General features: G+C 70.1%; 39 protein-coding genes and 6 pseudogenes. 35 read left to right on the plus strand and 10 right to left on the minus strand.

The annotated features are described in order from the left end of the window. Positions 1–148: 148 nt before the first annotated feature. Positions 149–1,021, minus strand: a complete 873-nt coding sequence (gene purU / locus ACFVWD_RS37765) for a formyltetrahydrofolate deformylase (protein WP_389602546.1) — start codon at positions 1,019–1,021, stop codon at positions 149–151. A gap of 219 nt (positions 1,022–1,240) precedes the next feature. On the opposite strand from purU (ACFVWD_RS37765), the gene ACFVWD_RS37770 reads away from it, so the two are divergent. From ACFVWD_RS37770 to ACFVWD_RS37810, 9 genes are all read left to right on the plus strand, one after another. Continuing rightward, positions 1,241–2,710: an aldehyde dehydrogenase family protein gene (locus ACFVWD_RS37770; protein ID WP_143601005.1), complete on the plus strand. Its 1,470-nt coding sequence runs from the start codon at positions 1,241–1,243 to the stop codon at positions 2,708–2,710. 20 nt (positions 2,711–2,730) lie between these two features. Beyond that, positions 2,731–3,819: a glycine betaine/L-proline ABC transporter ATP-binding protein gene (locus ACFVWD_RS37775; protein ID WP_389602547.1), complete on the plus strand. Its 1,089-nt coding sequence runs from the start codon at positions 2,731–2,733 to the stop codon at positions 3,817–3,819. Further along, the gene (locus ACFVWD_RS37780; RefSeq protein WP_389602548.1) at positions 3,819–5,819 is read left to right on the plus strand and encodes an ABC transporter permease; all 2,001 of its coding nucleotides are present in this window, start codon (positions 3,819–3,821) and stop codon (positions 5,817–5,819) included. The genes ACFVWD_RS37775 and ACFVWD_RS37780 overlap by 1 nt, the downstream gene beginning before the upstream one ends. Before the next feature lie 13 nt (positions 5,820–5,832). After that, a complete protein-coding gene (locus ACFVWD_RS37785) occupies positions 5,833–6,801 on the plus strand; it encodes an ABC transporter substrate-binding protein (RefSeq protein WP_319751418.1) in 969 nt (322 codons plus the stop codon). Between the two features lie 216 nt (positions 6,802–7,017). Continuing rightward, a complete protein-coding gene (locus tag ACFVWD_RS37790; protein ID WP_389602549.1) occupies positions 7,018–9,456 on the plus strand; it encodes an FAD-dependent oxidoreductase in 2,439 nt (812 codons plus the stop codon). A gap of 36 nt (positions 9,457–9,492) precedes the next feature. Beyond that, complete coding sequence (locus tag ACFVWD_RS37795; RefSeq protein ID WP_389602550.1) at positions 9,493–10,353, plus strand: bifunctional methylenetetrahydrofolate dehydrogenase/methenyltetrahydrofolate cyclohydrolase; 861 nt, start codon at positions 9,493–9,495, stop codon at positions 10,351–10,353. A 58-nt stretch (positions 10,354–10,411) separates the two neighbouring features. Then, complete coding sequence (locus ACFVWD_RS37800) at positions 10,412–11,644, plus strand: sarcosine oxidase subunit beta family protein (protein ID WP_389602551.1); 1,233 nt, start codon at positions 10,412–10,414, stop codon at positions 11,642–11,644. Positions 11,645–11,655: 11 nt separating this feature from the next. Then, entirely contained in the window at positions 11,656–14,913 is a 3,258-nt protein-coding gene (locus tag ACFVWD_RS37805; protein ID WP_389602552.1) for a sarcosine oxidase subunit alpha family protein, read from the plus strand. Further along, on the plus strand, positions 14,906–15,508 hold the full coding sequence (locus tag ACFVWD_RS37810; protein WP_389602553.1) for a sarcosine oxidase subunit gamma: 603 nt from the start codon (positions 14,906–14,908) through the stop codon (positions 15,506–15,508). Before ACFVWD_RS37805 ends, ACFVWD_RS37810 begins: the two co-directional genes overlap by 8 nt. A gap of 182 nt (positions 15,509–15,690) precedes the next feature. Here the strand turns inward: ACFVWD_RS37810 and ACFVWD_RS37815 are convergent. The 3 genes and pseudogenes from ACFVWD_RS37815 to ACFVWD_RS37825 form a co-directional block, all read right to left on the minus strand. Then, positions 15,691–16,256: pseudogene (locus ACFVWD_RS37815) on the minus strand (IclR family transcriptional regulator). A 101-nt stretch (positions 16,257–16,357) separates the two neighbouring features. Beyond that, positions 16,358–17,230: a formyltetrahydrofolate deformylase gene (purU, locus tag ACFVWD_RS37820; RefSeq protein WP_389602585.1), complete on the minus strand. Its 873-nt coding sequence runs from the start codon at positions 17,228–17,230 to the stop codon at positions 16,358–16,360. Positions 17,231–17,443: 213 nt separating this feature from the next. Further along, a pseudogene (locus tag ACFVWD_RS37825) lies at positions 17,444–18,253 on the minus strand (IclR family transcriptional regulator); the annotation flags it as partial. On the opposite strand from ACFVWD_RS37825, the gene ACFVWD_RS37830 reads away from it, so the two are divergent. The 11 genes and pseudogenes from ACFVWD_RS37830 to ACFVWD_RS37880 all read left to right on the plus strand — a co-directional run bounded on the left by ACFVWD_RS37830 (position 18,210) and on the right by ACFVWD_RS37880 (position 28,301). Beyond that, on the plus strand, positions 18,210–18,644 hold the full coding sequence (locus tag ACFVWD_RS37830) for a hypothetical protein (RefSeq protein WP_389602588.1): 435 nt from the start codon (positions 18,210–18,212) through the stop codon (positions 18,642–18,644). The pseudogene ACFVWD_RS37825 and the gene ACFVWD_RS37830 overlap by 44 nt on opposite strands. Before the next feature lie 171 nt (positions 18,645–18,815). After that, positions 18,816–19,157 (plus strand): annotated as a pseudogene (locus tag ACFVWD_RS37835) (alcohol dehydrogenase catalytic domain-containing protein); the annotation flags it as partial. After that, a pseudogene (gene solA / locus ACFVWD_RS37840) lies at positions 19,155–20,100 on the plus strand (N-methyl-L-tryptophan oxidase); the annotation flags it as partial. The pseudogenes ACFVWD_RS37835 and solA, both read left to right, overlap by 3 nt. A 10-nt stretch (positions 20,101–20,110) precedes the next feature. Further along, the gene (locus tag ACFVWD_RS37845; protein WP_389602554.1) at positions 20,111–21,244 is read left to right on the plus strand and encodes an aromatic ring-hydroxylating dioxygenase subunit alpha; all 1,134 of its coding nucleotides are present in this window, start codon (positions 20,111–20,113) and stop codon (positions 21,242–21,244) included. A gap of 144 nt (positions 21,245–21,388) precedes the next feature. Beyond that, positions 21,389–22,400 (plus strand): annotated as a pseudogene (locus ACFVWD_RS37850) (SpoIIE family protein phosphatase); the annotation flags it as partial. A gap of 176 nt (positions 22,401–22,576) precedes the next feature. Further along, the gene (locus ACFVWD_RS37855) at positions 22,577–23,758 is read left to right on the plus strand and encodes an NAD(P)/FAD-dependent oxidoreductase (RefSeq protein WP_389602555.1); all 1,182 of its coding nucleotides are present in this window, start codon (positions 22,577–22,579) and stop codon (positions 23,756–23,758) included. After that, positions 23,755–24,192: a glycine cleavage system protein H gene (locus ACFVWD_RS37860; protein ID WP_389602556.1), complete on the plus strand. Its 438-nt coding sequence runs from the start codon at positions 23,755–23,757 to the stop codon at positions 24,190–24,192. Before ACFVWD_RS37855 ends, ACFVWD_RS37860 begins: the two co-directional genes overlap by 4 nt. Next, positions 24,189–25,463 carry a serine hydroxymethyltransferase gene (glyA, locus tag ACFVWD_RS37865; protein ID WP_389602557.1) on the plus strand — a complete coding sequence of 425 codons (1,275 nt, stop codon included), beginning with the start codon at positions 24,189–24,191 and terminating at the stop codon, positions 25,461–25,463. Before ACFVWD_RS37860 ends, glyA begins: the two co-directional genes overlap by 4 nt. A 68-nt stretch (positions 25,464–25,531) precedes the next feature. Then, positions 25,532–26,914 (plus strand): L-serine ammonia-lyase, encoded by a 1,383-nt coding sequence (locus ACFVWD_RS37870; protein ID WP_389602558.1) that lies wholly within the window; start codon positions 25,532–25,534, stop codon positions 26,912–26,914. Between the two features lie 53 nt (positions 26,915–26,967). Then, a pseudogene (locus ACFVWD_RS37875) lies at positions 26,968–27,380 on the plus strand (radical SAM protein); the annotation flags it as partial. Between the two features lie 282 nt (positions 27,381–27,662). Continuing rightward, entirely contained in the window at positions 27,663–28,301 is a 639-nt protein-coding gene (locus ACFVWD_RS37880) for an FxLYD domain-containing protein (RefSeq protein ID WP_389602586.1), read from the plus strand. 56 nt (positions 28,302–28,357) lie between these two features. Here the strand turns inward: ACFVWD_RS37880 and ACFVWD_RS37885 are convergent, their stop codons facing one another. Beyond that, positions 28,358–30,466, minus strand: coding sequence for an alpha-galactosidase (locus ACFVWD_RS37885; protein ID WP_389602559.1), 2,109 nt, complete (start codon positions 30,464–30,466; stop codon positions 28,358–28,360). 183 nt (positions 30,467–30,649) lie between these two features. Here ACFVWD_RS37885 and ACFVWD_RS37890 point away from each other — a divergent pair, with 183 nt between their 5' ends. The 7 genes from ACFVWD_RS37890 (at position 30,650) to ACFVWD_RS37920 (ending at position 40,903) form a co-directional block, all read left to right on the plus strand. Further along, the gene (locus ACFVWD_RS37890) at positions 30,650–31,828 is read left to right on the plus strand and encodes an ROK family protein (protein WP_389602560.1); all 1,179 of its coding nucleotides are present in this window, start codon (positions 30,650–30,652) and stop codon (positions 31,826–31,828) included. A gap of 159 nt (positions 31,829–31,987) precedes the next feature. Next, positions 31,988–33,301, plus strand: coding sequence for an ABC transporter substrate-binding protein (locus tag ACFVWD_RS37895; RefSeq protein ID WP_389602561.1), 1,314 nt, complete (start codon positions 31,988–31,990; stop codon positions 33,299–33,301). Between the two features lie 26 nt (positions 33,302–33,327). After that, positions 33,328–34,266 (plus strand): carbohydrate ABC transporter permease, encoded by a 939-nt coding sequence (locus ACFVWD_RS37900; RefSeq protein ID WP_382121851.1) that lies wholly within the window; start codon positions 33,328–33,330, stop codon positions 34,264–34,266. After that, complete coding sequence (locus ACFVWD_RS37905; protein ID WP_101407006.1) at positions 34,263–35,189, plus strand: carbohydrate ABC transporter permease; 927 nt, start codon at positions 34,263–34,265, stop codon at positions 35,187–35,189. The genes ACFVWD_RS37900 and ACFVWD_RS37905 overlap by 4 nt, the downstream gene beginning before the upstream one ends. A gap of 36 nt (positions 35,190–35,225) precedes the next feature. Next, positions 35,226–37,040: an alpha-galactosidase D gene (locus ACFVWD_RS37910; protein ID WP_389602562.1), complete on the plus strand. Its 1,815-nt coding sequence runs from the start codon at positions 35,226–35,228 to the stop codon at positions 37,038–37,040. A gap of 171 nt (positions 37,041–37,211) precedes the next feature. Next, complete coding sequence (locus ACFVWD_RS37915) at positions 37,212–39,629, plus strand: glycoside hydrolase N-terminal domain-containing protein (protein WP_389602563.1); 2,418 nt, start codon at positions 37,212–37,214, stop codon at positions 39,627–39,629. After that, on the plus strand, positions 39,626–40,903 hold the full coding sequence (locus ACFVWD_RS37920) for an SGNH/GDSL hydrolase family protein (RefSeq protein ID WP_389602564.1): 1,278 nt from the start codon (positions 39,626–39,628) through the stop codon (positions 40,901–40,903). Before ACFVWD_RS37915 ends, ACFVWD_RS37920 begins: the two co-directional genes overlap by 4 nt. Before the next feature lie 22 nt (positions 40,904–40,925). On the opposite strand, the gene ACFVWD_RS37925 is transcribed toward ACFVWD_RS37920, so the two are convergent. Continuing rightward, positions 40,926–42,734 carry a coagulation factor 5/8 type domain-containing protein gene (locus ACFVWD_RS37925; RefSeq protein ID WP_389602565.1) on the minus strand — a complete coding sequence of 603 codons (1,809 nt, stop codon included), beginning with the start codon at positions 42,732–42,734 and terminating at the stop codon, positions 40,926–40,928. Between the two features lie 374 nt (positions 42,735–43,108). On the opposite strand from ACFVWD_RS37925, the gene ACFVWD_RS37930 reads away from it, so the two are divergent. The 4 genes from ACFVWD_RS37930 to ACFVWD_RS37945 all read left to right on the plus strand — a co-directional run bounded on the left by ACFVWD_RS37930 (position 43,109) and on the right by ACFVWD_RS37945 (position 48,381). Continuing rightward, entirely contained in the window at positions 43,109–44,149 is a 1,041-nt protein-coding gene (locus ACFVWD_RS37930; protein ID WP_389602566.1) for a LacI family DNA-binding transcriptional regulator, read from the plus strand. 111 nt (positions 44,150–44,260) lie between these two features. Beyond that, complete coding sequence (locus ACFVWD_RS37935) at positions 44,261–45,133, plus strand: universal stress protein (RefSeq protein WP_389602567.1); 873 nt, start codon at positions 44,261–44,263, stop codon at positions 45,131–45,133. Between the two features lie 238 nt (positions 45,134–45,371). Beyond that, entirely contained in the window at positions 45,372–46,367 is a 996-nt protein-coding gene (locus ACFVWD_RS37940) for a LacI family DNA-binding transcriptional regulator (RefSeq protein ID WP_389602568.1), read from the plus strand. 130 nt (positions 46,368–46,497) lie between these two features. After that, positions 46,498–48,381, plus strand: a complete 1,884-nt coding sequence (locus ACFVWD_RS37945; RefSeq protein WP_389602569.1) for a discoidin domain-containing protein — start codon at positions 46,498–46,500, stop codon at positions 48,379–48,381. A gap of 96 nt (positions 48,382–48,477) precedes the next feature. On the opposite strand, the gene ACFVWD_RS37950 is transcribed toward ACFVWD_RS37945, so the two are convergent. Beyond that, a complete protein-coding gene (locus tag ACFVWD_RS37950) occupies positions 48,478–48,831 on the minus strand; it encodes a hypothetical protein (RefSeq protein WP_389602570.1) in 354 nt (117 codons plus the stop codon). 107 nt (positions 48,832–48,938) lie between these two features. Between ACFVWD_RS37950 and ACFVWD_RS37955 the strand changes: the two genes are divergently transcribed. Beyond that, positions 48,939–49,607: an NUDIX domain-containing protein gene (locus tag ACFVWD_RS37955; RefSeq protein WP_389602571.1), complete on the plus strand. Its 669-nt coding sequence runs from the start codon at positions 48,939–48,941 to the stop codon at positions 49,605–49,607. A 66-nt stretch (positions 49,608–49,673) separates the two neighbouring features. After that, positions 49,674–50,660 (plus strand): aldo/keto reductase, encoded by a 987-nt coding sequence (locus ACFVWD_RS37960; protein ID WP_389602572.1) that lies wholly within the window; start codon positions 49,674–49,676, stop codon positions 50,658–50,660. 27 nt (positions 50,661–50,687) lie between these two features. On the opposite strand, the gene ACFVWD_RS37965 is transcribed toward ACFVWD_RS37960, so the two are convergent. Together ACFVWD_RS37965 and ACFVWD_RS37970 are read right to left on the minus strand one after the other, a co-directional pair. Beyond that, a complete protein-coding gene (locus tag ACFVWD_RS37965; protein ID WP_389602573.1) occupies positions 50,688–53,231 on the minus strand; it encodes a SpoIIE family protein phosphatase in 2,544 nt (847 codons plus the stop codon). 257 nt (positions 53,232–53,488) lie between these two features. Continuing rightward, positions 53,489–54,397 carry a LysR family transcriptional regulator ArgP gene (locus tag ACFVWD_RS37970; RefSeq protein ID WP_389602574.1) on the minus strand — a complete coding sequence of 303 codons (909 nt, stop codon included), beginning with the start codon at positions 54,395–54,397 and terminating at the stop codon, positions 53,489–53,491. A 66-nt stretch (positions 54,398–54,463) separates the two neighbouring features. Between ACFVWD_RS37970 and ACFVWD_RS37975 the strand changes: the two genes are divergently transcribed. Beyond that, positions 54,464–55,075, plus strand: coding sequence for a LysE/ArgO family amino acid transporter (locus tag ACFVWD_RS37975; RefSeq protein ID WP_389602575.1), 612 nt, complete (start codon positions 54,464–54,466; stop codon positions 55,073–55,075). Between the two features lie 37 nt (positions 55,076–55,112). Then, the gene (locus tag ACFVWD_RS37980; RefSeq protein ID WP_389602576.1) at positions 55,113–56,522 is read left to right on the plus strand and encodes an MFS transporter; all 1,410 of its coding nucleotides are present in this window, start codon (positions 55,113–55,115) and stop codon (positions 56,520–56,522) included. A 52-nt stretch (positions 56,523–56,574) separates the two neighbouring features. Here the strand turns inward: ACFVWD_RS37980 and ACFVWD_RS37985 are convergent, their stop codons facing one another. Then, positions 56,575–57,474 carry a Gfo/Idh/MocA family protein gene (locus tag ACFVWD_RS37985; RefSeq protein ID WP_389602577.1) on the minus strand — a complete coding sequence of 300 codons (900 nt, stop codon included), beginning with the start codon at positions 57,472–57,474 and terminating at the stop codon, positions 56,575–56,577. Between the last annotated feature and the right edge of the window lie 197 nt (positions 57,475–57,671).

The raw sequence follows: 57,671 nt of genomic DNA on the forward strand, positions 1-57,671 counted from the left end.
ACACCTCTGCGCGGCGCCGCCCCCGGCGCCAACCCGGGCCCCACTCACGCCATCCCCCCCGCGGCGTTGGTCCCGGGGGGGGGCTCGGGGTTGTTTTTGCGGGGGGGGGGGCGCCGCAACCGCCCCCCGCCCCCTCATGCCGTACTGCTCAGCGGAAGACCACCGTGCGGTTGCCGTCCACCATGACGCGGCTCTCGCTGTGCCACTTCACCGCGTGCGCGAGTACCTGTGCCTCCACGTCCCGCCCGACCGTGACCAGGTCCCCGGGGTCGAGCGAGTGGTCCACCCGGACCACGTCCTGCTCGATGATCTGCCCCTCGTCCAGGTCCGATGTCACGTAGTGCGCCGTGGCTCCCACGAGCTTCACGCCGCGGGCGTAGGCCTGCTCGTAGGGGCGCGCGCCCTTGAAGCTGGGCAGGAAGGAATGGTGGATGTTGATGGCGTGGCCCTCGAGCTGCTTGCACAGGTCGTCGGAGAGGATCTGCATGTAGCGGGCCAGCACGACGAGGTCGATGTCCAGCTCGCGTACCAGCTCCAGCAGGCGCGCCTCGGCCTCGGCCTTGGTGTCCTTGGTGACCGGGATGTGGTGGAACGGGATGCCGTACGTCTCTGCCAGGCTCTCGAAGTCCCGGTGGTTGGAGACGATCGCCGGGATCTCGATGTTGAGGGCGCCGGTGCGCCGGCGGAAGAGGAGATCGTTCAGGCAGTGGCCGAACTTGGACACCATGATCAGCGTCCGGGTCGGGGTCGACGCCTCGCTCAGGGTCCAGGCGATGCGGTAGGCCTCGGCGACGGGGCCGAATCGGTAACGCAGAGTTTTCACATTCGAGTCAGGGTCGGAGACGTCGAAGTGAACCCTCATGAAGAAACGGCCCTGGAGTCGATCATCGAACTGCTGGCTCTCCAGGATGTTGCCCGAGTTCCTGACGAGGAAGCCGCTCACGGCGTGGACCAGGCCGGCGCTGTCGGGGCACGAGAGGGTGAGGACGTACTCACGGCCAGGTTGCGGTCGAGGGGACATATGCAGCCTCCGTCGGTGCGTATTGCACAACTCTGTGAGCGATACGCAACATGGTTGGGCTCGATGGGGTCATCGGTCAAGAGAGAAGGGTCGATGGGCCCCTTGCGAAATCGTCATCCGCCAACCTCTTGACGTAGGTCTGTGGCGTTCGTCATGGTGTTCCACCACAAGCAATTGAATGCACGATGCGCAACGCATAACGGCTGAGGGGCTTGGCTCGTGGCAGACCTGTATGTGGCTGGGGAATGGCGCGATGCGGTGGCCGGTGGGCGCCGGGAGATCCGCTGTCCCGCTGATGGCGCGCTCGCCGCGACCGTGTCCGAGGGGACGCGTCCGGATACCGAGGCGGCGATCGCGGCGGCCCGCCGGGCCTTCGACGAAGGTCCCTGGCCGCACACCCCCGAGCGGGAGCGCGGTGCGCTGCTGCTGCGCACCGCCGACCTCATCGAGCGCGACGCCAAGGAGTTCGCCCGCGCCGAGTCGCTGGACACAGGCAAGCGGCTGGTGGAGAGCGAGTACGACATCGCCGACGTTGTCTCCTGTTTTCGCTACTACGGCGGGATCGGGGGCACGGACGCCGGCCGGGTGATCGACACCGGTCGTGATGACGCCGTCAGCCGTGTCGTCTATGAACCGATCGGCGTGTGCGGGCTCATCACCCCCTGGAACTACCCGCTGCTGCAGGCCAGTTGGAAGGTCGCACCGGCGCTTCTCGCGGGCAACACGATCGTCCTCAAGCCCAGTGAGCTCACCCCCTCCACCTCGATCCTGCTGATGCGGGCACTGGAGGAGGCCGGGCTCCCGGCCGGCGCCGCCAATCTCGTCCTGGGCACGGGCCCCGAGGTGGGCGCACCGCTCTCCGAGGACCCGGCCGTCGACATGGTCTCCTTCACCGGAGGCCTGGAGACCGGCAAGCGCATCATGGCCACCGCCGCCGCGACCGTGAAAAAGGTCGCGCTGGAGCTCGGCGGCAAGAACCCCAACGTGATCTTCGCCGACGCCGACTTCGAGACGGCCGTCGACTTCGCCCTCACGGCCGTCTTCCTGCACTCGGGCCAGGTCTGCTCGGCCGGCGCCCGGCTGATCGTCGAGGACTCGATCCATGACGCCCTGGTCGACGAGGTCGTCCGTCGCGCCCGGCAGATCCGGCTGGGCGGGCCCTTCGACCCCGAGGCCGAGACCGGCGCGCTGATCTCCGCGCAGCACCGGGAGAAGGTCGAGGCGTATGTCGCGGCCGGCCTCGCCGAGGGCGCCGTACTGCGCTGCGGCGGCGAACGGCCGGGCGATCCCGCCCTCGCGGACGGTTACTACTACCCGCCGACCGTGCTCGACGCGTGCACGCAGGACATGCGGGTGGTGCACGAGGAGTCCTTCGGACCCGTGCTGACCGTCGAGCGCTTCACCGACGAGGACGACGCCGTACGCATCGCCAACGACACCGAGTACGGACTCGCCGGAGCCGTCTGGACCCAGGACGCCGGGAAGGCTCAGCGGGTCGCCCGGCGACTGCGCCACGGCACGGTGTGGATCAACGACTACCACCCCTACGTGCCGCAAGCGGAATGGGGTGGCTTCGGGCACTCGGGCGTGGGCAGGGAGCTGGGACCGACCGGCCTGGACGAGTACCGAGAGCCCAAGCACATCTGGCAGAACATCCAACCCCGGCCGCAGCACTGGTTCCGCGGCTGAACGCCGAAGAGAGGTCGATCGTGACCCCAGCACAGACTGAGGTGCCGCAGCGGCGCGGCACGTCCCAGGACTCGGCCGCCACCCCGGTCATATCCGTGCGCAAGCTCTGGAAGGTGTTCGGGCCGAAGGCAGACCAGGTACCGGACTCCGAGGAGCTGTGCGGGCTCACCCGTCGCGAGCTGATGGACCGCACCGGATGCACCGCCGCCGTACGCGATGTGAACTTCGAGGTCTCGCCCGGCGAGGTCTTCGTCGTCATGGGCCTGTCCGGCTCAGGGAAGTCCACCCTGGTGCGATGTCTGACCCGGCTGATCGAACCCACCGCGGGGGAGATCGTCTTCGAGGGCGAGGACATCCGCGACGCGGACGACAAGCGCCTGCGCGAACTGCGCCGCCGCAAGTTCTCCATGGTCTTCCAGCACTTCGGGCTGCTGCCGCACCGAAGGGTCGTCGACAACGTGTCGTTCGGCCTGGAGATCCGCGGGATGAGCAAGGCCGAGCGCACCAAGCGGGCGCTCGAGGTCGTCGAACTGGTCGGCCTCTCCGGCTACGAGAACTCCTACCCCGACCAGCTCTCCGGCGGTATGCAGCAGCGCGTCGGCCTCGCCCGGGCGCTGGCCGGCGACCCGGACGTACTCCTCTTCGACGAACCGTTCTCGGCGCTCGACCCGCTGATCCGCAGGGACATGCAGAACGAGGTCATCCGGCTGCACCACGAGGTCGGCAAGACGATGGTGTTCATCACCCACGACCTCAACGAGGCGCTCAAGCTGGGTGACCGGATCCTCATCATGCGCGACGGCAAGATGGTCCAGTGCGGCACCGGTGACGAGCTGGTCGGCGCCCCCGCCGACGACTACGTACGCGAGTTCGTCAAGGACGTGCCGCGCGGCGACGTACTCACCCTGCGCTGGATCATGCGCGCCCCGGAGGACGGCGACGAACTGGACGGCCCCGAGCTGGGCCCGGACGTCGTGGTGAAGGAGGCCACCCGGGCGGTGCTCGCGGCCGACAAGCCCGTCAAGGTCGTCGAGAACGGCAAGCTGCTCGGCATCGTCGGCGACGAGGAGATCCTCGCGGTGGTCGCCGGGCAGGAAGGCGGCGCGTGATGACCGTCGCCATCGAGAAACCCGAGAAAGCAGGGGCCGTAGAACCGGCCGCGCCCGCCAAGGGCGCGCGCAAGGTCAGCCGGCCCATGATGATCGGCGCGATCCTCGTCGTCTGGCTGGTGCTGTTCGCCATCCTGCGCGGAAAGCAGACCCTGTCCCTGGCGGCGGCGGACCTGACCGATCTGCACCGGTGGATCAACGACTTCAACGACTCCATCGGCGCCAACCGCAACTCCAACCCGCTCTTCCTGTACTTCTTCAACGAGATCCGGCTGGTCATCGACAACCTGGTGACCTTCATCCAGCACCTGATCTCCCAGCCGTCCGGGGGCCGCCCGGTCCCGCAGATCGGCTGGCTCGGCGTCGTCGGCATCGCCGGGTACGTCTCCTGGGCCGTGGGGAACTGGCGGGTCGCGCTGCTGGCCGTGGCGGGCTTCACCTTCTTCGGGCTGCAGGGGCTGTGGCAGGAGAGCATGGACACCCTCGCCCTCACCCTCTCCGCGGTGTTCGTGGCCCTGCTGTTCGCGATCCCGCTCGGGGTGTGGGCCGGGCTGTCGGACCGGTTCAACCGGATCATGACGCCCTTCCTGGACTTCATGCAGACGATGCCGACCTTCGTCTACCTGGCACCGCTGACCCTGTTCTTCCTCATCGGCGGAGCGTCCGCCACCATCGCCACCGTGATCTACGCGGCCCCGCCGACGATCCGCATCACCGCGCACGCCATCCGCAACGTGTCGAAGACGACCGTCGAGGCGGCCGACTCCCTGGGCGCCACCCGCCGTCAGTCCCTGCTGAAGGTCCTGCTGCCGATGTCCAAGCGGACCGTGGTGATGGGCGTCAACCAGACCATCATGGCCGCCCTGGCCATGGTGACCATCGCCGCCCTGATCAATGCGCCCGGCCTCGGCGCGAACGTCATCCAGGCGCTGCAGTCGCTCGACGTCGGCACGGCCTTCAACGCGGGCCTCGCCATCGTGGTCATGGCGATCGTCCTGGACCGGGTCACGACCGCGGCCAGCGCCCGCGAGGAGAACGCGCGGCGCTCCAAGAACACCTTCGTGACGTGGCGACGGCCGCTGCTGGGCGCAGGCGCAGTGGTCACGGCGGTCCTGGTCTACCTGTCGCACACCTATCTGTGGGCGGCAGACTTCCCCGGCGACGGCACCATCGGCAGCCACATCGCGAGCGCGGCGGACACCGCGACCAACTGGGCGCAGGACAACCTGTCGGGTCTGACCAACGCGATCCGCGACGTCATCACCAACGGACTGCTCAATCCGTTCCAGACGCTGCTCACCGACTCCCCGTGGTGGCTCGTCGGCGCGGTGCTGGTCGCGCTGGGCGTGGTGTTCGGCGGCTGGAAGGCCGGGGTCACCACGGCCGTGTGCGTGGGCCTGCTGGTCGGCACAGGTGTGTGGTCGGACGGCATGACGACGCTGGCCTCGACGCTCGTCGCCACGGTGCTGGTGATGGTGCTCGGCATCGTCTTCGGCGTGTGGATGGGGCGCAGCATGCTCGTGGACCGGCTGATCCGGCCCACCCTGGACGCGGCCCAGGTCATGCCGCCGTTCGTCTACCTCGTACCGTTCCTCGCGCTGTTCGGTGCGACCCGCTTCACGGCCATCGTCGCGGCGATCGTCTACGGGGCGCCCGTCACGATGAAGATCATCGCGGACGGGATCCGGGCCGTGCCCGAGACCACCGTGGAAGCGGCCACCTCCGCCGGGTGCAACACCTGGCAGATCATCACCAAGGTCCAACTGCCGATGTCACGCAGTGCCCTGACGCTCGCGACCAACCAGGGCCTGATCTACGTGCTGTCGATGGTTGTGGTGGGCGGCCTGGTGGGAGCGGGCGCCCTCGGCTACGACGTCGTGGCCGGATTCTCACAGGGGCAGCTGTACGGGAAGGGACTTGCGGCGGGTCTCGCCATCGTCCTTCTCGGAGTCATGTTCGACCGGATCACTCAGGCAGCGGCGCGACGCGCGAGCGCATAAGGAGCACGACACCATGGCAAGACACTGGCGAGCCGGCGCGGCCGGCCTGGCCGTCCTCGGCCTCACCCTCACCGCGTGCGGAGGGGCGAAGGTCGGCGACTCCTCCTCGGGTTCGAACAACGCGGGCAGCTCCGGCAAGTGCGGCACGTTCAACCTCGCGGTCAACCCGTGGGTGGGCTACGAGGCCGACGCGGCGGTCGTCGCATACGTCGCGCAGCACAACCTCGGCTGTACGGTCACCAAGAAGAACCTGAAGGAAGAGATCGCCTGGCAGGGCTTCGGCACCGGCGAGGTCGACGCCGTCCTGGAGAACTGGGGCCACGCCGACCTGACGAAGAAGTACATCAGCGGCCAGAAGACCGCCGTCGACGCCGGCCAGACCGGCAACAAAGGCATCATCGGCTGGTACGTGCCGCCGTGGCTGGCCAAGGCGCACCCCGACATCCTCGAATGGAAGAACCTCAACAAGTACGCGTCGAAGTTCAAGACGTCCGAGTCGGGAGGCAAGGGCCAGCTCCTGGACGGCGACCCGTCGTACGTCACGAACGACGCGGCGCTGGTGAAGAACCTGAAGCTGGACTTCAAGGTGGTGTACGCGGGCAGCGAGACCGCCCTCATCCAGGCCTTCCGCACCGCCGAGAAGAACAAGCAGTGGGTGATCGGCTACTTCTACGAGCCGCAGTGGTTCCTGTCCGAGGTTCCGCTGAAGAAGGTCTCCCTGCCCACGTACACGACGGGCTGTGACGCCGACGCGGCGAAGATCGCCTGCGACTATCCCGTGTACAACCTCAACAAGATCGTCAGCGCCAAGTTCGCCAAGTCTGGCAGCCCCGCCTACAACCTGGTGAAGAACTTCAACTGGACGAACGACGACCAGAACACCGTCGCCAAGTACATCGCCCAGGACAAGATGACCGACGAGGCGGCGGCGAAGAAGTGGGTCGACGCCAACAAGGACAAGGTGGACGCCTGGCTCAAGTAGGCCGAGGCCACGAGCGGTCGGACATGCCCGGCGGGCGGTGCGTGCAGGTGCGCGCCGCCCGCCGGGCATTGCCGTGTTCCGGGTGGTGTTTCGGCCTGTTTTCCGACGTCACGGACCCCTTGACACCCCCTCCCTGCGACAGGCACATTGAGTTGCGCAACCTGAACCATGTTGCGCAGACAGCAACTCGACGGTTTTGATTTCGGAGGTGCGGCGATGGCGGGACCCCGAGTGGTGATCATCGGAGCAGGCGTCGTGGGAGCGGCCCTCGCTGACGAGATCTCCGCGCGCGGCTGGACCGAAGTGACCGTGGTCGACCAGGGCCCGCTGCCGGCCACCGGGGGATCGTCGTCGCACGCCCCGGGCCTGGTCTTCCAGACGAACTCCTCCAAGACCATGACCGAGTTGGCCCGCTACACGGTCGAGAAGTTCTGTTCCCTCGACGTCGACGGCAAGCCCTGCTTCCTGCAGGTCGGCGGCCTCGAAGTGGCGACCACCCCCGAGCGCGTCGCCGAACTGCACCGCCGCCATGGCTGGATCACCGCCTGGGGCATCGAGGCCCGGCTGCTGAGCCCCGAGGAGTGCGTAGAGCAGCACCCGCTCGTCAACCCGGACAAGGTCCTCGGCGGCCTCCTCGTCCCGACCGACGGCCTCGCCAAGGCCGTCCTCGCCGTCGAGGCGCAGATCCGCCGGGCCACCGAGCGCGGCGTACGCTTCCTCGCCCGCCACGAGGTCCTCGACGTCCAACAGAGCGAGGGCCGCGTCACCGGCGTCCTCACCGACCAGGGCGAGATCCCCGCCGACATCGTCGTGTGCTGCGCCGGGATCTGGGGCCCGAAGATCGCCCGCATGGTCGGCATGAACCTCCCGCTCACCCCGCTCGGCCACCAACTCGCCTGGACCGGCCCGGTACCGGCGCTCGCGGGCCAGACCGAGGAGGCGGTGCGCCCGATCCTGCGCCACCAGGACGCCGACCTCTACTACCGCGACCGCTTCGACGGCATCGGCATCGGCTACTACGGCCACCGCCCGATGCCCATCTCCGCCGACGACATCCTGTCCGTCGACGAGGCCGACGAGATGCCGTCGGTCCTGAAGTTCACAGAGGACGACTTCGAGGACGCCTGGACCGAGACCCAGTCCCTGCTCCCGGCGACGAAGGAGGCCAAGGTCGAGGAGGGCATCAACGGCCTGTTCTCCTTCACCACCGACGGCCAGCCGCTCCTCGGCGAGTCCCAAGACGTCAAGGGCTTCTGGGTCGCCGAGGCCGTCTGGGTCACCCACTCAGCCGGCGTCGGCCGGGCCATGGCCGAATGGCTGGTCGACGGCTACTGCTCGTCCTTCGACCTGCACGAGTGCGACGTCAACCGCTTCGAACCGCACCAGCTCGCCCCTGAGTACGTCCTGGCCCGCGACTGCCAGAACTTCGTCGAGGTCTACGACATCCTGCACCCGCTCCAGCCGTCCGGGGACCCGCGCCCGATCCGCACCAGCCCTTTCCACGCCCGCCAGGAGGAGCTGGGTGCCTTCTTCCTGGAGGCGAACGGCTGGGAGCGCCCCCAGTGGTACGAGACCAACGCGAGCCTGCTGGAAGGCCGTTCCATCCCGACCCCGAACGACTGGGCCGCGCGCTACTGGTCCCCGATCGTCGGCGCCGAGGCGCAGGCCACCCGCGAGACCGTCGCGATGTACGACATGACGGCCCTCAAGCGCCTTGAGGTCGCAGGTCCCGGAGCCGCCGCCTTCCTGGAGGGGCTGTCCACCGGCAAGATCGACAAGTCGGTCGGCTCCGTCACGTACACCCTCCTGCTGGACGAGGACGGCGGCATCCGCAGCGACGTCACCGTCGCCCGGCTGGCCCGCGACCTCTTCCAGGTCGGCGCCAACGGCAACCTGGACCTCGACTGGTTCACCCGCCACCTCCCCGCCGACGGCACGGTCCAGGTCCGCGACATCACCCCGGGCACCTGCTGCATCGGCCTGTGGGGCCCACTGGCCCGCAAGGTCCTGCAGCCGCTGACGGACGAGGACTTCTCGAACGACGGCCTGAAGTACTTCCGCGCCAAGCGCGCCTACATCGGCTCGGTGCCGGTCACCGCGATGCGGCTGTCGTACGTCGGTGAGCTCGGCTGGGAGCTGTACGCCACGGCCGACCAGGGCCAGAAGCTGTGGGACACCCTGTGGCAGGCGGCCAAGCCGCTGGGCGGCGTCATCGCAGGGCGCGGCGCCTTCAACAGCCTCCGCCTGGAGAAGGGCTACCGCTCCTTCGGCACCGACATGACGTACGAGCACGACCCCTACGAGGCCGGCGTCGGCTTCGCCGTCAAGCTCGACAAGGGCGACTTCATCGGCAAGGCGGCCCTTGAGCGCCGTAAGACCGACGTACGACGCAAGCTGACCTGCCTCACCATCGACGACCCGCAGTCCGTCGTCATGGGCAAGGAGCCGGTGTACGACGGTGACCGCGCCGTCGGCTATGTCACCAGCGCCGCCTACGGCTACACGATCGGCAAGGGCATCGCCTACGCCTGGCTCCCGGCGGAACTCGCCACCCCCGGCACCACCGTGCACATCGGCTACTTCGACCGGCGCGTCGAGGCGGTCGTGGCCGAGGAGCCTCTGTTCGACCCGACCATGTCCCGCCTCCGTGGATAGTACCCAGCGTCGACTTCGAGAGAAGGAGCACTGCCGGTGACCGCTCAGTTGCTGGACGGCAAGGCGACCGCCGCCGCGATCCGCCGCGAACTCGCCGAGCGCGTGGCCAAGTTGACCGCCACGGGCGGCCGTCCGCCGGGGCTCGGCACGGTCCTGGTCGGCGACGACCCCGGCAGCCGCGCCTACGTCGGCGGCAAACACCGTGACTGCGCGCAGATCGGCGTCGCCTCCATCCGCCGTGAACTGCCCGCCGACGCCACGCAGGCGCAGGTCGAGGATGTCATCGACGAACTCAACGCCGACCCGGCCTGCACCGGCTACATCGTCCAACTCCCGCTCCCGCGCCACCTCGACGCCAACGCCGTCCTGGAACGCATGGACCCGGCCAAGGACGCCGACGGCCTGCACCCCGTCAGCCTCGGCCGGCTCACCCTCGGCGTCGAAGCCCCGCTGCCCTGCACCCCGCGCGGCATCGTCGAACTGCTCCGCCGGTACGACGTGCCGATCACCGGAGCACGGGTGTGTGTGATCGGCCGGGGCATCACGGTCGGACGGCCTCTCGGCCTGCTCCTCACCCGCAGGTCCGAGAACGCCACCGTGACCCTGTGCCACACCGGCACCAAGGGCCTGGCCTGGCACGTACGCGAGGCGGACATCGTCGTCGCGGCGGCCGGCTCACCCGGGCTGATCACCAAGGACATGCTGCGCCCCGGCGCCGCGGTCCTGGACGTCGGCATCACCCGCACCGACCAAGGGCTGGTCGGCGACATCCACCCGGAGGCCGCCACGGTCGCCGGATGGATCGCGCCGATGCCCGGGGGCGTGGGACCCATGACGCGGGCCATGCTGCTCGCCAACGTCGTCGAGGCCGCCGAGAGGAACGCGAACGCCGTATGAACGTGACGGCCCCCAAGCACCCGCTGTATCAGTACCTTTCAGAAGACGGAGACGTCCGATGAGCCCCAGTACCCCAGGCGCCGACCTCCCGGACCACCCCGACTTCCTCTGGCGCACGCCCGAACCGAAGCGGTCGTACGACGTGGTGATCGTCGGCGGCGGCGGACACGGCCTCGCCACCGCCCACTACCTGGCGAAGAACCACGGCATCACCAACGTCGCCGTGCTGGAGAAGGGGTGGCTCGCGGGCGGCAACATGGCCCGCAACACCACGATCATCCGCTCCAACTACCTGTGGGACGAGAGCGCCGGCATCTACGAGCACGCGCTCAAGCTATGGGAGGGACTCGGGGAGGAGCTCGACTACCCGATCCTCTTCTCCCAGCGCGGAGTGCTGAACCTCGCCCACAGCCTCCAGGACGTCCGTGACAGCGTGCGCCGCGTCGAGGCGAACCGCCTCAACGGCGTGGACGCGGAGTGGCTCGACGCGGACGGCGTCAAGGAAGTCTGTCCGATCGTCAACATCTCGCCGGACGTGCGCTATCCGGTCATGGGCGCCACCTACCAGCCGCGCGCCGGTATCGCCAAGCACGACTACGTGGCGTGGGGCCTGGCCCGCTCCGCGGACGCCGCCGGCATCGACATCATCCAGAACTGCGAGGTCACCGGCCTGGACATCGTCGGTGGCCGGGTGGTCGGAGTCCAGACGAACCTCGGCCCCATCGCGGCGGGCAAGGTGGCGCTCTGCTCGGCGGGCCACACCTCGGTCCTGGCCGCCATGGCCGGCATCGAACTCCCCGTCCAGAGCCATCCGTTGCAGGCGCTCGTGTCGGAGCTGCTGGAGCCGGTGCACCCGACGGTCGTCATGTCCAACGCGGTCCATGTGTACGTCAGCCAGGCGCACAAGGGCGAGCTGGTGATGGGCGCGGGCATCGACTCGTACAACTCCTACACCCAGCGCGGCGCCTTCCACATCATCGAAGAACAGATGTCCGCGGCCCTGGAGCTCTTCCCGGTCTTCGCCCGCGCCCATGTGCTGCGCACCTGGGGCGGCATCGTGGACGTCAGCCCCGACGCCTCCCCGATCATCGGGCTCAGCCCCGTCGACAATCTCTACCTCAACTGCGGCTGGGGCACGGGTGGCTTCAAGGCCACGCCGGGCGTGGGCTGGGTCTACGCCCACACCATCGCCCACGACACCCCGCACGCCCTCAACGCCCCCTTCTCGCTCGACCGTTTCACCACCGGCGCGCTCGTCGACGAGCACGGCGCTGCCGCGGTGGCCCACTAGGGAGCCCAACCATGCTGCTCATCCCCTGCCCGTGGTGCGGGCCCCGCGACGAGGCCGAGTTCCACTACGGCGGCCAGGCCCACGTGCCGTACCCCGAGGACCCGTCGGCCCTCACCGACGAGGAGTGGGCCCGGTACCTGTTCTTCCGCGACAACCCGAAGGGCCCCTTCGCCGAGCGCTGGAGCCACGCGGCGGGCTGCCGCCGTTGGTTCAACGCGGTGCGGGACACGGCGACGAACGAGATCCTGGCGGTGTACCGGGCGGGGGAGGAGCGCCCGGCAACGCTTGAGCCCCGCCCGGCGCACTCAGCCTGTCTGGGGGTACCTCCTCTGGGGGAGTTTGAGGACAAGGCCCCTTCAGCGCCGACGGGGGGCCAGGGGGCGGAGCCCCTGCAGGATGGGACGGGTAGGGGCGCAGGGGGCGCCGCATCCATCAGCGGCTCCGCCGCGGGCCAGCCGTTGCGCCACCCCACCCGCGGCCGAATCCACCGCGACGCCCCCCTCACCTTCACCTTCGACGGCACCGACTACCAGGGCTACCGCGGCGACACCCTCGCCTCCGCCCTCCTCGCCAACGGCGTCATCAGGGCCGGCACCAGCATCAAGCTCGGCCGCCCCCGAGGCATCTTCTCGGCCGGTGTGGAGGAGCCCAACGCGGTCGTCCAGATCGAGGCGCCCTTCCCCGAGCCGATGCTCCCCGCGACCACCGTCGAGCTCTACGACGGCCTGGTCGCGAGCAGCCTCCCCGGCCAGGGCCGCCTCGCCGCCGAACCGGACCCCGCCCGCTACGACGCCGTACACGCTCACTGCGACCTGCTGGTCGTCGGCGCGGGACCGGCCGGCCTCGCCGCGGCGGCGGCCGCCGTCCGCAGCGGAGCCCGTGTCATCCTCGCCGACGACCAACCGGAGCTGGGCGGCAGCCTCCTGGGCACGGCCGAACACCTCGACTGGGTGGCGGACGTCACCGGGCAGCTCGACAACGCCCCCGAGGTGCGCGTCCTGCGCCGTACCACCGTCTTCGGCTACTACGACGACAACCACCTCCTCGCCGTCGAACGCCGTACCAACCACCTCGGCGCCGACGCCCCCGAGCGTGTCTCCCGCGAGCGCGTCTGGCGCATCCGCGCGCGGCGCGTCGTCCTCGCCACCGGCGCCCACGAGCGCTCGCTGGCGTTCGCGGACAACGACCGCCCCGGCGTGATGCTCGCCGCCTCGGCCCGCACCTACCTCAACCGCCACGGTGTCCTGCCGGGCCGCCACGCGGTCGTCCTCACCACCAACGACAGTGCCTACGCGGCAGCGCTGGACCTCACCGCGGCGGGCGTGGACATCGCCGCGATCGTCGACACCCGCCCCGCACCGGGGGAGTGGGCGGAGCGCGCTCGGCAGGCGGGTATCGAGGTGGTGGCCGGGCACGCCGTCACCGGCACGGAGGGCGACGCGCGGCTCACCGCGGTGACCGTCGCCCCGTACGGAGAGTCCGCGGGACAGCGGGAGTTCGCCGCCGACCTGCTGCTGGTCTCCGGCGGCTGGAACCCGGTGGCGCACCTGTTCAGCCAGTCGGGCGGCAAGCTGCGCTACGACGAGGCACTGGGCTCCTTCGTGCCGGACACCTGCCGGCAGGCGGTCGAGGTCGTGGGCAGCGCGAGCGGCGTTCTGGATCCGGGCGAGGTCCTGGCCCAGGGTGCCGCCGCCGGTGCCCGCGCGATCGAGGCCGAGGGCTACACCCCACAGGCGCCCCGCCTGCCGGCGGTGGCCGCACGGCCGCGGCAGACGCCGGCGATGCACGTGTACGTCGTCCCCGGTGCTTCGGACGCCCCCCGCTTCGTCGACCTCCAGCGCGATGTCACCGTCGACGACCTGGCCCGGGCGGCCGGCGCCGGTCTGCGCTCGGTCGAGCACACCAAGCGCTACACGACGGCCGGCACCGCCAACGACCAGGGCAAGACCTCCGGGGTCCTGGCCAGTGGCGTCGTCGCCGAACTGCTCGGCGTGGACATCTCCGCGCTCGGTACGACCACGTTCCGACCGCCGTACACGCCGGTCTCCTTCGCGGCGCTCGCCGGCCGCGACCGTGGCGCCCTGAGCGACCCGGTCCGCACGACCGCCATCCACGAGTGGCATGTCGCGCACGGCGCCCTCTTCGAGAACGTCGGCCAGTGGAAGCGCCCCTGGTACTACCCGCACGACGGCGAGGACATGGAAGCCGCGGTCCTGCGCGAGTGTGCCGCCGCCCGCGACGGCGTGGCCTTCATGGACGCCTCCACCCTCGGCAAGATCGACGTACAGGGCCCGGACGCGGGCGTCTTCCTAGACCGGCTCTACACCAACATGATGAGCACCCTGAAGGTCGGCATGATCCGCTACGGCGTGATGTGCCGCCCGGACGGCATGGTCTTCGACGACGGCACCGTCATCCGCCTCGCCCAGGACCGCTTCCTGGTCACCACCACGACCGGCAACGCGGCCGTCGTACTGGACTGGATGGAGGAATGGCTGCAGACCGAGTGGCCCGAACTGAAGGTCCACTGCACGTCCGTGACCGAACAGTGGGCCACCGTCGCCCTCGTCGGCCCCCGCTCCCGCGACGTTCTCGGCGCGCTGGCACCCCAACTGGCCGTGGGCAACGACGACTTCCCGTTCATGGCATGGCGGGAGACGACCGTCGCGGGCATCGAGGCCAGGGTGTGCCGGATCAGCTTCTCCGGCGAACTCGCCTACGAGATCAACGTGTCCCCCTGGGAAGCACTCACCCTGTGGCAGGCGCTGCACGGGGCCGGTTCCCCGTACGGCATCACCCCGTACGGCACCGAGACCATGCATGTCCTGCGCGCCGAGAAGGGCTACCCCATCATCGGCCAGGACACCGACGGCACCGTCACGCCGCAGGACCTCGGCATGAACTGGGTGGTGTCGAAGAAGAAGCCCGACTTCATCGGCAAGCGCTCCTACGCCCGTGCCGACAGCATCCGCCCCGACCGCAAGCACTTGGTCGGCCTTCTCCCCGAGGACCCGGGCACCTTCCTTCCCGAGGGCACCCACCTGGTCGCCGACAGCGAGCTGCCCGCGCCGCCCGTCCCGATGCTCGGCCACGTCACCTCCAGCTACCGCAGTGCCGCCCTCGGCCGGACCTTCGCGCTCGCCCTGATCAAGGGCGGCCGGGACCGCATCGGCGAGCGGCTGTACGCCCCCGTCGGCGACCGGCTGGTCCCGGTGACCGTCGCAAGCCCCGTCCTCTACGACCCCGAGGGAGCCCGTCGCGATGGCTGACACCGCCCTGACCGCCCCGCCCCGCAGCCCCTTGTCGCAGGTCGCGGACCGCCTGGCCGCCGTGACCCGCACGTCAGGGGGCGCGATCCGGCTGGCCGAACTGCCCTTCCTGGCCCAGATCAACGTGCGCCTCGACACCAAGGGAGCGGCGGCGGACGCCGTCGGGCTCGCGCTGGGCCTGCAACTGCCCCTCGAACCCAACACCGTCGTACGCGCCGGGGAGTTGTCCGTGCTGTGGCTCGGCCCGGACGAATGGCTGCTGGTCGGCACGCCCGACAGTGAACGGGACCTGGAGAGCCGGATCCGGGAGGCAGCGGGAGACGAGCCCGTCTCCGTCACCGACGTCTCCGCCCAGCGGACCACGCTCCTGGTGACGGGTCCCCGCGCCCACGACCTGCTGGCGCACGGCTGCGCGCTGGATCTGCATCCGAGGGCCTTCGGCTCCGGCCGCTGCGCCCAGACGACACTGGGCCGCACGCAGGTCGTCCTGGTCTCCCGGGACGAACCCAGGGCCGGGTTCTGGGTACTGGTCCGTTCGTCCTTCGCCGGCTATCTGGCGGACTGGTTGCTGGACGCGGCGACGGAGTACGTCTGAGCGAACTCGGCGGGGTTGCCCCCGTCGCCCTTGTGGGAGCCCCTCGACCGGGCTCCCACAAGGCTTTGTGCAGCACGTTTCGTCCAACACGATGTCGCCTCGACGCTCGACGCGGTACGGGTGACAGCGCGCTGGGGCGCCGAGGCGGCGGCGTCGGTAGGGTCCCTCGGATCGTTCGAGGCTCAGCCCGGATAGCCCATCCGGTGGCTGATCTCCGCCGCGCCCCTGAGCAGCACGGGCGCGAGCTCCTGGATGCGTTCCTCGGTGAAGCGGTACGCGGGGCCGGAGGCGCTCAAGGTGGCGACGACCTCGCCGTCGCGGGCCCGGATCAGGGCCGCGACGGCGTGCAGCCCGATCTCGAGCTCCTCCAGAGTCACCGCGTACCCCCGCTCCCGCGCCTCGGCGAGGTTCTTCTCCACCTTCGTTCTCACGGTCAGGGTATGCGGCGTCAGCTTCTGCATCCCGGACGCCGTGAGCACGTCGGCGCGCTCCTGCGCCGGCAGGTGATCCCGAAGCCGAGCCGGGACTTGCCCCGCTCGGCCGTCTACTCGACCGGTCCGCGCGCTTCCAGCACCCCGAGCAGGCGGAACGCGGTCGACTTGTGGACGTCGATCTCGGCGGCGGCCTCGCTGACACCGGCCTCGCCGCGCTGGGCGAGGATCTCCAGGACGCTGACGGCACGGTCGACGGACCGAACTCCGTTCACCGCGGGACCTGTTGTTTCGGCCTCTGCGGTGTAGTTGCTCATAGCGCAACCATACGCGGTCGGGTCCATGGGTCCGCAGGGCTTCCGGAAGGTCACGGCCGTGGCGGGATCCGGCCGCCCGCGTGGTCGCACGGCCCGTCCCGTCAGCGGAAGACCACGGTGCAGCTCCCGTTGGTCAGCACACGGCTCTCGCTGTGCCACTCCACGGCGCGGGAGAGCACATGGGCCTCGACGTCACGGCCGATGGTGACCAGCTCGTCGGGGGCGCGCGAGTGGTCCACGCGGACGACGTCCTGCTCGATGATCGGGCCCTCGTCGAGGTCGGACGTGACGTAGTGCGCCGTGGCCCCGACGAGCTTGACGCCTCGCTGGTGCGCCTGGACGTACGGCCGTGCTCCCTTGAAGCTCGGCAGGAAGGAGTGGTGGATGTTGATGGCCCGTCCGTCGAGCTGCTTGCACAGGTCGTCGGAGAGGATCTGCATGTAGCGGGCGAGGACCACGAGGTCGATGTCCAGTTCGTCGACGAGGCTCAGCAGTCGCGCCTCGGCCTCCGCCTTGGTCTCCTTCGTCACCGGGATGTGGTGGAAGGGGACGCCATAGGTCTGCGCCAGCGGCTCGAAGTCGCGGTGATTGGAGACGATCGCCGGGATCTCGATGTTGAGCGCGCCCGTGGATTTACGGAAGAGCAGGTCGTTCAGGCAGTGGCCGAACTTCGACACCATGATCAGGGTTCGCGTCGGGGTCGAGGCGTCGTGCAGTCGCCAGCTGATCCCGTACGCCTGGCCGACCGGGCCGAACCCCGTGCGCAGGTCCCCCAGCGAGACGTCGGGATCCGAGACGTCGAAGTGCACCCGCATGAAGAAGCGGTCCTGCAGCCGGTCGTTGAACTGCTGGCTCTCCAGGATGTTTCCGGAGTGGCTCACGAGAAAGGTGGTCACGGCGTGGACGAGGCCGGCCTGGTCGGGGCACGAAAGGGTGAGGACGAACTCGCGGCCGGGCTGCGGTCGAGGGGACATGGCATCCTCCGCTGTGTGATGGTGGTGCGTATTGCGCAACGTAGAGGGCAATACGCAACATGGTCCAATGGGGGTGACCGGCTGGTCAAGGGGTGGCGTGCAACGGTCACGACCGCGAGTGATCGTCCCGGTCGACGAGCGGACGTATATGCGGAGTCCACCCGCGCATCTCAGGCCCGGCGGAGGTGGCCGAGGCGGTCCGATCTTCTCGGCCGCTGCCTGCGCCGCGGCGGAAACCTCCGGCAGCCGCTGCTCGGTCAACCGGAAGGACGGCCCCGAGGCGCTGAGTGCGGCCACCACCTGCCCGTTGAAGGAGAAGACCGCTGCGGCCACCGCGTTCAGACCCCGTTCGAACTCTTCGACGCTGTAGGCGCAGCCGTCCGTGCGGGCGCGCTCCAGCTGTGCCCGGAGGGTCCCGGGGTCGGTGACGGTACGCGGTGTGCAGCTCTCCAGCGGCGCCGCGAGCCTGCCCTCGAGCTCGGGTTCGGGTTCGGGGAGATGGGCCAGCAGTATCTTGCCGCTGGACGTGGCATGCGGCGGCGTGCGCTTCCCCAGCGAGTTGTGCGTGGTGATGGCCGAGGGGCCGAGCACCTGGTCGACGTCGATGGCCGTGTCCCGGTCGAGGATGGCCAGGTTGATGGTCTCCGCGACCTGATCCGCCAGTTGCTCGCACACCCGGCGGCTCTGCTGGGAGAGGTCCAGCCGGACTGCGGCGGCGCCGGCCAGGCGGATCAGGCCGAGGCCGAGTCGGTACTTGCCCCGCTGCTCCGCCTGTTCGATGAGCCCGCGTTGTTCCAGGGCCGTGGCGAGCCGGGATGCCGTCGACTTGTGTACCCCGAGCTCGGCGGCCATCTCCGTGACGCCCGCCTCTTCGTGGTGGCCCGGGAACCCGAGAATGCTCACGGCCCGGTCCACCGACTGCCGTCTTCCAGAGCGCAATGCCGCTCGCGGTCCGCAGTCCCCCGTCCCGGGAGGTCGGATGCCCATCCGTGCCGTCGACGAGGCGCCACCGCCGATGCGCATCGGTACGCCGGAGTGGCCCTTGTGGCTGGTGAGCAAGGGCCCTACCGCCGACGCCCGGGAGGCGATCGAACGGGCCCTCGGCCGCACGGTCCCGGTCGAGGAACTGCCGGCGGTGCCGGTTGCCGAGCGGTCCGTGGCGCGTAGTCGGTTCCGCGACCTGTTCCAGGGGACTTGGCTGAGGCGAACCCTGTTCCGCGGGCTGTTCTGCATGTGTCGGATCACGCCGATGTTCGCCCTGTACACCTTTGGCCCCGCCAGCTTGGGCTCCTTCGGCCCAGGTGGCTCCGCGACTTCCATCGCCGTGGTCATTGGGATGGCAAGTTGGCTCTGCCAACCCCTTGACAGTGGATGTCCGCAGGGAGACAGTTTGATCGCTCGTTGCTTATCGTGAAGATGATTGTGTAATACGCAACAGGCGTCTCGGCCTCGATCCTCATTCGGGCCCCGGCGAAGTTCACTCTCTCCCCGCGTCGATCGCTCCCGGGAGTGGTCGACGTTCCCGCCCTCCGGAACATCCCCGTCGAAGTCGGCATTCGGCCGCCCCTCAGCGAGGAGATCGACAGTGACACACGCGGCACGCGCCGTCGTCGCCCGGAAGAAGGGCGCCCCGGTATCGGTGGAGACCATCCTGGTGCCGGACCCCGGACCCGGTGAGGCGCTGGTGCGGGTGCAGGCCTGCGGCGTCTGCCACACCGACCTGCACTACGGGGAGGGCGGGATCACCGACGAGTTCCCGTTCCTGCTCGGCCATGAGGCCTCGGGTGTAGTCGAGGCGGTCGGCAACGGTGTCACCGACGTCGCACCCGGCGACTTCGTGGTGCTCAACTGGCGTGCGGTCTGCGGCAAGTGCCGGGCCTGTCGCAAGGGCAGGCCGTGGTACTGCTTCGCCACCCACAACGCCGAATTGTGGGAGAAGCTGGGCGCCGACTCCGGGCGCGAGGTCTTCACCGAGACGGGCGGTCTCATGATCGGCCGTGAGGACAGCGCGGCCTTCGCCGGCACCCCGCGCAGTGCCCACGAGTGGGGCCTGGACCACGAGTTCCTGGGCGCCGCCGACATCCGGCACCGCTTTCCCACCTTCAACCCGGCCGCCGAGGACGTCGCCTTCTACGAGCACAAGGCCGGAATCGCCCGGCCCGAGGCGACCGTCACCACCCACCTGGCCCTGGTCCTGGCCCAAGGCGCCGACCTGCACTTCGCGGAACTCGTCCTCGGACGGGAGGCGGAGGGCCGGGGCGGCAAGGCCTGGGTGGTTACCGACCGGGGCGCCTGCACCGCCGACCGGCTCGTCATCGCCCCTGGCGCGTGGGCGCCGAAGCTCCTGTCCGACCTGGGCGTGAGCGTGACGGTGGAGCGTCAAGTCATGTACTGGTTCCAGCCCGAGGGCGGAACCGGCCCGTTCACCGCGGACCGGCACCCCGTCTACATCCGGGAGGACCCGGACGGCACCCAGATCCACGGCTTCCCGGCCCTCGACAGCCCCGACGGCGGCGCCGAGGTCGCCTTCTTCCGCAAGGGCGTCCCCAGCGATCCCGACACCCTCGACCGTCGGATCCACCTGGACGAGATCGCGGCCATGACGGAGTACCTGCGCCCGCGCATCCCCGCCCTGTCCGGACGCTTCGTCAAGGCCGCGGCCTGCATGTACGCCAACACCCCGGACGAGCACTTCGTCCTCGCCCGGCGCCGAGCACCCGCAGGTGATCGTGGCCTGCGGTTTCTCGGGCCACGGGTTCAAGTTCGTGCCCGTGATCGGCGAGATCCTCGCCGACCTGGCCACCGAAGGCACCACCGAGCACCCCATCGCTCTTTTCGCCCCCCGACGTGTGCGCGTCCGACCTTCCTGAGGTGATTTCGATGACCACCACCAGCCTGCCCCCGAGCCTGATCGCCACGCTGTCCGGGGAGCACTACACCGACCCTGAGATCTTCGCTCTGGAACAGGAGCGGATTTTCGAGGCCATGTGGTTCTGCGCGGCCCGTGCTTCTGAGCTGGCCAAGCCCGGGAGCTTCCGCACCTACCAGGTCGGACGGGAGAGCGTGCTGATCACCCGCTCCCGGGACAGCTCGATCACGGCGTTCCTGAACGTCTGCCGGCACCGCGGAGCCAAGCTCTGCACGGAGGAGTCCGGCGAGGTCAAGCGGGCCTTCCAGTGCCCGTACCACGCCTGGACCTACGGCCTGGACGGCAAGCTGGTCGCCGCTCCGAACCTGACGTCGATGCCGGACATCGACCGCACCGAGTACGGCCTGGTCAACGTCCACGTCCGGGAGTGGCTCGGGTATGTGTGGGTGTGCCTCGCGGAGAACCCGCCCTCTTTCGAGGAGGACATCATGGGCGCGGTCGTCGAGCGGCTGGGCGACGTCGGGTCGATCCACCGCTACGACATCGACAACCTCCAGGTAGGCCGCCGTATCACCTACGACGTCAAGGCGAACTGGAAGCTCATCATCGAGAACTTCATGGAGTGCTACCACTGCGCCACGATCCACCCCGAACTCACCGAGGTGCTCCCCGAGTTCGCGGACGGTTACGCGGCCCAGTACTACGTGGGTCACGGTGCAGAGTTCGGTGAGGAGGTCCAGGGCTTCACCGTCGACGGCTCCGAGGGCCTGGACCGCATCCCCGGGGTGGCGGAGGACCAGGACCGTCGCTACTACGCGATCACCGTCAAGCCGCAGGTGTTCATCAACCTCGTCCCCGACCACGTGATCTTCCACCGCATGTACCCGGTGGCCGTCGACCGCACGATCGTCGAGTGCGACTGGCTGTATCTTCCGCACGTCGTCGAGAGCGGCAAGGACGTGGCGCGCTCGGTGGAGCTGTTCCACCGGGTGAACCAGCAGGACTTCGACGCCTGCGAACGCACCCAGCCGGGCATGAGCTCACGGGTCTATGCCAAGGGCGGCGTCCTGGTCCCCAGTGAGCACCACATCGGTGAATTCCACACCTGGGTGCAGGACAGGCTCGATGCACAGACCGCCGGCTGACCCCTCCCCAACCCAGTACCGCCCGTCCACCTGTCAGATTGGCCTCCGGCAGGTGGACGGGCCATTCGCCTCGTACGGCCGCATCGTGAGTGGGGACCTCGGAGCGGCAGCCGTCAACAACTAGAGACATGGCGATGTCCAGATCTCGCGGTCGACAACGCCCGCCGCTTCACCCGCGAGCACACCATGGCGGTCACGCTGCAGCGGAGCCTGCTGCCCCGCGCCCTGCCCGAGCAGTCGGCCCTGGAAGTGGCCTGTCGCTACCTGCCCGCTCAGGCCGGGGTGGGCGGGGACTGGTTCGATGTCATTCCCCTCCCCGTCGCCCGCGTCGCCCTGGCTGTCGGCGACGTCGTCGGCCACGGCCTGCACGCCGCCGCGACCATGGACCGCCTGCGTACGGTGGTCCACAATTTCTGTGCCCTCGGCCTGACCCCGGACGAACTCCTGAGCCACCTGGACGAGTTGGTCGCCCACATGGACCAGAGTGAGACCGCCGAGGACGAGGGCGAGGGCATCACCGGTGCCAGCCGTCTGTTCGCGATCTACGACCCGGTGTCCGGTGACTGCCGCATCGCTCGGGCCGGCCATCCCGGACCGGCCGTCGTCGATCCCGACGACCTCGTCACCTTCCCCGACGTCCCGGTCTCACCACCGCTCGGCCCCGGTTCCGGCCTGCCGGTCGAGACCACCGAACTGCACCTGTCCGAGGGCTCCCGGCTCGTCCTGTATACCCACGGGTTCGTCGAACACCGCGACCGCGGCATCGACACCGGCCCTCGAACTTCTCAGAGGCGCCCTGGCACACCCCGACCAGACCCCGGAACAGGCCTGCCAGGCGGTACTCGACGCCCTGCTGCCCGACCGCCCCGCTGGACGACATCGGCTTCACCACCGAGCTCACCCTGAGCGAACTGGTCACCAACGCCATCCGCTACGGCGCCGATCCCATCCGGCTCCGTCTGCTGTACGACCGTGACAGCCTGATCTGCGAAGTCGCGGACGGCAGCAGCGCGTCCCCGCATCTGCGCCGCGCGGCCACTACACCGACCGCGGCAAGGTCATCTGGAGCGAACAGCCCCTCGACGCCTCCGAAGCCGGGCTCGATGAAGCCATGGGCGACATCCTGCTGGACCAGTGGGACGAGCCGACGCTCTGACCGTCGGAGCCCGGGCCCCCTTCAGATACTTCCGTTGCGAGCTGCGCAACATTGTGCGCATTCAGGAACCAATATGCGGCTCCTCCCTCTTGACAGCACCCGGGCGCCACCGCAAGCATGTTGCGCATAGCGATTGTCGTTGTGTCATGTGAGACAACTCCCCATCTGGAGCCGGCATGAGGAGCATCACCGTCGTCGGAGCGTCGCTGGCAGGCCTGAGCACGGTCCGCGCACTGCGCGCTGAGGGCTACGACGGCGAGATCGTCGTCGTGGGGGAAGAGCGCCACACTCCCTACGACCGCCCGCCGCTGTCCAAGGACTTCCTCAAAGGGGACCTCAACGCCGACGCGCTCGCGCTCGGCGACGCGGACGAGTACGAGGTCCTGGACGTGCAGTGGCTGCTCGGCGAGCTCGCGGTGCGGCTCGACCCCGTTTCCCGGACCGTCACTCTGGCCGGAGGACGGCACGTGCGCACCGACGGGATCGTCGTCGCGACCGGTGCCACTCCCCGGACGCTTCCCGGCACGGACGGGTTGGCCGGTGTCCACACCCTGCGCACCCTGGACGACGCCCAGGCCCTGCGCGCCGAACTGCTGGACGGCCTGCCCCGGGTCGTCGTCATCGGCGCCGGCTTCATCGGCGCCGAGGTGGCGTCCACCGCCCACCGGCTCGGGCTCCACGTCACCGTCGTCGAGGCGCTGGACGTACCGCTGGAACGCCAACTGGGGCGCGAGATGGGGCTGGTGTGCTCCTCTCTCCACCACGATCACGGGGTCCGCCTGCTGTGCGGAACCGGAGTGGCGGGACTCGTCGGCGAGGGCCGGGTGACCGGCGTACGGCTGGCGGACGGGCGAGTGCTGCCCGCCGACATCGTCGTGGTCGGGGTGGGTGTCAGGCCCGCCACCGACTGGCTCGCCGGTTCCGGTGTGCAGGTGGACGACGGGGCGGTGTGCGACGCCGGCTGCGCGACCAGCGTCCCGCGTGTGGTCGCCGTCGGTGACGTGGCCCGCTGTCCCAACCCGTTCACCGGACGGCACGCCCGCATCGAGCACTGGAGCAACGCCACCGATCAGGCGCGGACCGCCGCTCGCACGCTGCTCTCCGGTGTGTCGGCCCCGGCACCGTTGACCGCGCCGTACTTCTGGTCCGACCAGTACGAGGTGCGTATCCAGCTCGCCGGGCACGTCGCCCCCGGCGCCGAGCCCGAAGTCGTCGAAGGCGATGTCGACAGCCGCTCCTTCACGGCCGTCTACCGGCGTGAGGGCACCCCCGTCGCCGTGCTCTCCCTGAACCAGCCGAAGTTCTTCAACCGGCTCCGCCGCACCCTCGTCCCCGCCGCCGCGGTCGTCGTCTCATGATCTCCCCGCCTCGGCTCCCCCTCCCGTCCTCACGGGAGACCGCCCTCGGCATTCCGCGGCACCTGCGTTGCACCTGGGACCACGAGTGGCTGGTCGTGGACGAGGGCAACGCCACCGTCGGCATCACCTCGCTCGCGGCGAAGGCCCTGGACGACGTCGTCCACCTGCGTCTGCCCGAAGTCGGCACGTGGGCCGAGGCGGGGGAGAGCTGTGGCGAGATCAGGTCGCTGACCTCCGTGAGCGGCCTGTACGCCCCCGCCTCGGGAGAGGTCCTGGAAGTCAGCACCGCGCCGGCCGACGGCCCCGGCGTCGTCAACGCCGCTCCCTGCACCGTCGGCCGGCTGTTCAGGCTGCGCGTCGAGAACATCGCCGGCGCCCTGTCCGCAGATGCCTACGCCGCCCACTGCGCTCACACCCAAGGAGACCGTCGATGACCCTCTTCAACCAGCCCCTGCGCGAGTTGGACCCGGCCGTCGCCGCCGCGGTCGACGCCGAGCTGAACCGTCAGCAGTCCACCCTGGAGATGATCGCCTCGGAGAACTTCGCTCCGGTCGCGGTCATGGAGGCCCAGGGCTCGGTCCTGACCAACAAGTACGCCGAGGGCTACCCGGGCCGCCGCTACTACGGCGGCTGCGAGCACGTCGACGTGGCCGAGCAGATCGCGATCGACCGGGTCAAGGAGCTGTTCGGCGCCGAGTACGCCAACGTCCAGCCGCACTCGGGTGCCTCCGCCAACCAGGCCGCCCTCTTCGCTCTGGCCCAGCCCGGCGACACCATCCTCGGCCTGGACCTGGCCCACGGCGGGCACCTCACCCACGGAATGAAAATCAACTTCTCGGGCAAGCAGTTCCACGTGGTCGCCTACCACGTGGACACCGAGACCGGTCTGGTCGACATGGATGAGCTGGAGCGGCTGGCCAAGGAGCACCGGCCGAAGGTGATCATCGCGGGCTGGTCGGCGTACCCGCGTCAGCTGGACTTCGCCGCGTTCCGCCGGATCGCGGACGAGGTCGGGGCGTACCTGTGGGTCGACATGGCGCACTTCGCGGGCCTGGTCGCCGCCGGGCTCCACCCCAACCCGGTCGAGTACGCGGACGTCGTCACCTCCACCACCCACAAGACGCTCGGTGGCCCGCGCGGCGGCATCATCCTGGCGAAGCAGGCGTTCGCGAAGAAGCTGAACTCCTCGGTCTTCCCGGGCTTCCAGGGCGGTCCCCTGGAACATGTGATCGCGGCGAAGGCGGTGTCCTTCAAGGTGGCGGCCTCGGAGGAGTTCAGGGAGCGGCAGCGCCGTACGGTCGAGGGTGCGCGGATCCTCGCCGAGCGTCTGACGGCCGCCGACGCCCGTGAGGCCGGGGTCAACGTGCTGTCCGGCGGCACGGACGTGCACCTGATCCTGGTCGACCTGCGCAACTCCGAGCTGGACGGCCAGCAGGCCGAGGACCGCCTCCACGAGGTCGGCATCACCGTCAACCGCAACGCCGTCCCCAACGACCCCCGCCCGCCGATGGTCACCTCCGGCCTGCGCATCGGCACCCCCGCCCTCGCCACCCGCGGCTTCACCGCCGAGGACTTCACCGAGGTCGCCGACGTCATCGCCGAGGCGCTCAAGGCGCCCTCTCCCTTCGGGGCGGCCGACGCGGAGGCCCTCAAGACCCGGGTCAAGGCCCTGGCGGACAAGCACCCGCTCTACTCCGGCCTGTAACCGACACCCTTCCGCAGGGGCGTGCCCGTGACCTCTCGGCACGTCCCTCCCATCCCACGGAGTATGGCGTGGCAATCAGCGTCTTCGACCTGTTCTCCATCGGTATCGGCCCGTCCAGCTCGCACACCGTCGGCCCCATGCGTGCCGCTGGGATGTTCGCCGCCCGGCTGAAGAAGGACGGCCTGCTCGCCCAGACCACCGCCGTACGGGCGGAGCTGTTCGGCTCCCTCGGCGCCACCGGCCACGGCCATGGCACCCCCAAGGCCGTGCTGCTGGGTCTGGAGGGCAACGAGCCGCACACGGTCGACGTCGCCCAGGCCGACCTCGACGTCGAGCGAATCCGCAGCACCGGGCGCATCCGCGTTCTCGGTGCCGAAATCGGCCCGGCCCACGAGATCGACTTCGATGTCTCGACCCAGCTGGTCCTGCACCGGCGGCGCTCGCTGCCGTACCACGCCAACGGCATGATCCTTTTCGCGTACGACGCCGACGGTGTGCCGCTGCTCGAGAAGACGTACTACTCGGTCGGGGGCGGCTTCGTGGTCGACGAGGACGCCGTCGGGGCGGACCGGATCAAGCTCGACGACACCGTGCTCGCCCACCCGTTCCGCACGGGCGACGAGCTGCTGCGACGCTCCCGGGAGACCGGCCTGTCGATCTCCGCGTTGATGCTGGAGAACGAGAAGTCCTGGCGCACCGAGGAGGAGATCCGCGCGGGCCTGCTGGAGATCTGGCGGGTCATGGCGGCCTGTGTCTCCCGAGGCCTGGGCCGCGAGGGCATCCTTCCCGGCGGCCTGAAGGTCCGCCGCCGGGCGGCTGCGGTAGCCCGGGCACTGCGCAGCGAGGGCGATCCGGCGGGCCGCGCGATGGAGTGGGTGACTCTCTACGCGATGGCGGTGAACGAGGAGAACGCCGCGGGCGGCCGGGTCGTCACCGCTCCGACGAACGGCGCGGCGGGCATCATCCCCGCCGTACTTCAGTACTACCTCGACTTCGTGCCGGGCGCCGACGAGGAGAGCATCGTCCGCTTCCTGCTCGCGGCGGGCGCCATCGGCATGCTCTTCAAGGAGAACGCCTCCATCTCAGGCGCCGAGGTCGGCTGTCAGGGCGAGGTCGGCTCCGCCTGCTCGATGGCCGCCGGCGGCCTCGCCGAGGTGCTGGGTGGCAGCCCGGAACAGGTGGAGAACGCCGCCGAGATCGGCATGGAGCACAACCTGGGCCTGACCTGCGACCCGGTCGGCGGCCTGGTCCAGATCCCGTGCATCGAGCGCAACGGCATGGCCGCGGTGAAGGCCGTGACCGCCGCCCGGATGGCCCTGCGTGGCGACGGCCGCCATCACGTCTCCCTCGACAAGGTCATCAAGACCATGAAGGAGACCGGCGCCGACATGAAGGTCAAGTACAAGGAGACCGCCCGTGGCGGCCTCGCCGTCAACGTCATTGAGTGCTGAGGCGGCGGACGGAGAGGGAAAGGGGGCCGGAGTCATGCTCATCGACATGTTCGGTCGTCGAGCGCTGCGCGGCCCTCGAACCGCGCCCGAAGATGTCACTGACCACCAACGGCATCGGTCTGCGGCGTACCGTTCAGGCGCTCAAGGACGCGGGCCTGGATCGGGTCAATGTCTCGCTGGACACCTTGCGCCCCACCGTCTTCGAGGCCCTGACCCGGCGCGACCGCCACCGCGACGTGCTGGAGGGGCTGGCGGCGGCCCGCGCCGCCGGGCTCACCCCGGTGAAGGCCAACGCCGTCCTGATGCCCGGCGTCAACGACGACGACGCGCCCGAACTGCTCGCCTGGGCTGTGGAGCACGACTACGAACTCCGGTTCATCGAGCAGATGCCGCTCGACGCCCAGCACGGCTGGAAGCGCGACGGCATGATCAGCGCCGGGACATCCTGGCGAGCCTGCGCACCCGCTCCCGGACGCCAGCAGCCCTGACATCGTCCCGCCCAACCCTTTTCCGCCGAACCGGGATGGTCCAAGGTCATGGCCCCCGCACTCACCGCCGTACGGGTCCCTCTGGAACCCGGGGCTCCGCGAGTCGGATCACGGCACCGCCGCAGCGGCCCGCCGAAGAGGTTGCCATGGCCCGGGCAACCCCAACGGGTCAGCACCGATCGCGGACGCGGAGCCCGGCACGGAGCATGAGGGAGGCCCGTAGAGCGGGTTTTCGGACCGGCAGGAAGAGGACGAGCTCCATGAGCAGACGCACCCACGGTGGCCCGGCACGGACCGGCCGCAGCCGCGCGACCGCGGCCCTCCTGGCCACCCTGACCTGCGGCGCCGCGCTCGTCTCATGCAGCACGAACAGCGGCGGCGACAGCGGCGCCGCCTCCGTCACCCCGCGCGCCACCCCGCCGGACACCTCGTCGTTCAGTGGCACACCGCCGTCCGCCCTGGCCTCGGCCGCCTCCTCGATCATCGGCTCCGCCAGGGCCTCGGCCTCGGCGGCGGCCTCCTCGCTGTCCGCCGCCGCCTCGGAGTTCGAGGCGTCCGTCTCGGCCGACACGGCCCGCGCGAGCGCGCAGGCACAGGCGGAGCTGAAGAAGGTGCAGGGCTCCGGGAACGCGCGGTCCGACGTCGCCATGACCGGGCTGCCGCGGGCGAAGACGGGCGGCCTGCTCGCCCTGCTCGTCACCATCACCAACAACACCGATCGCACGGCCTCGTACGCCGTCCAGGTCGACTTCAAGAACGCCGACGGCAAGGTCGTCGAGACCAGGTTCGTGGGCGCGGAGAACCTCAAGCCGGGTCAGCGCGCCCAGCCCGTCGCCATCAGCAGACAGCCCACCCAACCCCAGCTGACCCCGGTCCTGGCGAAGGCCCAGCGGTACTGACGGGCGCCCGACAGGTAGAGCGACATCGGGCGGCCCAGCAGTACATTGACGGAGCGTCAGTCCTCCCGGACGAGGTGTACCGCCGTGCTGGACCAGTCGCCCGCCGGCAGGTCGAGGTCGAGGCCGTACTCGCCGAGCACCGTGGAGTGATGCACGGCGCCGGTGCGGGCGTCGCGGTAGCGGCCGCCGGGGGTCAGGCCGCGCGGCCGGACCGGCAGCCTCGGCGCGCCGTGGCGGGAGACGCGCCGGTAGGCGAGCAGCAGGGTCTCCGAGGCGTCCGCGGCGGTGTACTGCACCACGCAGACCGAGTCCTCGGCGGGTGGCGACAACCGGTCCAGCCTGCCGTGCTGGACGAGATGGCGGACCTTCTTGTACGTGGCGACCAGGTCGGCCCCCTCCCGCAGTTCCTCCTCGGACCAGCGGGTGAGATCGCCCCCGATGCCGAGCGCCCCGGCCATCGCGACATGGAAGCGGAAGCGCAGCGGGACCGTACGTCCGGTGAGCTGGTTGGGTACGTCGGTCACCCAGGCGCCCATCGTGCGGGCGGGGTAGATCTGGCCGTAGCCCTGCTGGATCCCCATCCGGTCGGCGGCGTCGGTGTTGTCCGACGCCCACGCCTGGTCCGTGCGGGCCAGAATGCCCAGGTCGACCCGGCCGCCGCCACCGCTGCACGTCTCGATCCGCAGCGCCGGATGGTCCGCGCGCAGCCGGTCGAGGACACCGTAGAGATTGCGCACGTACGCGGGGCCGAGGCGGTCGGCGCCGTCCTCCCGGCCGGGCCAGCCGGCCTCGCTGAACGCGCGGTTCATGTCCCACTTGAGGAAGTCGATGCCGTGGTCGCCGACCAGCCGGGTCAGCCAGCCGTGGGCCCAGTCCGCGACCTCGCGGCGGGCGAAGTTGAGGACCAGCTGATTGCGCAGCTCGGAGCGGTGGCGGCCGGGGAAGTGCAGTACCCAGTCCGGGTGTTCGCGGTACAGGTCGCTGTCCGGGTTCACCATCTCGGGCTCCACCCAGAGGCCGAAGCGCATCCCGAGCCCGTGCACCGAGCGGACCAGCGGAGCCAGTCCGTCCGGGAAGCGGTCGGACGCCGGTGTCCAGTCGCCGAGGCCCGCCCGGTCGCTGCGGCGCGCCCCGAACCAGCCGTCGTCGACGACGTAGAGCTCCACCCCGAGCGCCGCCGCCCGCTCGGCCAGCGCCTTCTGCCCGACCTCGTCGACGTCGAAGCCGGTCGCCTCCCAGGAGTTGTAGAGCACCGGGGCGAACTCGTCGGCATGGGGCAGGACATGGGCCAGGACATACGCGTGCCAGGCGCGGCTGGCCGCGCCGAAGCCGCCGTCGGTGCACAGCGCCGCGAACGGGGGAGTGGCGCACTCCTCGCCCGGCGCGAGCGGTACGGTCGTGCCGTCCTGGCCGGGGCCGCCGGTGAATCCGGCCCGCCCGTCGGGGGTGCGCTGCACGGTGACGCGCCAGCTCCCGCTCCACGCGAGGGCGGCGCTCCACACCCGCCCGTGGTCCTCCGTCGCCTCACCCGCGTCGAGCATCAGCCACGGGTTCGCGTGGTGGCTGGTGATCCCGCGACGGCTGGTCAACACGGTTTCGCCGTACGGCAGTCGGTCGCGGCGCAGCTGGCTCTCGGCGGACCACTGGCCCGTGACATGGCTGAGCCGGTAGTCCCGCAGCGGCGGCAGGGTCCAGGCGGCGGAGTCGGCACGCAGCAGGGTGACGGGCTCGTCGCCGTCGTTGCGGACGACGGTCCAGCGCTCGATGACGTCCGTGTCCTCGCGCACCCGGTAGTGGAGCGCCACGTGCAACGGGTAGCGGCGGTCACGGAACGACAGGGTCAGCTCGCCCTCGTCGACCTGGTGGCCGGTCGGCTGCCAGTCGAAGGCGCGGGAGCCGTCCGCGAACCGGACCTGCAGTGACGGCGGTCCGTAGCGCGTGCCGCCGTCGACGGGCAGCTCCTCCCCGACGGGCGGCCTGCCCTCGAAGCTGCTGGCCTCGGGCGCGGGTGGCACGGCGAGCTCCTCGGCCTCCGCCGGCGTCAGCCGTGGGCCCCACGCGACATGGCAGGGCGCTCCGGTCTCGTCGATCCGCAGCGCGTACGAGGTGCGCGGTGTGGACAGCAGCCAGACCCCGGTGTCCGGGGCGAAGGAGATCGGCGACATGGATCCTCGCGTTCAGGGGGTGCTCACGTACGAGACGAGGAAAAGCCAACCCTGACCTTGGATCACGTGTCAATGGCTGCTCGCATTCTGGAATTCACAGGTCACAGGTACCTCATAGAGCATCCTCAAGAGAATCCTGTTTCTTTCATTGACAGCAGAAAATAAGGGCCTTAGGTTCCGGCCATGCGCTCGACCTCTCCCACCGAGGCGTTCCCGGCCCACACGCCGGCCGCTTCCCAGATCTTCACCACCGTGCTGTCCCACGGCCCGCTCACGCGGTCGGAGATAGCCGGGCGGACCCAGCTGTCGGCGGCGGCGGTCACCAAGGCGGTCCGGCCGCTGATCGAGGCCGGCTACCTCGTGGAGGACATCGCCGACGACGCACGGCAGCCCGTCCTCGGGCGGCCCGCCAACCCGGTGCGGGTCGACGGCGGGAGGGCCCTCTTCCTGGGGATCAAGGTGACGGGCGACGAGCTCATCGCCGTACTCACCGACCTGTGCTGCCGCATCCGGGTCGCCCGGCGCGTTCCGCTCACCTCCCGCGAACCCAAGGCGGTACTGACCTGCGTCGCGGGGCTCGTACAGGAACTGCTGACGGAGGCGGACGGCTTCGGGGTGCAGGTCCGGGGGCTCGGTATCGCCGTCTCGGGTGACGTGGACCGGGCGGCCGGGGTGGTGCGCTACTCGCCGTTCCTGGAGTGGCGCGACGTCCCCCTCGCCGAACTGGCCGCGACCACGACCGGACTGCCGGTCACCCTCGACAACGACGTTCGGGCACTGACGGTGGCCGAGCAGTGGTTCGGGGCCGGGGTGGGGCTGTCCGACTTCGCACTGGTGACCGTCGGCGCGGGCATCGGCTGCGGTCTGGTGGTGCACGGACAGGTGGTGGCGGGAGCGCACGGCGTGGCCGGTGAGATCGGGCACGTGGCGATCGACCCGGCCGGTCCCCGCTGCCACTGCGGCAACCGGGGCTGCGTCGAGGCGATCGCCTCGGACCCCGCGATCGTCGGCCGGATCCGGGAGGTCACCGGCGCGAGCGTCGCCGACGCCACCGCGGCCCTGGCCCTGGCCCACGACGGCGACCCCGGCGCCCGGGAGGTGTACGCCCGGGCGGGAGCGGCGATCGGCCGGGGCATCGCGACCGTGGCCAACCTCCTGGGCCCCGAGCGCGTGATCATCTCCGGCGAAGGCCTGGCCGCCTACGACCTGTTCGCCGAGCAGATCCGTGACGCGTTCGCCGCGGCCGCGTTCGGTTCGGCCGCGGACTGCGACGTACAGACCAGGCCGCTGCCCTTCGAGGAGTGGGCGCGTGGCGCGGCGGCCACCGCCATCCAGTCCTTCACCACCTCGGACGCGCGCTGAGGAGCACGACGCCCTGAGGGGCCAGCACACGCCAACGAGCACACCACGCGCCAACGAGCACACCACGCACCGACCAGCACGTACTGAAGCACAGCCATGCACGGAAGCACAGCCATGCACTGAAGATCAGACATGTACGGACACGCGTGAGGAGCAACAATGACGCAGCAGAGCCGCAATCCCCTGGCTGCGCGTGACCCGGGCCGCCGCAGAGTCGTCGGCGGACTGTTCGGACTCGGCGCCGCCGCACTGGCCGCGCCCGTTCTGACCGCTTGCGGCGGGGGAGCGGGGGCCGACCCGAAGACGGTCACCTTCGGATCCAACGGCGGCGACGCCACGCCCAAGAAGGCCTACGCCTCCGTCACCGGGGCGTTCGCCAAGGACAGCGGTCTGACGGTGAAGACGAACACCGTCGACCACGACACCTTCCAGAAGAGCATCACCAGCTATCTGCAGGGCACCCCCGACGACGTCTTCACCTGGTTCGCCGGCTACCGCATGCAGTACTTCGCCAAGAAGAAGCTCTGCAGCCCCCTCGACGACGTGTGGGACAAGATAGGCGCCGACTTCAGCGACGCCACCAAGCAGCTCTCCCGCGGCGAGGACGGCAAGTACTACTTCGTGCCGCTGTACAACTACCCGTGGGCCGTCTTCTACCGCAAGAGCCTCTTCAAGGAGCGCGGCTACCAAGTCCCGCAGAAGTGGAGCGAGTTCATCGCGCTCACGAAGCAGATGAAGAAGGACGGGCTCTCCCCGATCGCCTCCGGCTACGGCGGCGGCGACGCCTGGAGCATCCTCGGCGCCTTCGACTACCTCAACCTGCGGACCAACGGCTACGACTTCCACATGTCCCTGATGCGCGGCAAGGTCTCCTGGACCGACAAGCGGGCCCTCGCCACCCTCGACCACTGGCGCGAACTCGCCCCCTACTACCAGCAGGGTGCCGCCGGCCGTTCCTGGCAGGACGCCGCCCAGTCGCTGCTCGACAAGAAGTCCGGGATGGCCGTCATCGGCCTCTTCCTCGGCCAGCAGATCACCGACGAGAAGATACGCGCCGACATCGACTTCTTCCCCTTCCCCGAGATCGACGCCGCGCACGGTCAGGACGCCGTCGAGGCACCCACCGACGGCTTCATGCTCAGCCGACGGCCCAAGAACGAGGCCGGTGCCAAGAAGTTCCTGGAGTTCCTCGGCGGCGCCCACACCGAGGAGTTGTACATGGGCGTCGACCCGAGCAACCTCGCCGTCAACGAGAAGGCGAGCACCGGCTCGTACAACGCGCTCCAGAAGAAGTCCGCCGACCTCATCGCCTCCGCCAAGCACATCAGCCAGTTCGCGGACCGCGACAGCGACCCCGGCTTCATCTCCACCGTCGTACTCCCCGGCCTGACCGAGTGGCTCAGCCACCCCGACGACGGCTCGGGAACGCTGACGAAGATCGAGTCCCAGCGCTCGCGCTTCTTCACAGCCTGACCAGGACCGGAAAGGTCGCACGCACCGTGTCCTCCGCGCCCACCACGCCCCCCGCCTCGCGACGCGCCCGCCCCCGCCGGCTCGGCACCGGCGACCGGATCTTCCTCACCGTCATCATCGGCATCCCGCTGGCGGCCCTGCTCTTCTTCGTCTGGCTGCCCGCACTGGCCTCCCTGGGGCTGTCCTTCACCACCTGGGACGGCATCGACCTGGCCGACATCCACTGGATCGGCCTGGACAACTACAAGGAGATCTTCACCAACTACCCGCCGTTCTGGCCCGCGGTGCGGCACAACGTGATCTGGCTGCTGTTCACGGCCCTGCTGCCGACCCCGTTCGGAATCTTCCTCGCCTACCAGCTCGACCGGAAGATCCGCTTCACGAGGATCTACCAGACCGCCATCTTCCTGCCGATGGTGCTCTCCCTGGCCGTCGTCGGCTTCATCTGGGAGATCATCTACAACCCCGACACCGGGCTCCTCAACGGCATCCTGGGCGCCGCCGGATCCAGCCACCACATCGACTGGCTGGGCAACCCCGACCTCAACCTGTGGGCCGTCCTGGTCGCCTCCAGCTGGCGGCACACCGGATACATCATGATCCTCTACCTGGCCGGCCTGAAGGGCTTCGACCCGGCGCTCAAGGAGGCCGCCGCGCTCGACGGCGCCAACGGACGCCAGACCTTCCTGCGGGTGGTCTTCCCGGCCCTGAAACCGGTCAACGTCATCATCCTGGTCATCACGGTCATGGAGTCCCTGCGGTCCTTCGACGTCGTCTACGTCCTCGGCGGCGGCGTCGGAAGCAAGCCGGGCATGGAACTGCTGTCCCTCCTCATCACCGACAACATCATCGGTGAGTCCAGTCATATCGGTTACGGGTCCGCCCTCGCGGTCGTCCTGCTCGTGGTCTCCCTTGCCGCCATCGGGACCTTCCTCGTCCAGAACTTCCGCAAGGAGGACCAGTGACCACGACCGTGCCACGCCCGGCCTCCCGACCGCGGACCCGACGCGCGCAGCAGACGCCGAAGACCCCCTCCGGGCCGCGGCGCCAGACCGGCCGTCATCTGATGCTGGGCGGCATCGCCCTGCTGTGGCTCGTCCCGCTGCTGTGGGCCATGTACACCTCGCTGCGTCCCTACTCGGACACCGCGAAGCACGGCTATCTCTCCTGGCCCCACAGCATCGGCCTCGGCAACTTCAGCGACGCCTGGAGCCAGTCCGGGATGCCGCACTTCTTCTGGAACTCCGTCCTCATCACGGTGCCGTCCGTCCTGTGCACCCTGCTGTTCTCGGCGGCGGTCGCCTTCTTCGTCTCCCGCTTCGACTTCCGCTGGAACATCGTCCTGCTGATGCTGTTCACCGCGGGCAACCTGCTCCCGGCACAGGTCCTCATCACCCCCCTGTACCGCCTCTACCTCCTCATCCCGCTGCCGCAGTGGATGAGCGACTCCCTCCTCCTCTACAACTCGGCCTGGGGCATCATCGCGATCCACATCGCCTACCAGTCCGGGTTCTGCACCTTCGTCCTCAGCAACTACATGAAGACGATCCCGAAGGAGATCTCCGAGGCGGCACTCGTGGACGGAGCCCCCGTCTGGCGCCAGTTCTTCCAGATCATCCTGCCGCTGTGCCGCCCGGCCTTCGCGGCCCTCGCCACCCTCGAATCGATCTGGATCTACAACGACTTCTTCTGGCCGCTCGCGCTGATCGAGAGCGGCGACAAGCGCCCGATCACCTCCGCCCTGGCCAACCTCCAAGGCGCGTACTTCACCAATCCCAACCTCATCGCGGCCGGTGCCCTGATGACCGCGATCCCCACACTCCTGGTGTACTTCGCGCTCCAGCGCCAGTTCATCAGCGGACTCACCATCGGCTCGGGCAAGGGCTGAGCCGCCCCAACCCTGAACCCACAGGAGGCACGACCCATGCGGTCACCCTCGTATTCCGTCCTGCCCGCACGCACCCTGAGAGCCGTGGTGGTGTTCGCCCTCACGGCAGGCCTCGCGACGACCGTCCCGGCGGCACTGGCCAAGACCCCCGTGCCACGCGAGACCACGGCCACCCCCGTCGCCGCCAAGCCGTACATGGGCTGGTCGAGTTGGAGCATGCAGTCGTCGAAGTACCCGGGCCTCAACCCGGACGGCGACTACAGCTACCTCACCGAGGCGAACGTCCTGAAGCAGACGGACGCCCTCGCCGCCAAGCTGAAGAACTACGGCTACGGCCATGTCAACATCGACGCCGGCTGGTGGATGGACAAGACCTGGAAGACGGGCTTCGACCAGTACGGTCGCCAGACGCCCGACCCGGTCCGTTTTCCCCACGGCATGAAGTCGGTCGCCGACCACATCCACTCCAAGGGCCTCAAGGCCGGCATCTACCTGCCCGTCGGCCTGGAGAAGGGGGCGTACGGCGACGGCAAGACGCCGATCTGGAACGCCCCCGGCTGCACCACCGCCGACGTCGCCTACCCGGACCTGCGCACCACCAACGGCTGGGACAACGCCTACAAGCTGAACTTCGACAACCCCTGCGCGCAGAAGTACATCGACTCGCAGGCACAGCAGTTCGCCGACTGGGGCTACGACTTCCTCAAACTGGACGGCGTGGGGCCTGGCTCCTTCAAGTCCGGTGACAACTACAACAACGTCCCCGACGTCGCCGCCTGGCAGAAGGCCATCTCCGCCACCGGGCGCCCGATCCACCTCGAACTCTCCTGGTCGCTCGACATAGGCCACGCCGCCGACTGGAAGAAGTACTCCAACGGCTGGCGCATCGACACCGACGTCGAGTGCTACTGCAACACCCTCGTCACCTGGGAGAACTCGGTCAACGACCGGTGGGACGACGCCCCCGCGTGGAGCCGCAAGGCGGGCCCCGGCGGCTGGAACGACCTGGACGGCATCGACGTCGGCAACGGCGAGATGGACGGCCTCACCAAGGCCGAGCGGCAGAGCTACATGACCCTGTGGGCCATCAACAAGTCGCCGCTGTTCACCGGTGACGACCTCACCAAGCTGGACAGCTACGGGGTCTCCCTGCTGACCAACAAGGAAGTCATCGCCGTCGACCAGAACGACTCGCCCGTCGCGCGTCCGGTCACCACCGTCGGCGACCAGCAGGTCTGGGGCACCAAGAACGCAGACGGCAGCTACACCGTCGCCCTGTTCAACCTCGCCGACTCGCCGGCCTCCGTCACCGCCCAGTGGGCCTCCCTCGGATTCACCGGAAACGCCTCCGTGCGCGACCTGTGGAACAAGGCGAACCTCGGGACCCACAAGAACAAGATCACCGAGGCGCTGCCCGCCCACGGCTCGCGGCTGTTCACCGTCAAGCCCGGCGGCGGCACGCCGACCACCACGAGCTACGAGGCCGAGTCCGCCGCCAACACCCTGTCGGGCAACGCCTCGGTCGCCGGTTGCGACGCCTGCTCCGGTGGCAAGAAGGTCGGCAACCTGTACACCGGCGGAAAGCTGCGGTTCAACGACGTCACGGTGAAGAAGGACGGCATCTACACCGTCAAGGTCGCCTACGTCAGCGGCGACTCCCGCTCGGTGACCGTCCTGTCCAACAGCGGCAACGGCAGCAGCGAGAAGTTCCCCTCCACGGGCGACTGGAGCACGGCCGAGACGGTCAGCGTCCAACTGGCGCTGAAGGCGGGCTCCAACACGATCACCTTCGACAGCGGCAGCGGATACGCCCCCGACATCGACAAGATCGTCGTTCCGCAGTCGGTCTGACTTCCGTAGTCGGTCCGAGTTCAGCGGGCGGACCGAGTCCCACAGTCCGCCCGACCTGCTCCCCACGGGGCCCGGTGACACGACCCGGGCCCTGTGGGGACCTGGCCCACGCCGACGGTCCGCAACCGTCGTTCCCGCACGAGCCGCTCCCGGATATGGAGTGCCACAACCGTGGACGTTCAGCACACCGCAGCACGCGACAACACCCCCAGCCGCAGAGGCTTCCTCGCACTCGCCGCCGCAGCCGGCGCGGCCACCGCACTGGGCGGTCTGCCCGCCTTCACCGCCTCGGCCGCCCCCTTGCGCCCCACCGCATCGCCCATGCTGTCCGCGGCCGACGCCGCGAAGAACCAGCTGTGGTGGGGGGCTCCCGGCTCCGCCAAGTCGATGATCGAGCAGGGGCTGCCGGTCGGGAACGGGCGCCTCGGTGCGCTCGCGGGCAACGACCCCGCCGGCGAACTCCTGATGATCACCGACGCCACCCTGTGGACCGGAGGTCTCAACGACAAGCTGCAGAGCGACGGTCAGTTCCCGTACGGCCGCGACGACTTCGGCTCCCTGACGATGCTGGCCGAACTCACCGTCGCCCTCCCCGACCACGACCTGGGCAACGTCAACAACTACCGCCGCTCCCTCGACCTGGCCCAGGGCCTGATCAGCACCTCGTACGACATCTCCGGCGTCACCTACCGGCGGCAGATCTTCGCCAGCCGCCCCGACGACGCCATCGTCCTGTACTTCTCCCAGCAGGGCGGCGGCTCCTACACCGGTAGCGTCTCCCTCGCCGGTACCCACGGCGAGTCCACCACCGCCAACAGCGCGGGCCGCTACGCGTCGTTCGGCGCCTCCTTGGCCAACGGCCTGAAGTACGGCGCCGCCGTCACCGCGTACAGCGGCACGGGCAGGGTCCGCGTCGACGGTACGTCGATCGCGTTCAGCGACTGCAAGGACCTCACCGTCGTGGTCAGCGGTGGAACCGACTACGCACCCGATGCGGCGGCGAAGTTCCGCGATCCGTCCCTCGCCCCCGAGCGCCTCGCCAGGACCAAGGTCCTGAACGCGGCCGGTCACTCGGCGAGCACCCTGCTGCACACACATGTCGCCGACTTCCGGGCCGTGTTCGGACAGCTGGACATCGACCTCGGTACGTCCTCCGCCGCGCAGCGCGAACTGGACACCTGGGAGCGGCTCCAGGCACGCCACCGTGACGACATCCCGGACCCGGAACTCGAGGCCGCCTACCTGCAGTTCGGCCGCTATCTCATGATCTCCGGATCGGGGGGCAGCCTGCCGATGGGCCTCCAGGGCCCCTGGCTGGACGGCAACGACCCGGACTGGATGGCCGACTACCACACCGACATCAACATCCAGATGAACTACTGGATGGCCGACCGGGCGGGCCTGTCCGACTGCTTCGACGCCTTCACCGACTACTGCCTCGCACAGCTGCCCGACTGGACGGACGTCACCCAGCGGCTGTTCAACGACTCCACCAACCGCTACCGCAACTCCAGCGGAAAGATCGCCGGGTGGACCGTGGCGATCTCCACCAACCCCTATGGCGGAGGCGGCTGGTGGTGGCACCCGGCCGGCAACGCCTGGATCTGCCAGAGCCTGTTCGAGCACTACGAGTACACGCAGGACCGCGCCTACCTCAAGAAGATCTACCCCCTCCTCAAGGGCGCCGTGCAGTTCTGGGAGGCCCGCCTCATCACCACGACCGTCACCGACGCGTCCGGGACCGAGCGCGAGGTTCTGATCGCCGACAGCGACTGGTCGCCCGAGCAGGGCCCGCTCGACGCCAAGGGCATCACGTACGCCCAGGAACTGGTGTGGAACCTCTTCGGCAACTACCACACCGCGACCGAGGTGCTCGCCAAGGACGCCGCCTACCGCAAGACCGTCGACGGTCTGCGGGGGCGCCTGTACCTGCCCGTGGTCAGCCCCAAGACCGGCTGGCTGGAGGAGTGGATGTCGCCCGACAACCTCGGCGAGACCACCCACCGGCACCTCTCCCCGCTCATCGGTCTCTTCCCCGGCGACCGGATCCGTCCCGACGACTCCACCCCGAAGGACATCCTCGACGGGGCGACCGCCCTGCTCACCGCGCGCGGCGTGAACAGCTTCGGCTGGGCCAACGCCTGGCGCAGCCTGTGCTGGGCGCGGCTGAAGAACGCGGAGAAGGCCTACCAACTGGTCGTCAACAACCTGAAGCCGTCGGTCAACGGCAGCAACGGCAGCGCGATGAACCTCTTCGACATCTACGAGGTGGAGACGGGCCGCGGCATCTTCCAGATCGAGGCGAACTTCGGCACCCCCGCGGCGATCGTCGAGATGCTGGTCTACTCGCGGCCCGGACACATCGAGCTGCTGCCCGCCCTGCCCGCCGCCTGGGCGGCATCCGGCTCGGTGTCCGGCGTGGGCGTCCGCGGCGGCTTCGTCGCCGACCTCAGCTGGAAGAACGGCAAGGTGACCCGGGCCACGCTGACGAGTGTCGGCGGCCGCGAGACGACCGTCGTCGCGGGTGGCGCCTCGCGCAAGGTCAACCTCAAGCCCGGTGAGTCCGTCACCCTGAGGGGAATCGGATGAGCGGCGCCCGGTTCCGCCGTCGCGCCCTGGGTGTCGTATCGGCGCTGCTCCTCGCGGTCTGGGGACCCCTGACCGCCTCGGCGGCGGCGCAGCCGGGGGCCTCGTCGGGTACGTCGGGTGAATCAGGTGAATCGGGTACGTCGGTGACGCCGGACGCCACGTCGCCGGGCAAGCACTCCGTGGTCACCTGGGGTGCCAGCGCCGACCGGCAGGGCGCGGGACCCGCGGACCGCAGTTACCGACTGATCGTGCGCACCAGCGTCGGCGGTACGAACATGCGGATCCGGCTGTCCAACGCCTTCGGCGAGCACCCGGTGACCTTCGCGAGCGCGTACGCCGGGCTGCGGAAGCGGGGTGCGGAGCTGGTCCACGGCTCCAACCGGCAGCTGTCGTTCGGCGGGGCCTCGTCCGTCACCGTCCCGGCCGGCGAGACCGTGCTCAGCGATCCGCTGCCCGGAAAACTGGCCGCCCAGAGCGACCTGGTCATCAGCCTGTACGTGACCGGCGCCCAGGGACCGACGACCGGCCATGGCATGGCCATGCAAACCAACTACGCGACCGCGGGCGACCACGCGGCCGAAGAGGGCGCGGCCAACTGGACCGATCCGATGGGCTCCTGGTACTGGCTGGACGCGGTCGACGTGGAGACGTCGACCGCGGTCGGCTCGGTGGTGACCCTCGGCGACTCCATCACCGACGGGTGGGCCTCGACCACGGACGGGAACCGCCGCTGGCCCGACTATCTGTCCCGGCGGCTCCAGGCCGCGTCCGGGCTCACCGTGAAGGGAGTGGCGAACGAGGGGATCTCGGGCAACAAGGTGCTCGCGGACGGCGCCGGGCAGGCCGCCCTGAACAGACTCCAGCGTGACGTCCTCTCCCAGCCCGGCGTCCGCACGGTCTTCCTCTTCGAAGGCATCAACGACATCAAGGCCCACTCCGGCGTCACGGTGGACGACATGATCGCCGGCTATCGGCAGATCATCGACCGTGCCCACGCGGCGGGCAAATGTGTCGTCGGCGCGACCGTCATGCCGTTCAAGGGCTGGTCCGAGTACGACGCCGCATCCGAGGCCGTGCGCCAGGGCGTCAACGACTGGATCAGGAACAGCGGCGCGCTCGACGCCGTGACGGATTTCGACAGGATCACGCGCAATCCGTACGACCCGCAGCTGATCATGCCGTTCTTCGACGGCGGTGATCACCTGCATCCCAACGACAAGGGGATGCAGGCGATGGCCGACGCGGTGGACCTCGGGAGCCTGACGTCCTGCTGACTTCAGGCTCCGCGCGGGGCGGTCAGGGGTACGAGACCACGGTGGACGGCACCGTCGAGGTGCCCGACGTGGGTGTGCCGGTCTCGTTGACGACATGCTCGTACTGACCCTGGCCGCCCAGCGAGACGACCAGCAGGTCGTGGAACTTCACGCCCGGTGTGTTCGGCGCGGCGAAGCCGTTGTGCTGGACGATCGTCGGGTCGACGTTGTAGTAGCAGTAGCTGCCCAGGCCCCATCCCTCGTGCGTGGTCACGGAGTCGGCGACCTTGTAGGCCGCGTACCCCTTGACGTTTCCGTTCTGGATGGCGGCCTGGTTCGGCGCGTCGTACGCCTTCTCGTTCTGGAAGAAGATGGTGCGCCCGCGCCGGCCGTACCACTGGACGTCGTACTTGTTGAAGTGCTCGACGAACAGACCGGTGGCCAGGACGTCGTCGCCGTTGACGCGGATGCCGTAGTCGGCCCGGTTGGTCTCCCAGCCGACGCCGGTGCCGTGGTCGGCGCGCCAGACCCAGGTGTGGTCGATGATCGTGCCGCGGCTGTTGATCACCATGCTGGTGGTGGCCTTGCCGGCGCCCGCGCCGCCGATGCGGATGAAGACGTCCTGGACGGTGGTCGGGTTGGCGGAGTGGTTCGCGGAAGCCCCGGTGGGGCCCACCTCCAACAGCGTCGACGAGTTCACGGGACCGGCGTCGATGAGGAGTCCCGCGAGCCGCACACCGTCGACGTCGGCCGTCCTGAGCACGGTGACGCCGTTGTCAGGGATCAGAGTGGCGTAACCGAGTCCGAGGACCACGGTGCCCGCGCGGTTGACCTGGATCGGCTGGTCGAGGTGGTAGATCCCCGGAGTCAGCAGCAGGTGGAGGCCCTGTGCGAGCGCGGCGTTCAGGGTGGCGGCGGTGACGCCGGGCTTGGCCACGTAGAACTGGGTGAGCGGCAGAGACGTGCCGCGTGGGGTGCCGCTGCCCCAGGTGGTGCCGCGGGCGTTGGTGCGCCGCTCCGGCAGGAAGACGCGGTACTCGCTGCCGTTGAGGTACAGGAACGGCTTCTCCCGGGACACCGGCGTGGTGTCGAGGGTGGTGTACGGCGGGTTCGGGAAGGACTGCGCGGGTGCGCCCTGGACACCGGAGAAGACCATGTTCCAGACGGCGTTGGCCCAGCCGCCCACCGAACTGTCGCGGGTGTACCACTGCTGCTGCGAGTACGGTCCGACCGAGCCGTCGATGCGGCTGTCGGCGATGTAGCCGCCGCTGGCCCAGCCGTAGCCGGTGGGGGCGAGGTTGAGACCGCCCTTGACGTGCATGCGCCGGAAGGGCGCGGCCTGCGCGACCGCCCACCGGTTGGTGCCGCTGACCGGGGTGAGGGCGAGATTCTCCGCCGAACGCCAGAAGTTCTGGGTGGCGTTGCCGTTGAACCAGCCCGCGTCGACGGTCACATCGCCGTTGATCGCCGTGTCGTCGGGGGACAGGCCGAGGCCCGCGATCGAGGTGTAGAAGCCGAGTTGGGCGTTGAGCCCGTTGTAGGTGCCCGGCTTGAACAGCAGCGCATAGCGGCCCGTGCCGAACTGGGCCGACTCCTGCTGTCGGAACACCTCGTCCAGCTTGGCCTGGATGCCGGAGGTCGAGGGGTCGAACACGATGACGTTCGGGCCGAGATCGCCGCCACCGGGCAGGGCTCGCGGCTGCGCGGCGGGCGCCACGGGCGCGGCGGACGCCGGCGAGGACAGACCGAGCAGCGCGGGCGCGGCCGTGGTGGCGGCCATCGCTCCGAGGACGGACCGTCTGGCGGGAAGGGACCGGACGGAGTCCGGGGAATCCATGGGGAGGTGAGGCATGGGGGCAACTCTCCTGGTTCAGAAAGTGAACGGTGGGAGGTGCAGGGAGCGCTCTCTTGCCGATGCATGCTTCATCCGCGTGAACACAGCGTCAAGAGTTGTCACACGAGTGCCGTGGATTGTTGCCCGATGAAGCACCAACTGGTAGATGTTTTACGGTAGTTCGTTGATGTCTGGGCCCCGCCGAGGTTGCCGGGCCGAGCGCGATTGTGTTCAAGAGATGCGCTTACGAGGGTGAGGGGTGTCCCTGGTTCCGTTCCTGGCGCACCCGGGGAGCGGAGTGATGACCTCCGACGTTGCCTCGTGCCGACGGGAAGCCGTGATGTGGGAGAGCGCTCTATGCCCTCGCGGCGCCGGGCCGATAGGCTGCGGAGATGAGCAGACGGGCCCCCACGCTTGAGGACGTCGCGCGGGAGGCCGGCGTGTCGCGCGCCACCGTCTCCCGCGTCGTCAACGGCGTCCAGAGCGTCGATCCCGCTCTTCAGGACGCGGTCCGCCAGGCCGTCGAACGGACCGGATACGCTCCCAACCGGGCCGCCAGGTCACTGGTGACACGGCGGACCGAGACGGTCGCGCTCATCGTCTCCGGCGCGGGCGACGTGTCGGGCGAGGAGCGGAACGCCTTCACGGCACGGGTGTTGGCGGACCCGTTCTTCGGCCGGGTCGTCACCGGCGTGGTGGACTACCTGCGTCCCCGGTCGATGCATCCGCTGCTGATGTTCGCCGACTCCGCGCAGACGCGACAGCAGGCGCTCAACGATCTGCGGCAGGGCAGCGCGGACGGCGCGCTCGTCGTCTCCACCCACGCCGACGACCCGCTGCCGGCGCTGCTCGCCGACGCGGGTCTGCCCGCGGTGCTCTTCGCCCGGCCGACGCGCCCGGTGCCGCTCAGCTATGTCGACCTGGCCCACCGGGACGGCGCCCGCATGGCCGCCCATCATCTGCTGGACCGGGGCTGCCGACGGATCGTCACCGTCACGGGGCCCCTGGGCGTCTACGCCAGCCAGGACCGGCTCGCCGGGTTCCGCGACACGATGGCGCGCAGGGGACATCCGTACGTTCCCGTCGCCGAGGGCGGTTTCACGCTCGACAGCGGCATGGCCGCGATGTCCGGACTACTGGCCGAACACCCCGACGTGGACGGGGTGTTCGCGGCCAACGACCTGATGGCCCAGGGGGCGTGCCAGGTCCTGCGGGAGCAGGGCAGACGGGTGCCGGACGACGTCGCCGTCATCGGCTTCGACGACTCCAGCGCGGCGACGGCCTGCCGTCCGCCGCTGACCACCGTGCGCCAGCCCGTCGAGGAGATGGCCTCGGTGATGGCCCGACTCCTCGACGAGCACCTCCGGGGCACGCGCACCGAGCCCACCTCGGTGATCTTCGATCCGGAACTCGTGGTGCGCGAATCGGCGTAGACGGCGCCCCGGGCCCTGCGCGACTCGGTGGTGGCGGTGACCGACACTGGACCGGTCAGCAGGATCGAGGGACCGGCAGCGCGGGCGAGCCGGCGACGGAGAGGCAGGCGCATGACCGACAGGATCACCGTGGGCGTGGACGGATCCCCCGAGAGCCGGGCCGCGCTGGCCTGGGCGGGCAGGGAAGCCGTCCGCCGCGGGATGCCGCTGCGCGTGGTGTACGCCTGGCAGTGGTCCCACCACGAACTGCTCGGCGGCGCAGACCGGGACGAGCAGGCGCGCTGGGCACGGGACATGGTCGAGGACGCGGCCCGCACCGTCACCGACCGGCACACGGACCTGCCGGTGACGATCGAGGTCCTGGACGGCGGTGCCGTCGACTCGCTGCTGGCCGAGGCCGCGGCGGCCGGGACGCTGGTTCTCGGTTCCCGTGGACACGGCACGATCGTCGGCTTCCTGCTCGGTTCCGTCGGCCAGCAGGTGATCGCCGAAGCCCCGTGCCCGGTCGTCCTGGTACGGGCAGGTGACCGCGCCGCGTCCGAAGCGGGCGGCCGGGAGATCGTCGTGGGCCAGCAGGGCGGTCCGGACGACAGCGCGGCCGGACTTCGGTTCGCGTTCGAGACTGCGGCGGCGCGCGGTGCCGGGGTGCGCGCCGTACGGGCGTGGAGCCTGCCGCCGGTGTTCGCCTACAGTCCCGGCTCGTTGAAGCTGCTGGACGAGGCCGGGGGCCTGGAACCGTACGAGAAGAAGGCGCTCGCCGAGGCGCTCCAGCCGTGGCGGGAGCGCTTCCCCGACGTGCCCGTCACACAGCACATCGAGATGGGCAGCGCCGGGCAGGTACTGCTCTCGCTGGCCGACCGGGCCCAGCTGATGGTCGTCGGTCGCCGCGCACACCACTCGGCGGTGGGGGCACGGATCGGTTCGGTGACCCACGCGGTGATGCACCACGCGCCCTGCCCGGTGGCGGTGGTTCCGCACTCCTGAGGCGCGTGTACGGGCTGACCCCGCGTCGGCACGGGCGGGGCCTTCTGGTCCGTTCAAGTCCCGAAGACAAGGCCGGGGTCGAGGTCCGACCCGGGCAATCTCGGCGTGAAGTATTGACGCCACCATGACAGTCGGGTTGACTCCCCGCCCAGCGCCGGAACCGGTTCCGGTACCGCTTCCGGTACCGGTTCCGCCGACGGCGCGTGAAGCCGCGATCCCCGTGTGCCGGGAGGCAGTTGTGGCCGTGACCATCGCCGATGTGGCCCAGGCGGCCGGCGTGAGCAAGACGACCGTGTCGCGGGTGCTGAACACCCGTGGCGAGGTCGACGCGTCGACTGCCGCCCGCGTCCGCGAGGTCATCGACCGTATGGGCTATGTACCCAGTTCGGGCGCTGTCGGGCTGGCCCGCGGCAGCAGCCGGACGGTGGGCATGCTGGTGCCCTCACTGACCTGGCCGTGGATGGGCGAGGTGCTGCAGGGCGTCGTCGACACGGTGGAGGCCGCCGACTTCGGGCTGCTGCTGTTCACCTGCAACCGGGGCGCCGAGTCCGTCGCCCGCTTCACCAGCCAGGTGTCGGCGCGCGCGTTCGACGGGCTGCTCGTGGTGGAGCCGGAGAACACCCTCGAGATGTTGACGGCGCTGCACCGCGACGGCCTGCCCGTCGTCCTCGTCGACGACCGGGGACACCACCCGGAGTTCCCGTCCGTCACGGCCGCCAACACCGAGGGCGGAGCGGCGGCCGCCCGTCACCTGCTGGCAGAGGGTCGGCGCAGGCCGCTGGTCCTCACCGGGCCCGCGCGGTTCGGCTGTGTACGCGACCGGCTCGCAGGGTTCCGAGTCGCCTGCGCCGAGCGCGGAGTGGGGCTCGAACTCGTCGTCGAGGGCGACTTCACCGAGGCCGACGGGCGTGCGACCGTCCGTCGGCTGCTCGCCGAGGGGTGGGAGTTCGACGCGGTCTTCGCGCACAACGACCTCGCCGCGGTGGGCGCTCTGGGCGCCCTGCGGGACGCCAGGATCCGGGTGCCCGAGGAGATCGCGGTGATCGGCTTCGACGACATCCCGGTGGCCCGCCACACCGAGCCCTCACTGAGCACCGTCCGCCAACCCATGAGGGAGATGGGGGAGACGGCCGCCCGCCTGCTCCTGGCCCGCCTCGCCGGCCAGGAGCAGCCGACCACCCCCGTCGTCCTGCCCACGCACGTGATCGCGCGCCGGTCGACGCCGGCGGTCTAGAGCCTGCCTTCGGGACCAGATCGCTTCAGGAAACGGCGCTCGACGGGCGTCGGAGCACCTCCATGTCACCGCGTGACCACCCGCACATCAGCACGGAACCGGCACCCCCAACCTCCCTCTGGAGAGCCGCATGCCATCCCGTACCCACCGCACGCTGATGATCGCCCTCGCCACCCTGTCACTGCTCTCGCCGGTACCGGCCTTCACCGTCCCGGCGCCCGAGCGCGTCGCAGCGGCCGCCGACGCCACCTGGGACACCGACCGGGCCGCGGCCGCGTACACCGCGAACCCCGGCGCCGTGACCGCCTCGGGCAGCGAGAACCCCGGCACCACGCCGGGCCTCGCCTTCGACGGCGACGCCTCGACACGCTGGTCGAGCCAGTTCGCGGACGACGCCTGGATCCGTATCGACCTGGGTGCCACCCTGCGCATCGACCGGGTGGTCCTGGACTGGGAGGCCGCCTACGGCAAGCGATACGTCCTCGAGGCGTCCAGGAACGGCACCGACTGGACGCCGTTCTTCACCGAGACCAGCGGCTCCGGAGGCTCGGTCACCGCCCACACCTACCCGCAGGAGGTCACCGGCCGCTACATACGGTTGCGCGGCGTCGAGCGGGCCACCACGTACGGCTACTCGCTGTACGCCTTCAAGGTCTACGGAGGCGAACCGGCCCCGGCCTCGACGACCCGCACCAATCTCGCGCTGAACCACCCGGCCTACTCCAACCTCTACCAGCACGCGGGCAATTCACCCGCCTTCGTGACCGACGGAGGCTGGCCGGCCGACCTCAAGGGCGACTCGACCCGCTGGTCCAGTGACTGGAACGCCGACCGGTGGATCTCCGTCGACCTGGGCGCGACCTCGACCATCAACACCGTCGACCTGTACTGGGAGGCGGCCTATGCGGTCGACTACCAACTCCAGGTCTCCGACGACAACAGAACCTGGCGCACCGTCTACCAGCCGTCCGCCGCCGAGGTCGCCGTCCGCCGCGCCGATGTGAAGTCCCCCGCGGACGCGGTGGGCCGCCACGACACCGTCACCCTCCCGCAGCCCGCGACCGGCCGGTATGTGCGGATGCTCGGCAAGGAACGCCGGTACTTCTACAACCCCGCACCCGCGACGGCCCAGTTCGGCTACTCCCTCTACGAGTTCCAGGTCTGGGGCACGGGAGGCAGCGCCGCCGCCGCGTATCCCGCACTGCCCGGGGAACAGCCGGGCACGTACCGGACGACGTTCTTCGACGACTTCACGGGAGCGAGTCTCGACCGCTCCAAGTGGCGCGTCGTCAGAACCGGACAGGAGATGGGCCCGGTCAACGGGGAGTCTCAGGCGTACGTCGACTCCAACGACAACATCAGCACCGAGAACGGGAGCCTTCTCTTGAAGGCCAAGTACTGCAAGGGCTGCACCCAGGCAGGCGGCGGGACCTACGACTTCACCTCCGGGCGGATCGACACCAACACCAAGTTCGACTTCACCTACGGCCGGGTCAGCGCCCGGATGAAGCTGCCGGTCGGGGACGGCTTCTGGCCCGCCTTCTGGCTGCTGGGCAGCAACGTCGACGACCCGTCCGTCTCGTGGCCGGCATCCGGCGAGACGGACATCATGGAGAACATCGGCTACGGGGACTGGACGAGCACGGCCCTGCACGGCCCCGGCTACTCGGCCGACGGCAACATCGGTGCCCGCCAGTCCTACCCCGCCGGAGGCCGTGCCGACCAGTGGCACACCTACGCCGTGGAGTGGACACCGACAGCCATGCGCTTCTACGTCGACGACGCCCTGGTCCAGGAGACGACCCGCAACAAGCTGGAATCGACCCGCGGCCAATGGGTCTTCGACCACAACCAGTACGTCATCCTCAACCTCGCCCTGGGCGGCGCCTACCCCGCGGGGTGGAACAAGGTCACCACTCCGTACTGGGGGCTGCCGCAGTCCAGCGTCGACCAGGCCGCGGCCGGGGGAGTGCGGGCCGAGGTCGACTGGGTGCGCGTGGAACAGAAGGGGTGACCGGCGCCCAGGCGTCTTGCACCGAGGAACGCCTGGGCCCGGAAGTCCCCGCGCCGGCCTCACTCCAGGGATCGGGACGGCCGTGCCGGAGCCCTCCTATGTGTTGTCGGCCCTCGACATGCGCAGGGCGAGGTCCTGGAGCAGGTCGGCCGTCTTGACGTCGGTGCGTCCGGAGTCGTGGAGGTCGGCGAGTTCGGAGAAGAGGAACGCGAAGGCACCCACGAGAGAGATGGTGGCGGGGAGGTAGGCGTCCGCGACGGCCTGCCCGGCTTCCGCGGGACCGGCGTCCCCAGGGACCTCCACCCTGGGGAACACCTCCGTGACGAGCGTGCCCAGTTGGGTCTCGGTCGACTCGACCTCGGCGTTCTCGTCCTGGGCGATCCTGCGCACCATCGCGTTGGTCTCGGTGAGCACGCCGATGGCGCGCAGGATGATCTCCGTCTGTTCCATGCCGTGAGCCTAGACGGGCGAAGCCCCGCTGTGGCCTCGATGTTCGGGCCGGGATGGTAGACAGTGGTCATGAACCACTTCTCCCGCCCCCGCCCGGCCCGCACACGATGACCGCAGGCATCGACACCCCTGACCGCCGGGGCCGTACCGGACTCGACCGCGTCGGCCGCGATCTGACCGGCAACCCGCGGGTCAAGGTCCGCGAAGTGACCCTCCTGTCCAGCCACTGGTACGTGGAGCGCACCACCACCTTCGACTTCCAGCACGCCGACGGCACCTGGAGCACCCAGGAACGCGAGACGCACGACCGCGGCAACGGAGCCACCCTCCTGCTGTACGACGCCGAGCGCGAAACCGTGCTGCTGACCAGGCAGTTCCGCTACCCCGTGTACACCAACGGCCACCCCGACGGCATGCTGGTCGAGACCCCGGGCGGCCTGCTCGACGAGGACGACGAGCATCCCGAAGTCGCCGTACGGCGCGAGGTCATCGAGGAGACCGGGCACACCGTCGGCGAGGTCCAGCACGTCTTCGACGTCTACATGAGCCCGGGCTCGGTCACCGAGCGCGTCAGCTTCTACGCCGCCACCTACGGCCCGTCCACCCGCACCCACGAAGGCGGCGGCCTCGACGAGGAGGGCGAGGACATCGAGATCGTCGAACTGCCCTTCCGTACCGCACTGGCCATGATCCGCTCCGGGGAGATCGCCGACGCCAAGACGATCATGCTGTTGCAGTGGGCGGCTCTGGAAGGACCGTTCAAGGCCTTGCGTTGAAGTGCTCTTCAAGTTCCAGACTCCTCTTCGGGCCCGGACGGTCGGGCCCGAAGAGGAGGGACCACCATGAAGTACCGGACCATCGGTACCGATCCGAAGACCCGCCGTGAGGTGAGCGTGCTCGCGCTCGGCGCGATGCTGTTCGGCTCGGTGACGGACGAGAAGACCTCCTTCGCCGTACTGGACCGCTATGTCGAAGCGGGCGGGAACTTCGTCGACACGTCCGACAACTACGCCTTCTGGACCGACGGCAGCCAGGGCGGCCAGAGCGAGGAACTGCTCGGACGATGGCGGCGCAGCCGGGGAATCGGCGACGAGATCGTCTTCGCGACCAAGCTCGGCGCCCGGCCGCTGGCCCCCGGCACCGGATACACCGACAACCCGGAAGGACTGTCGGCGAAGGTCGTACGCGAGGCGGCCGAGCGCAGCCGCGAACGCCTCGGCCTGGACCGGATCCACCTGCTGTACGCCCACATCGAGGACGCCACGGTCGACCCGCGGGAAACCATGGAGGCGTTCGGGGAACTCGTGGCGGAGGGGACCGTCGGGCTGCTCGGGGCGAGCAACCACGCCATCTGGCGGGTGGAGCGGGCCCGTGCCGTCGCCGCGGCGGCCGGACTGCCCGGCTACGAGGTCCTCCAGTACCAGCACAGTCTGCTGCGGCCCCGCACCGACATACCCGACGCACTCTTCCCCGACGGGAGCCTCGGCGGCACGACCGCCGAACTCCGCGGCTATCTGCGCGCCGAGCCCGCCCTGACCCTGGTCGCCTACTCCCCGCTGCTGCGCGGCGCCTACGTACGGGAGGACAAGCCGCTGCCCGCGGACTACGACCACCCGGGCACCCCGCCCCGGCTCGCCGCGCTGCGGACGGTGGCGCGGGAGACGGGAGCGAGCCCGAACCAGGTGGTGCTGGCCTGGCAACTGGGCGGCGGGCTGCCGGTGATCCCCCTGGTCGGGATGTCGTCCGTGGCGCAGTTGGAGGAGAACCTGGCGGCCGTGGACCTTGAGCTGTCGCCGGAGCAGCGGGAACGCCTGGACGCGGCCCACTGAGGGGCGTGGCGGGCGAGGGCCGTCGCGTCAGTGGGGGCCCTCGCGCGTGGAGCGGCGGGTGGTGAGCAGCAGCGCGATGTCGTCCGGGCGCTCGGTGGACTGCCGGGCCTCCTCGGTCAGCAGGTCCGCGGTGCCCGACAGGGAGGAGGCGCCGGGCCGGGCGTGCGGGGTGCCCGCGCGGGACAGCGTCGCGCGGAGCTTCTCGATCCCGTCGTCGATGTCGGCCCCGGGGCGCTCGACCAGACCGTCCGTGTAGAGGGCCAGCACGGCGTCGGGTTCCAGCAGCAGGTCCGTCACCGGGTAGCGGGCCTGCGGGGCCACGCCGAGCACCACGCCACCGGGCAGGTCGAGGAGCTCGGTGCGGCCGTCGGGGTGGCGCAGCAGGGGCTGCGGGTGACCTGCGCGGGCGGCCCGGGCGACTCCGGTCACCGGGTCCAGCCTGACGTAGCAGCAACTGGCGAACTGGCCCGGGTCGAGGTCGATGAGCAGCCGGTTGGTATGGCTCATCACCTCGTCCGGAGGGTGGTCGCTGAGCGCGAACGCCCTTACCGCGCTGCGAAGTTGGCCCATGGTGGCCGCCGCCTGGACGCCATGGCCCTGGACGTCGCCGATGACCAGGGCCAGCCCGTCACCGGCCTCCACGACGTCGTACCAGTCGCCGCCCACGTCCAGTCCCTTGGTGCCGGACAGATAGCGGCCGGCCGTCTCCACCTGCGGGTGCGCCGACAGCCGGTGCGGGAGAAGCGCCTCCTGGAGGCCACGGGCGAGGGCGGCCTCGGAGTCGTAGCGCCGCGCCTTCTCCAGGGCCTGTGCGATGAGTCCGGTGAGCGCCGTCAGCACGGAACGTTCCTCGGTGCTGAAGCTGCGCGGACGGTCGAAGCCGAGGATGCAGGAACCGACCGGCCGCCCCGAGGCGATCAGCGGCAGGAAGGCCCGGGCACCCTCCTTGGCGTCCAGTGGGATGCCGGGATAGGCGGCGGCCAGTTGGGGCATCGACTCGAAGAACAGCGGGCGGCCGGTGGTGAGCGTCTCCACCCCGGGGAGCTTGGCGTCCAGCCCCACCCCGTCGAAGGGCGCGAGGAACCCCTGCGGGAAGCCGGTCTCCCAGGCCAGGTACAGGCGCCGGTCCTGCAACAGGTAGATGGCCAGGCGCCGTCCGCCGAACGCGGGCAGCAGCTCCCGCATCACGGTCTCGGACACCTGCCGGGCCGTCACGGCCTCGGTCAGGGCCATGGCCAGGACGATGGGCTGGTACAGCGCCGTCGTGGTGATACCGGTCGCGGGCTCGGCGATGCCGGACCCGTTCGCCGCCGACCGACTGTGCAGCGGTGCGGCCTCGGGGGCCTCCGTGGTGTCCGCGACCCGCCCCATGGGGATCAGTTTGCAGGTCAGACTGCCGGGGCCGGGATACACGGACATCGTCAGCCAGGCGTCGCCGGGGGCCGGCGCGGGTGTCCGGCGGCCACCGCTCGGGCGGGCGACCTGGAAGTGCACCGGCTCCGGTGACAGCAGCGCGCCGCGCAGATGATCCGCGTAGGACGGCTGGTCCAGCCAGGGCACGGCCTGCCACAGCGGTCGCCCCAGCAGTTCCGGCCGCGGCCGGCCGAGGAGCTCGGCGGCGCGCGGATTGACGTAGGTGATCAGCCCGAGCCGGTCCAGTGCGAACACGCCCTCGGGGAGCAGGTCCGCGGCGCCGTCCGCCGCCGGGCCCGGGCCCGGATCGACGACCGCGCCGCCGACCGCGTACGGCGGCACGAGCGCGTTGCCCGAGGTCCACAACTCCAGCAGCCGCAACCCGCCGTTCACCGTGTGCACGGGCAGCGGGTGGGCCGGGGGGCGCCCCGCCGCGGTCTCGTGCAGCGCGGCCAGCAGCACATGCGGATCGTCGAGGGCCAGCGTGTGGGTGAGCGCCTGCGGTGTCCCTGGGAAGGCCCTGGCGTCGGTGCCGAGCAGGGCCCATAGTGCGTCGTCCCCGGTGACCTCGCCTGTGACCGGCTCCCAGGTGAACCGGCCGACATAGCGAGGCGGCAGACGCTCGGCGGGTGGCCGTACGCACATCGGCTCCCTGTCCCAGACGACCTCGGCACCGTCCTTCTCCAGGACCGACAGAGCCGTTCCCAGGTTCTCCGCCACCGCCGTCATCCGGTCACGGTCCGGCAGTACGTCGGTGGAGTCCGAGGCCGCGGGACGCAGCACCGTCAGGACCCCGAAGGACGAGGAGGCGCCCACGACGGGGACATACAGCGAACCGAACTGGAACGGCAGCCCCGCCGCGAGCTGCGGATAGCGACGCATCGTCTCCGTGGCGTCGGCGAGCAGCACCTCCGTGCCCGTCCGATGGGAGTCGGCGGCCGGGAACGGCCGGTCCAGGGGCATGCGCCACCAGGGGCGGAACAACTGTCCCGGCAACCCGGCCAGCACGGCCAGCCGCAGCAGTTCGGGGGAGCTGGAGCGCATGTACACGCCCCCCGCGAAGCCGCGGGCCGCCCGGATCGCGTCCGCAACGGACCCGCTGAGCACGGCGGCCAGGCTATCCAGCGCCTGGTCCTCACGCTCGGCGCTCCCAGTCATCGGTCTGCCCTCGTCCGCCCGCCGTCAGGGGGATTCCACAGCAAGAATGCGCCTTACGGGTACCCACCCGCACCTCGACGCCTCAGCCGCGATGGTCGCTCGGAGTTGCACTCGGCCGCATCCGGCCGTGTGCGGCCGTACTCAGCTTCGCCCAGCGCGAAGATACCGCGCCCGCGCCCCGTCCAGGAGCCCCGCGCAGATGTTGCTTCAGGGAACCATCGGGTCCCGGCATCACCGAATCCCGGCGATTTCGGGACTCAGCGTCTCAAGGTCCCCCCGGCGACGGCCGCCACGGCCTCGGCCACTGCGGCGAGGGCCGGGAAGTCGAGTTTCCACTGCTGCCAGAACAGCGGTACGTCGACGATCCCCTCCGGCGCGAGTCGGACCAGCCGCCCGGCCCGCAGCAGCGGCTCGGCCTGCACCTCGGGCACCATGCCCCAGCCCAGTCCGGCGACGACGGCGTCCACGAACCCCTCCGAGGTGGGCATGAAGTGCCGCAGCACGCTCGCTCCGGGACCGCCCCCAAGGCCCCGGACGAACTCGTCCTGGAGATCGTCGTTTCGGTCGAAGGCCACCACCGGAGCGTCGGCGATCAGCTCGCCCACCCCCGCGCCCGTCCCCGCGCCGAGCCACCGCCCGGCGAAGTCCGGGCCGGCCACCGCGAGGTACCGCATCCGGCCCAGGGCGCGCACGGAACAGCCCGCCACCGGGTCCGGCCACGAGGTCACCGCCGCCATCACCACCCCCTCGCGCAGCAGAGCGGCCGTGTGGTCCTCGTCCTCGCGGCGCAGTTCGAAACAGAGCCGCAGCTCGCGCGGTACGCGGGTGAGCGCAGGCAGGAACCAGGTCGCCAGCGAGTCGGCGTTCACCGCGATGGACAGCCGCGTCGGCTCTCCGGCCTCGCTCATGCCGAGCTCGGTACGGGCGTCGCGCTCCAGCCGGGCCAGCCGGCGCGCGAACCGCACGACGACCTCGCCGGACTCGGTCGGACGCACCGGCTTCGTCCGCATCAGCAGGACCCGGCCGGTGCGCTGTTCGAGTGCCTTGACACGCTGGCTGACCGCCGAGGGCGTCACATGCAGGGCGGCGGCCGCCGCGTCGAAGGTGCCCTCGTCGACCACCGCGAGCAAGGTGCGTACCTGGTCGAGGGGGAGATCCGTCATCACGGCCGCTAATGATACGTAAGAATCTTTAGCTGTACTCTTGACGGCCGTGTTCCTAGCGTCTCTGGCATGAACAATGCCCTGACCGCCGCGGCCGCCGGGTTCGGCACCGGCCTCACCCTCATCGTCGCCATCGGCGCCCAGAACGCCTTCGTACTGCGCCAGGGGATCCGCCGCGAAGCGGTCCTGGCGGTGGTGGGCATCTGCGCGGTGTCCGACGCGCTGCTCATCGCGCTGGGGGTCGGCGGGGTCGGCGCGGTGGTCGTGGCCCGGCCCGAGGCGCTCAGGGCGGTCGGACTGATCGGCGGCGGATTCCTCCTCTGCTACGGAATCCTGGCCGCGCGGCGGGTGCTGCGGCCCTCGGCGCTGGAGGCGGCGGCCGGAGCGGCGGGCTCGCGGCGGCAGATCGTCCTCGCCTGTCTGGCGATGACCTGGCTGAACCCGCACGTCTATCTCGACACGGTGTTCCTGCTCGGCTCCCTCGCGGCCGACCGCGGCCCGCTGCGCTGGACCTTCGGGCTCGGGGCCGCCCTGGCCAGCCTGTGCTGGTTCGCCGCGCTGGGCTTCGGCGCCCGGCTGCTCGGCCGCTTCCTCGCCCGGCCGTCGTCATGGCGGGTCCTGGACGGTGTGGTCGCCGCGACGATGATCACCATGGGCACCCTGCTGATCGCCGACGCCTGAGACGGCGTACGCGATAGTGAACCCTGACAACTGAAAGATGTATCGAGCAGCCAGGACGGTCGTGGACACGAGCAAGAGCAGTACGGACGGGGCGGACGGCGGGACGGGCAGCGGGATCGACGGCGGGACGGACGGCGGGGCCGGGAGCGGTTCGGTGGCCGAATCCGCCGGATCCGCCGAACACGACGGGACGGCGGGAGCGGCCCGGTCGGAGCGCACCGGCTGGCGCCGCTGGGCGATGGACACCCGCCCGCTGCGCCGCCCCGCGTACCGCAGGCTCTGGTCCTCCACCATCGTCACGGCGGTGGGCAGCCAGCTCACCGCCGTCGCCGTGCCCAAGCAGATCTACGACATCACCGGCTCCTCGGCCTGGGTCGGCTACGCGAGCCTGGCCGGACTGCTGCCGCTCGTGGTCTTCGCGCTGTGGGGCGGTGCCGTCGCCGACAGCATGGACCGGCGCAAGCTGCTCCTCATCACCAACACCGGCATAGCCGTGACCTCGGTGCTGTTCTGGATACAAGCCGTCGTCGGACTCGATTCGGTGTTCGTCCTGATGGCGCTGCTCGCCCTCCAGCAGGCCTTCTTCGGTCTGAACTCCCCGGCCCGCAACGCCTCCATCGCCCGGCTCGTCCCCGAGGACGAACTGCCCGCGGCGAACGCGCTCGGTTCGACCGTCATGCAGACGGGCCTGGTGGCGGGACCGCTGCTCGCGGGTGCCCTGATCCCCGTCATCGGCCTGGGCGAGCTCTATCTGATCGACGCCCTGGCGCTGTGCGTCACCGTGTGGGCGGTGATGCGACTGCCCGCACTGCCGCCCCTGACGGGCTCCGCGGCCAAACGGGCGGGCTGGCGCGAAGTCGCCGCCGGCTTCCGCTACATCGCTCTGCACAAGGTGCTGCTGCTGTCCTTCCTCGCCGACATCATCGCCATGGTCCTCGGCATGCCCCGGGCCCTGTTCCCGCAGCTGGCCGCCGAGACCTACGCGCCCTACGGGGAAGGGCTCGCGCTCGGCCTGCTGTTCGCGGCGATCCCGATCGGCGCGGTGATCGGCGGACTGATGTCGGGCACGTTCTCCCGGGCCCGTCGGCGCGGGCTCATGGTGATCGCGGCGGTGATGGCCTGGGGAGCGGCGATCACCGGCTTCGGCCTGAGCACCAGCCTCTGGGTGGCCGTGGCGTTCCTCGCCGCCGCCGGGGTCGCCGACATGGTCTCCATGGTCTTCCGCGGCGCGATCCTGCTGTCGGCCGCCACGGACGAGATGCGCGGCCGGATGCAGGGCGTGTTCACCGTGGTGGTCGCGGGCGGCCCGCGGCTGGCCGACGTTCTGCACGGAACGGCCGGCTCCCTCCTGGGCGCCCGCACCGCCGTCGCGGGCGGCGGACTGCTGGTGGTCGTCGCCATGGCGATCCTGGCCGTCACGGCGCCGGCGCTGCGGCGCTACACGTGACCTTCCCCGCTGTGCGTGGAACGCCCAGGCGGTTGCGGCCCAGGCGTCAGCTCTACGAAGCCTGCGCCATCAGCGTCTGGAGGTGAAGTCCCCTATGGACGTCGAGTTCGCCGGACACCCCGGTACGTACGGCCGTGGCGAAGTCCCGGCGCAGCACCGGCCAGGTCTCCTCGTGGTCGAGTTCGCCGGCGTCGTACACCAGCGGGGCCTGCGGACCGAAGAGTTCGACACGCGTGTTGCCGTGTTCGACGTGGACCGATCCGGACAGTGAGGCCTGACTGACGACACCATTGGCGTGCTCACAGGTCAGCTCGATCCAGCGACGGGGGTCACCGGTGCCGCGGACCCGGACGATCGGTCCGACGGCGGCGTCCAGGAGATCCAGAAGATGGGGACCCAGGTCGAGCAGGGCCCCGTGCTCGAGCCGCCAGGTGGTGGCGAACTCGCCGCCCAGGAACGCCCCGTGCAGAAGACATGAACGGGCCCCGGTGATCTCCAGCTCCCGCGCTCTGCTCAGGAACTCCCGGGTGGCCGGGTGGTAGCGGTTGGTCAGGACGAGCTGGGAGACGACCCCGGCCTCGTCGACGGCGTCGGCGAGGCGCCGCGCCGACGCGAGATCCACACCGAGCGGCTTCTCCAGGAGCAGTGCCTTGCCCGCCTTCGCGGCCAGCGGAGCGAGTTCCGCCTGTACCGCGGGCGGAACGGCGAACGCGACCGCCTCGCAGCCGTCGAGCAGCTCCTCGAAACGTGTGACCGCGGCGGCCCCGTGGGGCTCGGCCGTCTCCCGGGCCGCCTCGGCGCGCCGCGCCCACACCGCGGTCAGCCGTGTCTCGGGCCCGGCGGCGAGCACGCGCGCGTGCACGGCCCGCGCCCAGGGCCCGGCACCGACCAGTCCGACCTTCACCGGGGGATGGGGCCACGGCAGCGCGGCATCGGTCTCGATCGCGGTCACGGAGGTCTCCTTCTACTGGCGTTACTGGCGTTACTGGCCTTACTGGCGTGACTGGCGCCCGGAGTGGGCCGGGGAAACTCCATCACGCGGGCTGGGCTCTCCACCAGGGGGTGCGGTGCGCAGTGCCCCGGCGGGCGTGCCTGCCGGTGAGCGGTTCTTGACCCTCCCCTTCCCTCATTACCTCTCTTACAGAGCTG

Source organism: Streptomyces sp. NPDC058086, from assembly GCF_042885015.1.
GTDB lineage: Bacteria > Actinomycetota > Actinomycetes > Streptomycetales > Streptomycetaceae > Streptomyces.

Excerpts from the sequence above, each read along its gene's own strand:
- purU (WP_389602546.1), bottom strand. The coding sequence starts at position 1,021 with ATGTCCCCTCGACCGCAACCTGGCCGTGAGTACGTCCTCACCCTCTCG.
- ACFVWD_RS37780 (WP_389602548.1), top strand. The coding sequence starts at position 3,819 with ATGACCGTCGCCATCGAGAAACCCGAGAAAGCAGGGGCCGTAGAACCG.
- ACFVWD_RS37785 (WP_319751418.1), top strand. The coding sequence starts at position 5,833 with ATGGCAAGACACTGGCGAGCCGGCGCGGCCGGCCTGGCCGTCCTCGGC.
- ACFVWD_RS37790 (WP_389602549.1), top strand. The coding sequence starts at position 7,018 with ATGGCGGGACCCCGAGTGGTGATCATCGGAGCAGGCGTCGTGGGAGCG.
- ACFVWD_RS37800 (WP_389602551.1), top strand. The coding sequence starts at position 10,412 with ATGAGCCCCAGTACCCCAGGCGCCGACCTCCCGGACCACCCCGACTTC.
- ACFVWD_RS37805 (WP_389602552.1), top strand. The coding sequence starts at position 11,656 with ATGCTGCTCATCCCCTGCCCGTGGTGCGGGCCCCGCGACGAGGCCGAG.
- ACFVWD_RS37810 (WP_389602553.1), top strand. The coding sequence starts at position 14,906 with ATGGCTGACACCGCCCTGACCGCCCCGCCCCGCAGCCCCTTGTCGCAG.
- purU (WP_389602585.1), bottom strand. The coding sequence starts at position 17,230 with ATGTCCCCTCGACCGCAGCCCGGCCGCGAGTTCGTCCTCACCCTTTCG.
- ACFVWD_RS37830 (WP_389602588.1), top strand. The coding sequence starts at position 18,210 with ATGCCCATCCGTGCCGTCGACGAGGCGCCACCGCCGATGCGCATCGGT.
- ACFVWD_RS37845 (WP_389602554.1), top strand. The coding sequence starts at position 20,111 with ATGACCACCACCAGCCTGCCCCCGAGCCTGATCGCCACGCTGTCCGGG.
- ACFVWD_RS37855 (WP_389602555.1), top strand. The coding sequence starts at position 22,577 with ATGAGGAGCATCACCGTCGTCGGAGCGTCGCTGGCAGGCCTGAGCACG.
- ACFVWD_RS37860 (WP_389602556.1), top strand. The coding sequence starts at position 23,755 with ATGATCTCCCCGCCTCGGCTCCCCCTCCCGTCCTCACGGGAGACCGCC.
- glyA (WP_389602557.1), top strand. The coding sequence starts at position 24,189 with ATGACCCTCTTCAACCAGCCCCTGCGCGAGTTGGACCCGGCCGTCGCC.
- ACFVWD_RS37880 (WP_389602586.1), top strand. The coding sequence starts at position 27,663 with ATGAGCAGACGCACCCACGGTGGCCCGGCACGGACCGGCCGCAGCCGC.
- ACFVWD_RS37885 (WP_389602559.1), bottom strand. The coding sequence starts at position 30,466 with ATGTCGCCGATCTCCTTCGCCCCGGACACCGGGGTCTGGCTGCTGTCC.
- ACFVWD_RS37890 (WP_389602560.1), top strand. The coding sequence starts at position 30,650 with ATGCGCTCGACCTCTCCCACCGAGGCGTTCCCGGCCCACACGCCGGCC.
- ACFVWD_RS37895 (WP_389602561.1), top strand. The coding sequence starts at position 31,988 with ATGACGCAGCAGAGCCGCAATCCCCTGGCTGCGCGTGACCCGGGCCGC.
- ACFVWD_RS37910 (WP_389602562.1), top strand. The coding sequence starts at position 35,226 with ATGCGGTCACCCTCGTATTCCGTCCTGCCCGCACGCACCCTGAGAGCC.
- ACFVWD_RS37920 (WP_389602564.1), top strand. The coding sequence starts at position 39,626 with ATGAGCGGCGCCCGGTTCCGCCGTCGCGCCCTGGGTGTCGTATCGGCG.
- ACFVWD_RS37925 (WP_389602565.1), bottom strand. The coding sequence starts at position 42,734 with ATGCCTCACCTCCCCATGGATTCCCCGGACTCCGTCCGGTCCCTTCCC.
- ACFVWD_RS37930 (WP_389602566.1), top strand. The coding sequence starts at position 43,109 with ATGAGCAGACGGGCCCCCACGCTTGAGGACGTCGCGCGGGAGGCCGGC.
- ACFVWD_RS37935 (WP_389602567.1), top strand. The coding sequence starts at position 44,261 with ATGACCGACAGGATCACCGTGGGCGTGGACGGATCCCCCGAGAGCCGG.
- ACFVWD_RS37945 (WP_389602569.1), top strand. The coding sequence starts at position 46,498 with ATGCCATCCCGTACCCACCGCACGCTGATGATCGCCCTCGCCACCCTG.
- ACFVWD_RS37950 (WP_389602570.1), bottom strand. The coding sequence starts at position 48,831 with ATGGAACAGACGGAGATCATCCTGCGCGCCATCGGCGTGCTCACCGAG.
- ACFVWD_RS37955 (WP_389602571.1), top strand. The coding sequence starts at position 48,939 with ATGACCGCAGGCATCGACACCCCTGACCGCCGGGGCCGTACCGGACTC.
- ACFVWD_RS37960 (WP_389602572.1), top strand. The coding sequence starts at position 49,674 with ATGAAGTACCGGACCATCGGTACCGATCCGAAGACCCGCCGTGAGGTG.
- ACFVWD_RS37965 (WP_389602573.1), bottom strand. The coding sequence starts at position 53,231 with ATGACTGGGAGCGCCGAGCGTGAGGACCAGGCGCTGGATAGCCTGGCC.
- ACFVWD_RS37975 (WP_389602575.1), top strand. The coding sequence starts at position 54,464 with ATGAACAATGCCCTGACCGCCGCGGCCGCCGGGTTCGGCACCGGCCTC.
- ACFVWD_RS37980 (WP_389602576.1), top strand. The coding sequence starts at position 55,113 with ATGTATCGAGCAGCCAGGACGGTCGTGGACACGAGCAAGAGCAGTACG.